Origin of the sequence: Schleiferilactobacillus harbinensis (assembly GCF_008694105.1) — a bacterium.
Taxonomy (GTDB): domain Bacteria; phylum Bacillota; class Bacilli; order Lactobacillales; family Lactobacillaceae; genus Schleiferilactobacillus; species Schleiferilactobacillus harbinensis.
In genome coordinates this window covers 740,363-798,033 of record NZ_CP041364.1, presented here as the reverse complement: position 1 = coordinate 798,033, position 57,671 = coordinate 740,363, and the positions used below count along the sequence as shown (strand labels likewise).

Here is a 57,671-nt window from a genome sequence, read left to right as displayed (position 1 = left end):
TGCCTATGTGCTGGATGTTGATCAGCCGGCAGATACCGTAGACGGCTATGTGGTGGCTATCATTCACCGCAAAGACGACAACGAAGACAAATGGGTCGTCGCGCCGAAATTTCGGCTGGTCACTGCCGCAGAAGTGCGCCAAGCGACCCAATTTCAAGAACAGTACTTCGACGACGATATTTGGCTGCTGCAATCGCATTAATTGCGTAATGTATGGGTGTACCGCAAAATTGATGATCAGGGAGCGATGAGTGGTGCCCATGCACGAATTTTCTGCCAAACCGTTTACCGTCACGCAAAGCGATGATTATCGCCAGTGGGAAGAAACCCGCTGGCGCATCGTGAACACCGAAACCGGTGAAGTCGTGGATGATGCCCAGGGATACGGTTATAAAACCGCACCAAAGGCATATGCGGCTTTTGGCTATAAACAAAAGCCCAAGAAGCACCGTAAAAAACCGTTGAAGTTGGATAAGACGGTTCAGGCTTGGGCGAACAAGCATTCTGATTTCAGCGAAGATTTGAGCGACTTAATTTTTCAGGCCTTAAAAGCTGGCAACTCTGGGCAAACGATCAGCCAACTGATCATGGATGCCTACACGAAATATGTGGCGACGCTGCCAGCAGCGGAGCAGCCAAAATTTTCTGCGGCTGATTTTCGCCGGCATTGGACCGCGTAACATGCTGAACCAGTAAAAACGCGCAACAATACACCAAGATCCGGGCGGGGGAGTACTCACCGGATCTTGATTTTACGGATTAAGTTAACATAATGTATATTATACGAAGCTATCAAAAAGAGCGAATTTGAGCACTATCGGCGCAGATCATTGATTTGCCAGTAATCCAGCAGCTGTCATGCATGTCACACATCAGGCTTACAAGATTAATTAACTGGTGCTGACACAGCGATTCTAGTGCAAGCTGACAACAATCAACGGATAACTGTCAGCTGAATCCGCTCAGCGGCTGATCAATACACAGGCTTCGTTAGCACGGTCCAGTCGGTAAAAGTTTGTTCCGTGGGATCAAATTGACCATGTTGACGAACTGTTTCAGCGGCCTTGACCACCAACGGCGAACATGTCGTCAGACTAATTTCAGCCAACGGCAGCCACACAGCACCTAAAGCATCCTGACCAGTAAATTGAGCTGCCTGATCAGCCAACTGACCGGTCCAGGTATCGATCCAATAAAACACACAGCGATGCTGATTCAGCTGCCAGTGCTCATATTGCCAGGGATACCGGAAACCTGTAATGCCCAATTGATGGGCTTTGGTGACAGTTAAACCGGTCTCTTCCTGGATTTCTCGAACAACGGTATGGGCCATTTCTTCACCGTCTTCAGGTGTCCCACCGGGCAAGTCATAGCGGTTGATGTATGGGCCGCCGGTTTTCTTAATGACCGCCAGTTTTCCATTTTCTGAAAGTATACCGTATACTCCAAAGGCTTGATGAAATTTAGTTGACATAACATATCTGATCCTTTCAACTTTAGCGTAACTTTAATAGCCAAAAACGCCGTTTCGCTGTATTCTAGGTAATGAAAGCATTTTTGTAAATAGACATGAGGTGACACCTTTTTATGGATAAACGCATCCCCCCGATTGTACGACCGGCCGCTATTGTATCGCTGATCTTGCTCGTGGCCGCCACAAACGTGGTGGTTGATACCTATAGTCCGGCCAGCATCCGGATTCGTCAAGAACAAAAACAAAAGAAGAGTTCAAGCAGCAGTTCAGCCAGCACGAGCAGCGCGAGTACCAGCTCCCGCCCTGCCCCAGCCAGTTCCAGTTCTTCGGCGGATGAAAGCAGCAGCGCCAGCGATAACTCGGCAAGTTCCAGCAGTGATACATCGGCCAGCAACAATTCCAGTTCTTCGGCGTCATCGTCCAGTAATGATACTGATACGTCGGATGACACCAGCGGTGATACCACCACTAACAATGGTGCGACCAGTAATAGCGGCAACACTGACACAGACACGAATAACGGCACGACCACCGGCGGCACTAACACCAACAAAGCCAGTTCCAGCAGCAAGACGACAACCGATACACAGAACAATACCGGCGGCACTGACCAGAATAAATAAGGAAGGAGGCATACATCCATGCTTACTCTGCTCGACACAGTTTCCCACATTTTAGGCTACTTCAACATCAACAACAAACCGCTGAACATGGCTTGGACCATTGCCGCCTTTCTTGGCGATGGTTACTTAGCCTATATTACTTTCCTAGCTTTCCGTAACGGGCTGTATGCCCGCGGCGCCATCTATTTGGCGCTGGTCTTGGTGTTCTTGTATTTCATTTACTTGAACTTCATGTACTATTTCACCAAGAAAACGGCAAAATTCGACATCTCGCCCAAGATTGCCAAGCTTTTACCCAGCGAAGAACAAACCGCTGAGCGGCGGCACAACACAGCCGTCCTGGGCAATGGCCTCTTTGATCCCAATGAGACCTTGCCCGCCCACATTTCGGCCACGCCGGATGAACAGGCCTTCTTCCAGCAGCTAATGACCACCCTGGGGCAAGATAATGTCTTGCCGCAGCTGCCCATCAACGCCGCTGGTCATCGGTCACTCCCCTACTTCACCCTGAGCTACACGCCCACCGGGGAGTTGCAGGTCATCGCTGGGACCAATCAGCTGACGGCCCAGCCCATCGGTAAAATCGATCGCGTTGGTTTCGGTAACGTCAATGATCTGGCAGACCAATATGATTTTGCCCTGGCTGAGTTGGCAATTCCCGAAGCTAAGAAAGACCATCCGGATCAGGTAGATTTGCCGGAATTGATTGTGTCCGTCGCTTACCAGCCTAAGCCCAAGACCATGAGCCGGGAAAAACGCAAGCACTAGCCGGCACAAAAAATAAGAGCCTCGGCAGATTTGCTGGGGCTCTTATTTTTGTCACGATTTAATTACTACCGCTCTGCGGGTAAAACGTATACGAGAACTGATCGAGTTTAGAATTCCAATCGAATTGCGTTTGCAGACTGTTTTGCCGCGTTTCTTCATTGCTCAATGGTTCCTTCTCCAACCCCAGCGCCGTCCGGGCCTTGTCGGAGACCCGCTGCAATTCACTGGTCTTGTTGACCACATAGGCCACTTCCTGACCATTATCGTTTACGGTCGTCGCGATACCGCTCAGCTCATCCTGCTTTAGATTCTTCAACGCGCCTTGGTAGTTCTGGTACATCGTGATCAGCTGACTCAGTTTGATATTCGTTTGTACTGACGCACTGACTGCATCCAGGATACTTTGCACGCGGGTCAAACTGTTCAAGGAAATGACGTTGCTGGCAATGGCCGAAATCACCTGCTGCTGCCGCTTCTGCCGGCCAAAGTCACCCTCAACATCTTCCTTCCGCATGCGGGCGTAGGCAAGCGCCATGTCGCCGTTCAAATGCATCTTGCCCTTGGTGAACTTCTGGTTGCCTGTTTCGGTGCTGACAAAGGAAAACGGCACATCCACATCAACGCCGCCCACTGCATCCACCATTTTCTTCAATCCGGCCATATCGATCAAAGCGTAATAATTGATGGGCACATTCAACAGTTTTTCAACCGAGTCCATCGCCATGGTTGCCCCGCCAATATTGAAGGCGGAATTGATCTTCTGGTATGTATACGACTTGGCACCGATGATCTGGGCCGCCGTATCCCGAGGAATTGAAAACATCGTCGTTTGCTTGTGCTGCGGATCAACGGTGACCAGAATCATCGTGTCCGAATTGCCGCGGTAACCGTCGCGGCCCTCCGTACCAGTATCCGCTCCTAAAAGGAGGATTGAAAACGGCTTTTGAGCAGCTAAGTCAACCGTGGGCGTTTTCTTCTTAGTGGGTACATAGGTATTATCCGCGGAGTCTTTCACCTGCGTCGCCACTCGCACCCCATAGGCACCGCCAGCGGTCACAAGCAGTAATAGGATAAGCAAAATAATCTTCCATACTTTGCCCTGCTTACTCGGCCCCTGATGATCACTGCGGCGTGGCGGCAGTTTTTGGTCGTTGTCGTTGTTTTGTTGATCCATTACTCTAATTCACCTTCATTGCGTAGTTTGAAATAACGCTCAGTTAGGGTTATCTTACCATATCTTTGTAAAAATACCGGTGGGTAACAGTGATTGAAACGGAAATGCAAAGATTTTCTTAGAAATCAGCATCAGAACCGGAAAAGAACGCCCAGACCGGTGGCTACCGTCACACAAAGAGATATAATTGCTAAATTCTGGACGGCTAAGTGGAAGCTGGGTTTCTTCTCCGGCAGCGCCGTGAAAGCCCGACAATTTTTGACGACCTTGGGGACACAAATCAGTGCCAGCAATGAAAGCAGCGGCAGCACATGCAGGGCGGCAGAGGCCATCAAGCCGCCGGCCGCCGCCAGGTACAAGAGATACCAGAAAATCAGACCGCCGCGTTGGCCGAGGTACGAGACGATGGTATGCCGATGCAGGGTAAGATCTTCCTGCCAATCGGCAATATTGTTGGCCAGGAGCAGTGCCCCAATGGCAAAGGCCAAGGGACTGCTGGCTAGCAAGACACCGGTCAAGGTCGGCGCAGTCAGCGTCTGGCTGGCGCCGACGCCGACATAGACGGTAATCAGCATGATCATCGTCCCCATGGTGAACCCGGAGAAGAATTCCCCCACCGGCAGACCGGCAATCGGCCAAGGACCAGCCGCATAAAGAATACCGACCAGGAAGCAGAAAATACCCAGCCAAAGCAGCGGCCAGCCGGTCCGCGCCACCAGCCACAGACCGAGCATGGCACCACCGGCCACCAGGGCCACCGTCAGCCAGCCGACTTGGCTCAGGGATAGGTGGCGGGTGCCGATCACGTTAGTTTCCAAGCGGAACTTCTCAGCACCGTTTTTCAATGCGCGCCGGTAATCCTGATAATTATCATTGGCGTCCACCGCCATATTAAACAGGAAGGCCGCGATGATGAAAATCAGCCAGCTGCCCCAATCCTTAGGTGCTGCCGGCAGGTTCCAAAGACAATACAGGATGCCCAATAAGAAAGGAAAAATTGATGCCGTCTTTGCTTTAATTTCAACGAGTTCGAAAAATGCGTCCCAAGTAATCGTGATCAACTCCTATTCAATTTTGGCCAGCCGCTGCCGGATATCTCGACACGCCCTCGATGGTCCGCTATGCTATAGTGAATGTATCTCAATTATTGGAACCGAGGAAATTATTCATGAAGAGCAACCAAACCAAGCAGCCGGTGGACTTCACCGGGATTGCACCGGCCCTGACGACGGTTAAAGCAGCCCTAGCCGCCCAACAATTAGCCGTGCCGCAATACGCCGCTGACTACAACGCCGCCCTGCGGACCACGGGGAAAATGTGGCGGGCGGCGTTGACCATTCTCTTTGCCCAGTTAGCAGCCCCCGAGACGGATACTCTCCCGCCGACAGTCACCACTGGGGCGACGGCGATTGAGATGCTGCATCTGGCCACACTGATGCATGATGACGTGCTGGATGAAGCACCGATCCGCCGCCACCGGCCAACCTTGCAGATGAAGCACGGGAACCATGCGGCCATCTATTTAGGGGATGAATTGCTGGCGCGGTATTTCCGGCTGGTCACCGAGATTGCTCCGGACTTGGCCTTCACCCACTATCATGCCCGGGTGATGCAGCAGATTCTCACTGGCGAGCTGCAGCAGGCTGCTGAGGCCTATGATACCCAGGCCGGCATTGACACGTATGTCGCCACGGTACGAGGCAAAACAGGGGCTCTCTTTGGGCTCGCGGCCAAGACCGGCGTCTGGCTGACCCAAGGTGCCCCCGACACTGCTGATACCAGCACCGCATTTGGCGAGAATCTGGGCATCACCTTTCAAATTCTAGATGACCTGAACGATTTTCGCCTGCAGCAAAACTCCGGCAAACCGAAACTGGGCGATTTAGAATCCGGGATCTATACGCTGCCCCTGCGCCTCGGGATGCGTGACTATCCCCAGCTGCAGGCCCTGCTTGTCGGGCCAGCGCCCGTCAGCGACATCATCGCCTTCCTCCGCCGTCATCCTGATATTATCACCGCCACCGCCCGCCTCGGTCAAGTCTACTTGACTAAGGCCCAGGCAGCGTTAGCCCAGTGGCCGGATACACCGGCCCGGATCCCACTGACCCAAATGACGGCATACTTGGAGCAAGCCTTACAGCTGACCGACGTCTAACGCGTACAGTGCACGGAAGCGTGCATTATCACGATAGAGCGTTGCTGGCCGCCCAGCCATGGAGATGTGGCCGTCGGTCAAAAAGATTGCCTGATTGGCCTGTTCCAGTCCCTGCAGATGGTGGGTCACCCAAATCAGCGTCCGATCGGTACTGGCTTGCATAATCATCGCCATGAGCGCCTGTTCTGTAATTGGATCCAACCCAATCGTGGGTTCATCCAATAAGAGGACAGGCGTTTTTTTGAGCAGAATGCGCGCCAGGGCTAAACGCTGCTGCTGGCCGCCGGAAAAACGCTGGCCGGACTCGGTGACCACGGTGTCTAAGCCAGCCGGCAAGCTCCGTACCACGTCGGCCAACCCCACGGCCTGCAAGGCAGCCCAGATCGCGTCATCAGCCGCATCAGGGGCGCCGAGGCGGATATTGGCCCGAATCGTGGTATTGAATAAAAATGGCGCTTGGTTCAAGTAGCCGAATAATGCCGGCCGAGCCTGCTGCAATTGGGCCACTGGAATCCCGTTGACGGTGATCTGTCCCTTCTGCGGGGTCAGATCCCCTAACAGCAATTGCAGGATCGTTGTCTTGCCCTCACCGCTGGGTCCAAGAATAGCCACTTTCTCCCTCCCGTGAACCGTCAGACTGAAATCATCCAACAGCTTGGGCTGATCCGGCCCATAAGCAAAGGTGACATGGTCAAACTTGATTTCTTGAATCGCCGCTGGCGCGTCAGCCTGGGCCACCGGTGCCGGAGCAGCCGCTGCCACACTGGCACTCAACTCGTTCAAATGGGCTAAGGAATCAGAATACAGCGGGACCTCGGCCATCGCCTGGGCCACCGGCAGAAAGCAATCGATCAGCGGAAAAAGCGATAGGACAACGGCGGCGGAATAATTCGCTAACCGCTGGGAACCGCCTAGCAGCCGCTGCGTTCCCAGAATCAGGCCTAGCGCCAGGAGACCGAAGATCACCTGGATGGCAAAATTGCGCCAGCGCTGGAACCGTTCCTGGGCAGCAACGCTCTGCTGCGTCACGCTGGCATCGTCATTGCCCGCCGCCGTGAAGCGGTCTTGGCGATGAGTAATCACCCAGTCGCCAAGACCTAAGTAGTGTTCGGTGACCGTCGTATACTCATGCGCTTTACGCGCCTTTTGTACCGCGTACCCGCTGGCCGCCTGACGCAGGGACAGCATCGGCACGACAATCAGAACCACCGCTAAGATCAATGCCACTGCAATGGCGCCCAGCCAGGTGAAAATGCCCATGACGATCGTCACCAGCAGCCACACCAAATACGCGACAATTGTTGGAAAAATTGTGCGCAAATAGAAATTTTCCAGATGATCCAAATCATCGGCCAGCAAACCGAAAATCTTGCCGGTTTGCTGATGTTCATGGAGAAAGGCTGCGTCTTTGGCCAGAGTCCGGTACAACTGGACCCGCAGCTTGGACACCACATTCAGCACCCAGTTATGGCTGTTGATCCGTTCCAAATATTTGAATGCCGGCCGGCCGATCCCAAACGCACGGGTCAGGACCACCGGCACATAAACTGCCAGAATATTGAACGGATGGGTAGCCGACTTGCTGATCAGGTAGCCAGACGTAAACATCAGCGCTCCGGCACAGATAAACGTCAGCACTCCGACGAAGAAAATCAACGCCAACCGCAATTTATTTTGTTTCAGGTACGGCCAAAACCAATGGTCGTTATGCCACGCTCGGAGATAATTCCGTAGGCGCGGTTTAGTTTTCTGCGAAGTGTGCATCTTGTTTGCCCCCCATTTCTGCCACTAATCGATCCAGTGCCCCACCGGTCCCCCGTAATTGGGCAAGGGTGCCCTGCTCACTGATCCGGCCGTGTTCCAACACGATGATCTGATCCATGGCCGTGAGCCAGTGCAGCCTGTGGGTGGCGAAAATAACCAAATGATCCTGAAACAGCGGCAGCAAGGTCTGCTTCAATTCATATTCCGTTTCAATGTCCAAATGCGCCGTCGGTTCATCAAACAGCAGGATCCGCCGATGGTGATCCAGCAAGACCCGCGCCACTGCGATCCGTTGGGCCTGACCGCCGCTGATGCCCCGCTGGCCCTCACCAATCATGGTGTCCAAGCCAGCCGGCAAAGCCGCCAGCCAATCAGTCAACCCCGCTTGCCGCGCGGCCTGCTGGACTGCCGCATCACTGGCGTCCGGCACATAGAAACGGATATTGGCCGCGATCGTCGCCGAAAAAATATACGGATCCTGGGGAATATAACTGACACTGTCCTGCCACTGCGGTTGGTTAAAGCTGGTCAGCGGCTGTCCGTCCAGCGTGATCCGAGCACCCTGCTGCGGCTGGTTAAACCCGGCCAATAAATTCATCAGCGTCGATTTGCCGGAACCAGAACGGCCGATAATCGCAATATTGGCCATACCAGCGGCCTGTAAATGAATGTCGTGCAGGGCTAAAGTATCCGCCGCGGCATCCGGATAATGAAAATCAACACTGGTCAGCGTCAGCTGACTGTCAGCGCCCCACCCTGCCCAGTCGATGGCCTGAGCCACCGGGGGTACTGGCGTCGCTAACAGGTCATTGACCTGCTGCAATGCGTTTTTACCATTCAACGTCGCGTGATAATCATCACCAAACTGGCGAATGGGTAAAAAGAACTCCGGCGCCAGGATCAAACTGACCAGAGCCGGATACAAGACGATCGATCCGTCGATCAGCCGGTACCCCAGAAATACCGCAATAATCGCGATTGCCAAGGTGGTAAAAAAATCCAGCGCAAACGTCGACGTCAACGCGACTTTGATCACGCTCATCGTCTTCTGGCGAAACCGCTCGCTCACCGAATAGATCTGATCTTCGTACTGATCGGAAACACCCAGCATTTTCAGCGTCGGCAAGCCTAAAATCGTATCCACAAAGGAATTATTCAGCTGGGTGAAGTCCGCATACTGCTGATTCGACTTGGCTCGAGCAGCGAGGCCTAGAATGGCCATGAAGAAGAAGATCAGCGGCAGCATAATGAACAGCACAATGCCGCTTACCCAGTTTTCGTAAAACACATAAATCAGTGTCAGCAGCGGTACAAAAATCATGTCGGTCACTTTCGGCAAAACCGTTTGAATATAGGTTTTCACTTGGTCCAAGCCGTCGATCACGACGGTCACCGCCGATCCGGTGCCGGTTCGGTGCAGATAGGCCGGGCCAAGCCGAAAATATTGCTGCTGGATCAATGGCCGCAGCCGCGTAATGTTCTCATCCGCATAGTGCGTGGCCGCTTGGTTTTTTGCCACATCCATCAATTGGCGCAGGATGAAAGCACTAAAAAATACCAGCATCGGCATAAGCAATGCTGATATTTTTCGTAATTGCCAAATGGCCACAAGCGCCTGGGATAACCCGATTGCCTGGGCAACGATGGCGGCGGCCTGGATGAATGACAGCAGGCTCAAAACCATCAGTTGCCGGCGAATCCGGGGAAATTGAAATAGGCTCTTGTCGATCACGTTAACAAAACTCCTTCAGTGGCGTTAATAGCCGTTGTCGCCCTGAACGTCGTCGAGACTGATCCGCTTGCGCTGGATGTAATAACTCCAGATAAAGTAGACGAGTACGACAGGCAGCAGGCAAACCAGAACAATGGTCATAATGTTCAACGTCTTGGGCGATGCCGACGCATCCTTGATCAGCAGGCTGAACTTCGGATCCGTAGCGATGAGTACCCGGGGAAAGAGACCATTGAAGATAAACGCAATGACCCCCGCCAGCGTGACACCAGTACCAATGAACGCCAACCCGCCGCGCACATGGGCGGCTGCCCAGTGGCCGCAGATCGTGGCCAGCAGGATAATGACCGTAATGATCCAAGTGGAGATCGGCCGTGCCCGGTAGAAATCGGTTTGGAAAATGGCCAACAGCACGAAGACAATCAAGGCCGGATAGGCGATCCAATAGACTTTGCTGGAGACATGGAGCATCTTACGGGCATCAGCCGCTGGCAGCTTCAGGCTCAAGAAATGCAGCCCGTGCAGGAAGGAGAAGTATACCGTAGCGACCCCGCCAACAATGGACAGCCAGTTGCAGACCTGCCAAAAGCCGGCCCACACATTACCTTGCGCATCCATCGGCACGCCTTGAATCAAACTCGTGAGCATCATGCCCAAGAAGAACGGCGCACACAGGCTGCCGCCAAAGTTGGCCCACTGCCAAACGCTGAGCTCCCGCGGTGTTTCCGCATGAGCAGCAAATTCAAACGAGACACCCCGTAAAATCAACGCGACCAGCGTCAAGAACAGCAAGATGTAGTAGCCGGAAAACAAGCTGGCATACCACAGCGGGAACGAGGCAAACATCGCCCCGCCGGCTGTGATCAGCCAAACTTCATTGCCGTCCCAGTGCGGACCGATTGCCCGCATATACAGTTGCCGCTCAGCCGGTGTTTGGGCCACCAGCCGGGTCGCCATGCCGACACCGAAGTCAAAACCATCCAGGAACAAGAAGATGGCGAACAACAGGGCAATGACGCCATACCATAATAATTGCAAAATTGTCATGCTTGATACGCCTCCCCTGCATGCTGCTGAGCAGATGCTGGTTTTTGCTCAGACGCCGTCGGTTCTTCCGGTCCGTGGTGCAAGGTCCGCCGAGAATAGAAGACCATCACGCCGCCCAGAACACAGAACAGCAGCAAGTACACGATGTTCGTAAACCAAAGCTGACCCGCGGTAACGGTCGGACTAACCGCGTCTGCGATCGTCTGCAAACCGTAAACGACCCACGGATACCGGCCCAGTTCAGTAATCAGCCAGCCGCCGGTGGTCCCAACAAATGGCAGATACGTACAAATGCCTAGAATCCACAGGAACCAGCGCTTGTCGCCCAAGGTATCTTTCTTCACGCGACTCCAAATCAAGGCGCAGAACGCGAGCAGCGCACTCAGCACGCCAGCCAAGGCCATGAACCGGAAACTCCAGAACAAAGTCTTTACTGGCACATAGTAATTCATATCCTTGCCAAACTTCTTGTCATACTTGGCATGGAGTTCCTTGTTGATCGTATTCATGCCCTTCACTGAACCCGTAGTGGAGTGATAGGACAGAATGGACAATAAGTAAGGAATGTCGATACTGGCTTTAGTCTCTTTATTCTTGGTATCAATCAATGCGACAGCCTGCCAAGATGCCGGGCTGCCGGTATCTTTGTAAATGCCTTCCGTCGCGGCAAACTTCATCGGCTGATCGTTGATGATGTACCGCGTCTGCATATCGCCGGCACCGATCGTCAGCAGCGAACCGACTAACGCCAGCCACGCGCCGACTTTTGCCGACTTGGTGAAGAATTCCCGGTGATTCTTGCGCAGCAGGCCAAAGGCACTCATGCCCAGTACGACCATACCGCCGGTCATCACCGCCGCAAAGATGACGTGGGGAAATTCGACCCACAATTGCGGATTGCCGACAACAGCCATGAAGTTCGTCAAGCGCACATGGCCGGTCTGAGTATTGATCTCAAACCCAGTCGGATGCTGCATGAAACTATTGGCTGCCAAGATCCAAATCGCTGACAGCGTAGAACCCAGCCAGGTCAGCCAAATAAAGATGACGTGCACCGCGGGCTTGAACCGATCCCACGTGAACATCCAGACCCCGATAAAGGTCGATTCCATGAAGAATGCCAGCAGGGCTTCAATCGCCAGCGGCGCCCCGAAGATATCGCCCATGAACCGAGAATAGTTGGACCAGTTCATCCCGAATTGGAACTCCTGAATGATCCCGGTGACAACCCCAACAGCAAAACTCAACAGGAAAATCTTACCCCAGAATTTTGCCATCCGCTGATACAGCGGCTTTTTTGTTCGAACATATATGGTCTCCATGATGGCGACGGCCAGGGCTGTCCCAATAGACAGCGGCACGTAAAAGAAGTGGAAGATGGTGGTCATCGCAAATTGAAACCGCGACAAATCCAGCACACTCGCTAAACCGATCATGAATATCCCCCCTTAGTAGATGGGACACAGTGTCCCTCATCAATAATAGCAGCCGCCCGGCCGCTCCCGCGGCAACCGGACAGCGGTGAAGAAAAAATATTAATTGCTTTCCAGCATGGTCCGCACATTAGCCAGTTCTAAGACCGACCGATCATTGACCAGTTTCTTCAGCGGGCCGACGATGACGCCCTTGAACTTCCAGTGGCCCAGCATGTTGATCTCCGCGACCCCGCTGGTCGGACCTAAGGAACAAACCGTCCCCAGACTGTGGAACGTAAACTTGCTGGGTGTCCGGCCGCTGACCTGGGCCCGAATGTTGTGGGCGGCAGTATCCGCCTGGGCGATGGCAATTTGCGCCGTCGTAGGATACAGGCGGCCGCTGGCCGGATCCGGTACCGCAGAGACGTCACCAATAATGTATTCATTGGGATGATCTTTAACGGTCAGGTCATCTTGCACCATGACCCGATTGCGCTTCTGCGCGTAACCGGAATCCGCGATCACGTGACTGCCCTGCACCCCAGTCGTCCAAATGATCGTATGGGCGGTATAACTGGTGTCTTTACTGTGGACCACACCGGGATCAATTTGGGTAATTGGTGTACTGGTGTGGAATGTGACCCCATGACTCTCCAAATAATGCACCGCATAATCGGCTAGATCTTGGGAGAACATGGGCAGTACCTTGGGCATTGCTTCAATACAGTCAATCTTAATTTGATCGGCTGGCAAATGATACTGATCAATGAGTTTCGGCAGCCGGTGTACTAATTCACCCAGGTATTCGATACTGGTAAATCCGGCCCCGCAAACAATGATCCGCAAATCATCGGGATCCTGACTCTGACTAAAATGTGCTAAGGTTTCTTCCAAATGCTTCCGTGCAGCCACCGCGGTATCGATATCGATCAGCGGCAGTGCATTTTCCTCAGCACCCGGAATGCCAAACGTTTCGGATTCAAAGCCCAGACTGTTGATCAAATAATCATAAGGCAGCGGATCATGATGAGCTAATTCAACCCGTTGCTGGTCGCGGTCAATCTTCGTCACGGTATCGACAACCAGATTGACATTGTCCGGCAATGATGCCCGCAGACTAAAGGTAATGTCGGCAGGCTCTTTATTCCCCACCGCCACCTCGTGCAGCTGGGTGGACTCATAATGATACGGATGATCGTTGACGATGGTAATCGTCAGTTGTGATGCATGTTTAGCCAAGAGCTTGGCGGCCCGCAACCCTGCGTAGCCAGCCCCTAAAATTAATACATTGGCCATAAACATAACTCCTTTCAGCAATAACTCAATTACCCTTCTTAATGGTAGCACGCAACTGTATTTTTTGCAGTGAAAGCGGCCGCAAAACTTCATTTTCAGACTTAGTTTTCAAAATAAAAAGGCGCTGGACCGAAATTCGCTCTTCGTACGCCGGGCCAATGCTCCGCAAGCTGCGGCATTGGCCCTAGGTGTGCTAGAACTCGAATCTCGACCCAGGCCTTTAACAAACTAACCGGCTATTTACCGGCAATCTAGTTCGACATAATCCGATTCACCGTGAAGAAAACAACGCCTTTCATTGCTTCTTGTTCTGGCGTATAGATCTTATACATTGCTTGGACCATGTCCGCGACACTAGTTCCCGCGGGGGAACCGACAGCGGTGGGCGGGAAATGGCGCAAGCCTTGTTCGAACGTGTCGAACGTATTGATGTCCGTGACGACAGCGGCCACTTCGTGCTTGCCGTCTTCCGGCGCGGGCACAAAGTGGATGATATCCATCGGCTGGACTTTATCAATATCCGAATTGCGCAGCCGAATCTCCACTGTCTTCGTGCCGGCTTTCAACAGATCGAATTGATCTTGGTACAGGTGCAGCTGCCACTCTTGCATGGTTTACCCTACTTTCCGAAGGCCTCCGTCAACGGCGGCACAACCTGCTTCTTCCGGGAAACGACGCCCGGCAATTGGGCGGTATCATTACTCAGGGTGGTGTTAAAGGCCTTGGCGAAAATTGCTTTGGCGGTGTCTGTCCCCACAACGATACCTTCTGTATTGGAATCCAGAATATTCGTCACCAGCGCAACGAACAAATCGTAGCCCTTGGCCTTGGCTTCTTGGCCCATGGCGTCTTTGAACTCAGCGATCCGATCATGGACATCCGCTAAATCAACCACGTTGACTTGGGCAATGCGAATACTTTGACCATTCATCGTGAAGCTCTTGGCGTCTTCGTCCACCAAATCTGCGGCCGGCTTGTCGGCGATGTTCGTGCCGGCTTTGAGCATAGTCAAACCATACTTATCCGGATCGATCCCCGCTTCTTTAGCCAAAGCAGCCAATGCTTCGCGGTCCTTATCCGTCGTGGTCGGGGACTTCAACAGCAAGGTATCGGAAATAATGGCAGATGCCATCAGCCCTGCAATATCCTTGGGAATAGCCACTTCGGCCATCTGATATTCGCCATAAATGATGGTGCTGACACAGCCCACTGGTTCAGCATGGTAATACAGCGGTTGGGCCGTATTGAAGTCATGAATCCGGTGGTGGTCAATGACGTGCGTCACTGTAACCTTGGCAATATCCGGTGCTGACTGCTGCGGTTCGTTATGGTCCACCAGCATGACTTCACTGACTTCGTTAGCGACCGTTTTGACGACCCGGGGAGCGGCGTGGTGGAAGTAATTCAACGCGTATTGCGTTTCATCGTTTGGTTCGCCCAAGGCGACCGCTTCCGTGTCATACCCTTTTTGCTTTTCCAAATAGGCATACGCAATTGCTGCAGCGATTGCGTCGGTATCTGGATTCTGGTGCCCAAAAACAAGTTGTTTTGCCATGATTCAACCTCCAACATTATCGTACTTACGCCCTTAGTATATCACAGACGGCGCCTACTCCGGGTCGGCGGCAAGCCGGTCCGCGTAGCTTTTCTCAGCCAAAAATTGCTGCCATTCCGCCATGAAGGTATGCACCCGGGGAATAGCAATCTTCTCCTTGCGATAAACAAAAGACAGATCCAAAGAAACTCGTGGAATAAAACTGGCCGCGGCTAAGCGCGAATCGGGATGGGCCGCTAAAAAACTGTTGGGCAGCGCGCTGTATAACCCGATGCGGGCGGCCAGCAGTGCAATCTGTTCCGGGACGACCATGGTCGCCACAACGTCCGGTTCATCCCGGAGTGCATCCCGAAAGACTTCCGCCAAGCGGGCCGCGATATAGAAACCATCAGGGTAGCCGACCCAGCGATTAGCGGGCACGTCTTTGATCGCAATCGTCGCCCCTAAATTCTGGCTGGCGGGATAAATGAAGCGCAGCTCATCTTGAATAATCGATTGGGCCGCATAGAGATGCCAATTGCGAATATTTTCATCGGGCAGATACATGACCGCCAGATCGATCGCATTATTCTCCAGACCTTCCCACAGCTCGCGCCGGTTGAACAGCCGCAACGCCACAGTAACATCGTCGTGGCGGCTCAAATAATGGGCGACAAAACGCTCAAAGACTGCGGTTTCCGCGGAAGACAGCACGCCCAGAGCAATATGCCCGCGCTGGGGCTGACTGAACTGCTGGATCTGATCAGCCGTCGTATTGATAATCGTGTCGATCTGATTTGCAGCTGCCAGCAAGACATTCCCTGCTTCAGACAAGTACAGCTTCTTCCCCACCGAATAAAACAGGGCCGCACCAATCTGCTTTTCCAGTTTCTTGATCTGCTGGGTTAAAGCAGGTTGGGAGATGCCCAGATTCTGAGCAGTTTGGGTGTAATTCAAATTTTGAGCCAGCTGGGTGAAATATTGCAGGGCTTTCGGGGTCAAATGGGATTCGGTAGCCATGGATTCGTTACTCCTTTTCGTAGACGGCGGACAGTAGGGCCCGGCGCAGGATGGGGTCGACAGCATAGAGATACAGACCGTGGCGCCCCCGTTTGCACAGCACATTGATGGCGTTGCGCATGATCTGGGCCTTGGCCGCGGCTAAGTCCGGGAGATCGTCCCGGTTTTTAAACGCCTCCTGATCTTGGTACTGCGCAATATCCATCGTCACCCGGTGCGCCACTGGATCATAACCGACAGAGGGCCCAAGGATAACGCCGGCGTAATTCAAGTCGAAACCCTGAATGGTATAAATCGAGCCGACTTCGTGCAAGGTCTCCGGCCGCTGAGCCCAGGGCGTGGCAGTCATGCTGAATTTATCCCAAGGCAGGCGCAGTGTACCAGCGGTAACGTACCACTGTTCAGGGCCAAAAACAGTAAAGGGAAAGTCTGCCGTTGCCAGTACCCGGGCCAGTCCGGCCTTGGCATCGCGCTGCTCGATCAGCTGGTACAATGGTGTGCCGTCGGCGAAAATGCGCAGATCATAATCACTGGGCGCTGGCAGCGGTTTGATCTGCCCAGCAGTGAAAGCGTTGATCCAATCGTGCACGGCCGCGTCGCCGGCGACCCGAAACTGGGTATCCAAGTCAAAGACAGTATGCGGCCGCTGATCGATCACCTGATGCAGGCGGGGCCAATCCCAATAGCTCTTCAGTTTCAAAACCTGATGGGGATCAAAGACCAGCACCGTCACCCAGCTGCGGCGAATAATTTCGGCCAATTGATTATCCTGATTGAACCGGTTATAGCGGTCCGGCTGGGTCAGCAGCAAGTGGCCCTCATCAACGAAGGTCACATCGTTCATGATTCCAGTGCGCGCGGCGGCATTGATGAACGGTGTCGGTTTTTGAAAATCTTTTTTGTGCAGCACCGTACTGGCCCCAGCGACCTCTTGATAGATCTTCAGCATCTCCTGATGATTGACCAGCAGCGTGTTCCGGGTGCCTGCCAGCAGGCCGTCAGCACGGTTGCGGGCCATCGTTTGGAGATGCGTGAACGCCTGGGCCAGCGCGGCACTCTTCCCAGTCCCGGCGTCCCCGGTAATCACAAACACCGCGTGATCCCGGCGGGGCAAGTGGGTCCGGATGAACGCGAGCAAGGCTTGGGTCAAGTGTTCTTGATCCGGACTGAATTTTTCGGCATCCGTTAGTAAAAACGTGGCGGCCGCTAAGCTTTCCGATGACACGACAACGAGACTCCCTTTCACTCAATCGTTATAGTATCCATTTTACACGAAAAGCCAATGGAATGGATAAGAAAAAGGCTTCCACCGACAATTGGCAGAAGCCTTTTTGATATATATCAACACACACAATGCCTCAGCTTGCGTAGCCCCGGTAACTAGCCGTGTCCAGCAAGTGTTCCGCATTCTTCACCCGTTCAGCAGAGGGCGGCTCAATGCCCTCCAGAGGGTAGTCAATGCCTAATTCCACATACTTCTTGACGCCCATCGTATGGTACGGCAGCACTTCGACTTTATCGATGGCGTTCAGGGTATGGATATATTGTCCCAAATCCCGCAAATAGTCATCGTAGTCGGTCCGCTCCGGGACCAGGACGTGGCGGATCCACATGTGGCAGCCGTGTTCGGACATGTATTGAATCATGGCCAAAACGGTTTCGTTATTGAACCCGGTCAAGCGCTTGTGCTGCGCCGAATCGATGTGCTTGATGTCCACCAAGGACACATCGGTGTACTGCATCAGCTCGGCAAACTTGCTGAAGAACGGGTCCTTATAAGTGAAGGGCTGGCCGCAGGTATCCAAGCACGTGTTGATGCCCATGGTCTTGGCCTTCTTAAACAGGGCCAAGACAAAGTCGATTTGGACCAGAGCTTCACCGCCGGAAACGGTGATACCGCCCTTCTTCCCCCAGAATGCCTTGTAACGGATCGCGTCGTTCAGAATCTCGTCAACGGTCATTTCATCACCGACACCGATATTCCAAGTGTCCGGGTTGTGACAGAATTCGCACCGCATCCGACAGCCTTGGAGGAAGACCACGTACCGGATCCCAGGCCCGTCAACGGACCCAAATGTTTCAATGGAATGCACATACCCCACTAAGGGTTTCTCTGTTGTTGTACGCTGCATGGTGGCAATGCTTTGGGCCATGGTCCCTCACTCCTTTACGTGTACTCGGTAGTCGCGCTCACCGGCAAAAGCCGCGGACAGACCCGCCCGTGCCCTTTGCCGGTGAGGAAGGTTGCCCTTCCCCACCGAAATCCTTAAGTTATCTTGCTTACATTGTTTCGAAGAAGGTCCGGGCAATAACGTCGTCCTGCTGTTCCTTAGTCAGGTCAGCGAAGTAGACGCAGTAGCCGGATACCCGGACAGTTAAGGTCGGGTATTCTTCCGGATGCTTCTGGGCATCGATCAAAGTGGATTTGTTGAATACGTTGATGTTCAAGTGCATCCCGTTATTCTCCATGTACCCGTCGACCATGTTCACCAGAGTATCCTTGCGAGCATCATCGTCGTGGCCCAACGTGTTGGGGGTTACGCCGAAGGTGTTGGAAATGCCGTCCCGAGCGTAGTGATACGGAATCTTGGCAGTGGAAAGCAGGGAAGCCAAAGCCCCGTTGTGTTCTGCACCGTAAGCCGGGTTTGCACCAGGGGAGAACGGTTCGCCAGCCTTCCGGCCGTTCGGAGTCGTCCCGGTGTTCTTACCGTAGACTACGTTAGACGTGATGGTCAGTACAGACGTAGAGAGCTTCGCACCGCGGTACAGATGATGCTTGTTCATCTTAGTGAAGAAAGTCTTTACCAGCCACTTCGCAATGTCATCGGCGCGGTCGTCGTTGTTCCCGTAACGCGGGAAGTCGTCATTGTCCACCGCGTAGTCCACAGCTAAGCCGTCTTCGTTGCGGATCACTTTGACGTGACCGTACTTGATGGCGGAAATGGAGTCTACGGCGTGGGACAAACCAGAGATCCCAGTGGCGAAGGTCCGGTCCAAATGCGTATCCTTCAAAGCCAATTGGGCTGCTTCGTAGTAATACTTATCGTGCATGTAGTGAATGGTGTTCAATGCATTCACATACACGTCAGCCAGCCAGTCCATCATCTTGTCGAACTTCTTCATGAATTCATCGTAGTCGATGTATTCAGAAGTGATTGGTTCGTAATTCGGACCGACTTGGGCGCCAGCCAATTCATCTTTACCACCGTTGATGGCATAGAGAACGGTCTTGGCCAGGTTAGCCCGGGCACCGAAGTATTGCATGCCGTCAGCGATCGGTTGGGCGGACACACAGCAAGCGATGCCGTAGTAATCGGTACCCCATTCGTTGCGCATCAAGGCATCGTTTTCGTACTGAATCGTGGAAGACTTAATGGATACTTCAGTGGCATAACGCTTGAAGCCGTCAGGCAGTTTGTCATCCCAAAGCAAGGTGATGTTCGGTTCCGGAGCAGCGCCCATATTATCCAAAGTCTTCAAGAAACGGAAAGCCGTCTTGGTCACATGGTGGCGGCCGTCAGTACCAACGCCAGCCAGTGATAATGTTGCCCAGATCGGATCGCCGGAGAAGAGGCTGTTGTATTCAGTCGTCCGGATGAAGCGGACCATACGCAGTTTCATTACCAAGTGGTCAATGAATTCTTGAGCTTGTTCTTCAGTGATTAAGCCGCGATCCAAATCCCGTTGGATGTAAGCATCAATCACGGTGTCGATCCGGCCAACGGACATGGCTGCCCCGTTTTGAGTCTTCACAGCAGCCAAGTAGCCAAAGTAGATCCATTGGATAGCTTCTTGAGCATTTTCTGCCGGGCGGCCAATATCATAACCGTAGCTGGCAGCCATCTGCTTCATCTGCTTCAATGCTTTCCATTGATCGTTGACTTCTTCGCGCAGTTGGATGACTTCGTCAGTCATTTCGCCATCGCCAATGTTGTTCCAATCGTTGAGCTTTTCTTGCATCAAGCGGTCGATACCATAGATTGCGATCCGCGGGAAGTCAGAAACCAACCGGCCGCGGCCGTAAGCATCCGGCAAACCAGTGACGATCTTGTAGTGGCGGGCAGCACGCATATCCGGGGTATAGGCATCAAACACACCCTGGTTATGAGTCTTGCGGTAATGCGTGAAGATCTTGTGCATTTCGGGATCTGTTTCAAACCCGTAAGCCTTCAAGGCATCTTCAGCCATCCGAATCCCGCCCTCAGGCATGAAGGCGCGCTTCAACGGCTTGTCAGTTTGCAAACCAACGATGGTTTCCAAATCCTTGTTCAAGTAACCAGGACCGTGGGAGGTAATGGAAGAAACAACATTGTTATCGGCTTCCAAAACCCCGCCGACTTCCCGTTCCTTTTTCTTGAGGGCCAGCAGTTGATCATTCAGCGTCGTGGTGGCTGCAGTGGGACCAGCCAGGAATTCTTCGTCGCCATCATATTGATCCAAGTTTTTGTTGATAAAATCGCGGACATTGATTTCAGACATCCAGTCGCCGGGTTGGAAACCTTCCCAGCAGGTGGGCATTGTTGCTTTTTCCATTTGTTTCATTTCTTGTCTACCTCCATACGGTACATTGGGTTGTGTGTGTTGGACTGCTACAGTTCTTACATATTTAGTATAACACGTCACATTGGGGTTGCAAGCCCTTACCTCCCCGCCAAACGGGCGATCGAGTATGTTTTATAAGGAAAACCGCAATATACCGCGGTTTCTATAAAAAGTCGGTAACATTGGCCTTCAAATAAATTTAATATCTGTATTTATTTGTTGGATTATCTGTACCATAACAGCGTTTTCTAGGCACACTGTACTACTACAGTGTGCCCAATTGCACCGATTCCCGTCTGGTTTTTTCTTAGGCCGGCCCAGCATTATTGTTCACTGGTGAACGGATAATGCCGGTCTTCAGCATAACAAATTGGACGGCTGGTTCGCAACTTCTGACTGATTCTGGGTTAGCGTACCGAGTGCCAATGCGCAGCAAGCGGAGGCTGAGGGGGCTCAGTGGTGCAACCACACGGCGGCTTTGAGACTGCGCAGCAGGTTCAAAGCGCCGTCACCACGTTCCAGCCCCCTCAGCCGGAGCTTGCGAAGCATTGGCACGGCGTGAGCAGCGACAAAAAAATCCCAACACCGCTTCGATGTTGGGACTCGTAACACGCTTCAATTAACCCTGATCTTTGTTGACTGTTTCCTGGGCCACCGGCTGGAACGATACCGGCAAACCGTCGGTGTCCACATCCAGAATGAAGGAACCGTTGGAATACCGGTCTGACAACGGATGATCCATCGGCTTGATATCAATGTGCCGGCCGGCGTCAGTCAGCACATCCCAGTCGGTCTTCGAGGCCACGGGGGCGACGAGTACGATCTGGTGCGGGTTGCTCTTTAGCACCCGCAGGACCAAGACGCCTACGCCGCCGCGGTGAGCATCTGGAATCTGTTCCACCGCCATCCGCTTGAACGCGCCGCGGCTGGTGACGATGCCGACTTGGGGATTGTCCTCTACTCGGATCAGCAGGAAGTTGACCACGGTGTCGTCCCCCTTCAAATTCTGGGAGCGCACGCCCGCAGCCCGACCGCCCATGGCAGAGACTTCATTGAGTGGATAGCGGGTGGCATAGCCGTGCCGGGAGAAGCTGGTGACCAGCCAGTCCTGATCATTGGCGACATAGAAGACATCGGTAACCAAATCACCGTTGCCCTTTAGTTTCATGGCGATTTGCGCCCGCGACTTGTATGTCCGACTGGGCTGGAAGTCAGAGAGCGCCAGCTGCTTGATCTGACCATCAGCAGTGCCGAGCACAAAGCGGCCGGTATCGCTGAGGTCTTTCAGAATTTTGACGTAGATGATCTTTTCATCTGCCGCCAAGCCAGTGGTCTGCGATACGTGTTCACCAGTGTCCTTCCACTTGCCGTCTTGAATTTCGAAGACTTGACGGTAGATCATGTTGCCGGCACTGGTAAACATGTAGACATGGTCCAGGGTATGGACAGTGCCTTGGAAGACGAATTGATCGTTTTCTTTCAGCCCGTTATCCCCATCGTCCGACATGTTGAAGGAGCGAATGCTGGCCCGCTTCAGGTAGCCATCCCGGCTGACACCCATCATCACCTCTTCATCGGATACCAGCACGCTGGTATCGATGTCTAAGCTGGCGACATGCTTCTCAATTTGAGTCAGCCGCGGCGTTGCATACTCCTTTTTCACTGCCAGCAGCTCAGTCTTGATCACCTTCGCCAGTTCCTTAGGATCACCAAGGATCTGCTGATAACGGGCGATTTCTTTACTCAGCTTGGCGTGTTCGGCTTCCAGCTCAGTGACATCGGTATTGGTCAACCGATACAGCTGTAAGGAGACGATGGCTTCGGCTTGGGCCGGCGTGAATCCATAGGTGCTGACCAAGTTTTTCTTAGCGTCGCCTTTATCTTTACTGCCGCGGATGGTCTTGATCACTTTATCCAAAATCGATAAGGCATGGATCAGGCCTTCCACAATGTGTTCCCGGTCCAGTGCCTTTTGCAGCACATACTGCGTCCGTTTAGTGACGACCTCTTTCCGAAAATCCAGATAGGCTGTCAAAATCGGCTGCAAGCCCAGCTGTTCCGGGCGGGCATCGCGAATCGCCACCATGTTGAAGTTATAGCTGATCTGTAAGTCGGTATTTTTGAACAGGTAATTCAAAATGCCCTGCGCATCCGCATTTTTCTTCAATTCGATGACAATGGACAGCCCGAAGCGATCGCTTTCGTCCCGGACTTCGGAGATGCCTTCGACCTTTTTTAAGACCCGCAGCTCGTCGATTCGCTTAACCAGCATCGCCTTGTTGACTTCGTAAGGAATCTCCGTCACCACGATCTGCTGGCGGCCGCCGCGCAGATCGGCAATTGTGGTTTTAGCCCGCACGACGATCCGCCCGCGGCCCTTAGTGTAAGCTTCTTTAATGCCGGACAGACCCTGCACGATTCCTCCGGTGGGGAAATCGGGACCTTTAACAAATTGCATCAGATCGGCCAGATCGGCCTGGGGATGCGCCAGCAAGTAGACGGCGGCGTCGATCACTTCGCCCAGGTTATGGGGCGGAATTTCGGTGGCGTAGCCGGCCGAGATACCAGTTGCACCGTTCACCAGCAGATTCGGGAAGCGGGCCGGCAAGACGGTGGGTTCCTCTTGGGTATCATCGAAATTCAGGACCATCGGCACCGTTTCTTTGTCGATATCCGTCAGCAATTCGCCGGCAGCCTTCGACAGCCGGGCTTCTGTGTACCGCATGGCGGCCGGCGGATCACCGTCCATGGACCCGTTGTTCCCGTGCATCTGGATCAAGGGCAGGCGCAGTTTCCACTCCTGACTCATCCGTACTAGAGCCTCATAAATCGACGAATCGCCGTGGGGGTGGAAATTACCCATGACGTTCCCGACGGATTTGGCTGCTTTCCGATACGCTTTGTCATACGTGTTGTGGTCCTCGTTCATGGCGTAGAGAATGCGCCGCTGAACGGGCTTCAGACCATCCCGAATATCCGGCAGCGCCCGTTCCTGAATGATGTATTTGGAATAACGCCCGAAGCGCTCGCCCATCACATCTTCCAGGGAAAGCTCTTTAATATTTTCTGTCTCAGCCACGTTACTCGTTTCCTTTCCGTGTCAGTATCATTACGCGTGATGCTCCTTGAGCGCGGTTAAAATCTTCTCGTCTTCCTTTTCGTGGGCGACTGCTTCTTCACCGTCCATGACCGTGTTGTCCAGCAGACTGCCTTCGTCGGCCATGTTGAAGCGGACATTGCGTTCGATCCATTGGCGCCGGGGTTCGACCCGATCGCCCATCAGAGTAGTCACCCGCCGTTCGGCCAAGGCTGCGTCGGTGATCTTTACCCGAATCAAGGTGCGGGTCTCGGGATTCATCGTCGTTTCCCATAACTGGTCAGCGTTCATTTCGCCTAATCCTTTGAACCGTTGCAAACTGTAGCCCTTGCCCATCTTTTGGATGTCATCGGTCAATTCATGTTCAGTCCAGGCGTATTCGATCCGTGTCTTGGCGCCGCTGCCCTTTTGCAACTTATACAGGGGCGGCAGCGCAATGTAGATCTTGCCGGCATCGATCAGCGGCCGCATGTAACGATAAAAGAAGGTCAATAGCAGGATCTGAATGTGGGCGCCATCGGTATCCGCATCGGTCATGATAATGATCTTATCGTAGTTGCTGTCCTTAATGTTGAATTCCGGACCCACCCCGGCGCCGATCGTGTAGATCATGGTGTTGATTTCTTCGTTTTTGAAAATATCAGCCAGTTTGGCCTTCTGGGTGTTGAGCACCTTGCCTCGCAAGGGCAAAATTGCCTGGAACCGCCGGTCGCGGCCCTGTTTCGCCGACCCGCCGGCTGAATCCCCCTCGACCAGATACAGTTCGTTTTTCTTGGCGTTCTTCGATTGCGCCGGGGTCAACTTACCGGACAGAATACCCTCGGTCTTTTTGCGCTTCTTACCGTTGCGCATATCGGTCCGGGCTTTGCGGGCTGCTTCCCGGGCATCCCGGGCTTTCAGTGCCTTGCGCACCAGCTCCTGGGCAAATTCGCCGTTTTCCAGCAGATAGAAACTGAGCTGTTCATAGATCACGTTTTCGACCACCGGCCGCGCCTCCGGCGTACCCAGTTTGCCCTTAGTCTGACCCTCGAATTGCAGCAATTCTTCCGGGATACGGACGGACAAAACACCGCTTAGGCCCTCCCGAACGTCGGAGCCTTCCAGATTCTTATCCCGCTCCTTGAGCAGGTTGACCTTATGGGCGTAATCGTTGAAGGCCTTGGTGTAGCCGCCCTTCAACCCGACTTCATGGGAACCGCCGTCGCCAGTGCGGACGTTGTTAACGAAGGAAATGATGTTTTCACTGTAACCGTCGTTGTATTGGCCAGCAAACTCCACTTCGATGCCCTTATCCTTGCCGGTGAAGTCCATGATGTCGCCCATCGTGTCCTTATCTTCGTTTAAGTATTTCACGAAGGACTTGATCCCGTCATCGTACTTGAAGACATCCTGCTGTTCCTGCCCCGGCCGTTCATCGGTTAAGGAAATGCTGATGCCCTTAAGTAGGAAAGCCGACTCACGCAGACGTTCCGCCAGCGTGTCATAGTTGAACTTCGTCGTGGTGAACACTGACTTGTCCGGCCAAAACTGAATCGTAGTACCGTTAGGCTCCTTGACCCGGCCGACCATCTTCAGCGTACCGACAGGATGGCCGCCATCCTTGAATTCTTCATAATAGGCCTTGCCGTCCCGGACCACTCGCACGGTCAGTTTAGTGCTCAGGGCATTGACGACAGAGGCGCCGACGCCGTGCAGACCACCGGAGGTTTTATACGTATTCTGGGTGAACTTGCCGCCGGCGTGGAGGACGGTCAGGATCACTTCGATCGTTGGTTTGCCGGACGGATGCATCCCCGTGGGCATGCCCCGGCCATGATCCTGAACAGAGATCCCGCCGTCCGGCAGGATCTGAACGTTGATATCTTTACCGAAACCAGCCAATGCTTCATCCACCGCGTTGTCGACGATTTCGTAAACAAGGTGGTGCAAGCCGTGGCTGTCGGTGGACCCAATATACATCCCGGGACGCTTGCGGACGGCTTCAAGACCGTGCAGCACCTGAATGGATGAATCATTGTAATCTGACGCTGATTGCGGCATATTGACGAACTCCTTTACTCATTGTGGCCGCCGAAGCGGCACGAATGTATGTTCCGAATTAACTCACATTTTCCATATTAAGCTACTAACCACCGTTCTGGCAAGTCTGAGCCGCAAACGAGGATTGGGTCAGATGTGGTAAAATACCGGTATTAGTCATTAACGGAGGGTCCAAAACTCGTGGATTACAAATTGATTATTCTGTTTCTTGCAGCGTATCTGATCGGTTCCATCCCCACGGCATTGATCATTGGTCAATCTTTCTACCATAAAGATGTCCGCCAATACGGCAGCGGCAACATCGGCACCACTAACGCTTATCGGGTCCTGGGCCCGCGAGCCGGTACCGTCGTCTTAGTCTTGGACGTGCTCAAAGGGGCGCTGGCCGCGTCGCTGCCCCTCTGGTGCGGATACAGCGACCGCCACTTGATCTTGCTGATCGGGCTGGGGGCCGTGCTGGGCCATTCCTTCTCCATTTATATTCGCTTCCACGGCGGTAAGTCCGTCGCCACCAGCGCCGGCATCCTGCTGGCTTACAATCCAGAATTCTTCCTCATTGCCGCAGCGATCTTTCTGCTCATTGTCACTGTCTCCAGCATGGTCAGCGTGGCCAGCACGCTGGGCTGCATCCTGGTCCTGCTCCTGTCTTACTTTTACCACGATTGGGTCCTCAGCTTGATCATCGCCGCAGTCACCGTGTTCGTGCTGATCCGGCACCGCAGTAATTTCAGGCGCATCTTTAACGGTACCGAGAACCTTGTACCTTTCGGTCTGGTTTACCGCCTGCGGCAGAAAAAACAAAAGTGAACGAAACAGCGTCCATGACTCCGCGGAGAAATGGACGCTGCTTTTTGATTTAAGAAAAAATCAGAAAATCCCGATGCGATACTTCGCCGTGAACTGTTCACCCGGGGCCAATTGATGCATACCCACCTTATGGGTCAGCTCGCCATCGGTTCCGACAGAATCAGCAATCCCCCACCAAGGCTCCAGGGCCACAAACGGACCGGTCTTGGGATATTGGGACCAGACGCCGATGTACGGCGCGTCCTTGACGGTCAGTTCCACTCGGTGATCAGAGTCTTCCTGACGCAGGCTGAGGGTATTCTCGCCGGCTAGTTCGTAGATCAGGGCATCCTTGGCGAACAGCTCGGGAGTGATGGCCAGATCCACATCCGTCGGCGCCAGGGTGCGGTGCTCGAAGTCCGATTCCCCGTTGGCGCCCAGCGGGATCGTGATTCGACTCTTCTTGGGAGCAAAGCGCAGATAGTTTTGCCCCCCGGCTGGGTCGGCGCCAGTATTGAACGCCGGGTGTCCGCCTACGGAGAACCATAACGGCTTATCCGCGCTGGGATTAGTCACGTAGTAGCGGACCTTTAACAAATTGCCCAAGAGCGCATAACGAATACGTAATTGAAACGCGAAGGGATAGACCTTGTGCGATTCAGCATCATCGGTCAATTCAAAAACGATCTCGTCATCCGTTTTCCGGATCACCGTGAAGTCCCGGTCCCGGGCAAAACCGTGGCGGCCCAGGTGATAGCTCTTTCCTTGATACGTATACGTATCATTGTGGAGCATCCCCACGATGGGGAACAGGACTGGCGCCCGCCGGCCCCAAACCGCCGGATCTCCTTGCCAGAGACGCTCCGTATTGGTGTTGATGTCGTGGATCGATTGGAGCTCGGCCCCGTGTTCACTGATTTGCACGGTTAAAAAGTCGTTTTGAATTTGTTGCATACCGAATCGTTCCCTTCCTGCTTTTTTAATTATTGGCCGCGCCCGTTACAGAATGAACTGGGTCAGGTCTTTATCCGCCGTGATTTTGCCGATCCGATCATTGACGTATTGTTCTGTAATGGTGATATCCCCCATAGCCATGTCCGGCGCGGAGAAAGAGACTTCCTCCAGCAGCTTCTCCAGAATCGTGGCCAAGCGCCGGGCGCCGATATTTTCTACCGTATGATTCACATTATAAGCAATCTGGGCGATGCGGTCGATAGCTTCTTTGGTGAAGGTCAGGTGGACGTCATCCACGCCGATCAGGGCAATATACTGCTTGATCAGTGAATTGTTAGGTTCGGTCAGGATCCGGACAAAGTCTTCCTTGGACAAATCATCCAGTTCCACCCGAATCGGAAAACGGCCCTGCAATTCAGCGATCAGGTCGCTGGGCTTGGTGTCCGCAAAAGCGCCAGAGGCAATGAACAGAATATGGTCGGTGCTGATCATCCCATACTTGGTGTTCACCTGCGAGCCTTCAACGATGGGCAGGATATCCCGCTGGACACCTTCCCGGGATACTTCCCCAGAGGTGCGCTTGTTGCCGGCAGCAATTTTATCAAACTCATCGATGAAAATAATCCCAGTATTTTCTGCCCGCTTGATGGCATCGGAATAAATATCGTCGTGGTTGACAAGTTTGCTGGATTCCTGACGAATCAAGACTTCCCGGGCCTCTTTGACCGACATGGTCCGGCTGACCTGCTTCTTAGGCAAGAGATTGCCCAGCATGTCGCCCATGTCGATACCCATTTGGCCCATCATGTCGCCGCCACCGCCCATGGGTTTTTGTTCATCCATTTGGATGGTGACTTCCCGGTCTTCCAACAGGCCCTTGCTCAATTGCTCCTTGACGCTCAGGCGCTGGTCCCGGACCGCATCGGTGACTTCTTCACTGTCCTCGTCATTATTCTGGTTTTGATTGCCGTTGCCGGTGAGCGCGGCCATCATGTCCTGCATGTTCATTTGCCGTTTTTCGTGCTTGATCCCCGGCACCAGCAGCCGCACCAGTTTCTTGTCGGCCTCCTGGGACGCTCGGCCCCGCACCCGGCTGTAATATTCTTCTTCCACCATGTGCACGCTGACGTCTACCAGATCGCGGACCATTTGTTCCACATCCCGGCCGACATAGCCGACTTCGGTGAACTTCGTTGCCTCCACCTTCACGAACGGAGCAGAAACGATTTTCGCCAGCCGCCGGGCAATTTCAGTTTTCCCGACCCCAGTGGGCCCGATCATCATCAGATTTTTCGGGGTGATGTCGGCCTGCATTTTTTCAGGCAGGCGCAAGCGGCGGTAACGGTTGTACAAAGCCACGGCGACGGCCCGTTTGGCCTCGTCTTGGCCGATAACGTATTCGTCCAGATCTTTAACAATTTGTTGCGGGGTTTTGGTCATTTCTAACATATCGTATCCGCCTCATTCCTAAAACGACTTAGCAATCACGTTATGGTTCGTATACACATCAATGTTGGCCGCGATATTCACCGCCGCCTTGGCGATGTCTTCCGCGGTCATGGCGGCCGCGTGCTCGTTCATGGCGATGGCGGCCGCTTGGGCAAAGTTGCCGCCGCTGCCGATGGCCACCACGTCGTCATCGGGGTCGATCACTTCCCCGCTGCCGCTGATCACCAGTAAATTATCCTTATCCATGGCGATCAGCATTGCTTCCAGCTTTTGCAGGGTGGGATCCTTGCGCCAATCCTGAGCCAATTCCACGGCGGCTCGGCGCAGATCGCCAGAGTAACTTTCCAGCTTCTTTTCTAACCAGTCCTGCAGCGTGAAGGCATCCGCGACCCCGCCGGCAAAGCCGATCACCACGGAATCATGGTAAATTGAGCGGACCTTCTGGGCAGTGCCCTTCATAATGTATTTTTCGCCTAACGTGACTTGGCCGTCACCGGCAATGGCGGTGTGGCCGGCATGTTTCACTGCAACAATTGTTGTCATAATCGATTAAACTCCTTTATCATGCGGACCCGGCTGGTCAGTGCCAGTCGCCCGCGGGAAAAATTTACGGTATTGATCCTGGAGATGGGCCATGGTGACGTGGGTATAGATCTGCGTCGTCGATAATGACGCATGGCCCAACAACTCTTGGACGCTGCGCAGGTCAGCCCCGTTGTTCAGCATCTCGGTGGCAAACGTGTGCCGCAGCATATGGGGATGGATCTTGGCGGTGAGGCTGGTCTTTTGGATCACTTGATCCAAAATATACTCGACCCCGCGGCTGGTCACTGGCGCGCCCCGGTCGTTCAAGAAGACCTTGTCCGTCGTGGCCGCTGCCTTGCGCTTCGCCAGTAATTCCGGTCGGGCTTTGGTCAGGTACGTCTGCAAATGCTGCTTCGTCTCCTGATCAAAGGGCACATAACGGTCCTTTTGGCCTTTCCCGTGGATCAAGACCACGCCCAGCGAGAAGTCCAACTGGCCCAGCGTCAGATCAGTCAACTCGCTGACCCGCATCCCTGTGGCATATAATACCGCAAGCAGCGCGACATTACGTTGGTCTAAAGGCGTATTTCCGGCTGCGCCTTGGAACAGAGCAGCCACTTCTTTGGGGTAGAAGAATTTCGGCAATTGATGGTGCCGATTCGTCAGCCGAACATCGGCGAAGGGATTATCCGCCACGTAGTGTTCCCGAATCAGGAAGCGGTAGAAACTGCGCAGGGAAGAAATCCGCCGTTCGATCGTCCGGGGCCGATAATGGTCCCCGAGGTGGCTTAAATACACGTCCACGTCGATCTGAGCGATCTGGTCAAAGCCATTGAACCCGCCATTGTCGGTCAAATATTGGACAAACGTATGCAAGTCCCGGTCGTAGGCGGCCACGGTGTGTTCTGAATACCGGCGGACGCCGCGTAAATAGTCTAAATATTGGGTGACCCAATCCTGGGTTTGACTCATCTGCTGCCGCCTCTTTCGTGAAAAACATTCTCCTCTATCGTAACAAAAACGCTGTCATTGTGCGAACCCTGGGGTCAAAAAAACCGCCCAAAGGCGGTATTTTTGGTTAAGCCGGTTGTTCCGTCGTGACGTGTTGGAAATCCGCCAAGGCTGCTAACGCCCGGTCGGCGAGTTCCAGATTACGGGTCTTTTTATCCCGTACCTTATGATCCAGCTTCGGCATGATACCGTAGTTCGCATTCATCGGTTGGAAATGCTTGGGGTCAGCATGGGTGATGTAGTGGGCCATCGCCCCAACTTCGGTATCCTCCGGGAAGATGACCGGCTCTAAGCCTTGGGCCGTGCGGGCAGCGTTGATCCCGGCGACCATACCGGACGCAGCACTTTCCACATACCCTTCTACACCGGTCATTTGGCCGGCGAATAACAGGTGCGGCTGCTTCAAGGATTCATAGGTTGGTGCCAGCACCAGCGGCGCGTTCATGAACGTGTTGCGGTGCATCACACCGTAGCGGACGATGGCCACGTGCTCTAAGCCGGGGATCATACTGAAGACGCGCTTTTGCTCGCCCCACTTCAGATGGGTTTGGAAGCCAACAATGTTATACAAGCTGCCCACGGCGTTATCCTGGCGCAGCTGCACCACCGCATAGGGCCGCTTACCAGTGCGGGGATCTTCCAGACCGACCGGTTTGAGCGGCCCAAACAGCATGGTCCGCTCGCCGCGCTTGGCCATCACTTCGATGGGCATGCAGCCATCAAAGAACTTTTCTTTCTCAAAGTCATGACTCTCCGCCACCTCGGCGTGGATCAGGGCTTCGTAGAAATCATGAAATTCTTCTTCAGTCATCGGGCAATTCAGATAATCCGCGGTGCCCTTGTCGTAACGGGACTTGCGGTAGACCTTGGTCATATCGATGGAGGCTTCATCCAGGATCGGCGCAGCAGCATCGTAGAAATACAAACCGTCATCGCCGTTCAGGTCCTTGATGGCCTGGGCCAGGCCCGGTGACGTCAGCGGACCGGTGGCCACTACCGTGATGCCCTCTGGAAATGCCGTGAGTTCTTCCCGGTGAATGGTGACGTTGGGCAGGTTGGTCAAGGCATCTGTCACGGCTTGGGAGAACGGGCCGCGATCAACGGCCAGGGCGCCGCCAGCCGGTACGGCATGGGCATCCGCTGCACGCATGATCAGCGAGTCGGTCCGGCGCATTTCTTCCTTCAGCAGCCCCACGGCATTACTTAAACCGTTAGCCCGCAAGGAGTTCGTACACACCAGTTCCGCAAATTGATTCGTATGGTGGGCCGGTGTGTTTTTCACCGGCCGCATTTCGTATAAATTGACAGGAACGCCCCGCTTCGCAATTTGCCAAGCGGCTTCGGAACCGGCCAAACCGGCCCCGATCACATTAACAGACATGGTCATCGCCAACACCTCAATTAGTTAGTTACTTCTGAATCGGTTCATCGTAATCGCCATTCGGGCACTGCACCTGGCGGCCGCCTTTGACTTTCTTATCCACTAAGAAGTGGCCGCAGACTGGGCAGTCCCGGCCGACCGGCTTATCCCAGGAAACAAAGTCGCAATCCGGATAGCGGGAACAGCCGTAAAATAAGCGGTTACGCTTGGACTTGCGTTCCACCACTTGGCCAATGCCGCACTTGGGACAAATGACGCCGATCTCTTTGACGATCGGTTTCGTGTTGCGGCAGTTCGGGAAGCGGCTGCACGCGTAAAATTTGCCATAGCGGCCTAGTTTAATGACCATCGGCGCGCCGCAGATATCGCAGTTGAAGCCGGCGGGTTCATCCTTGATCTGGACCTTTTGAATCTTTTCTTCCGCGGAATCAATTTCCTTGGCAAACGGTTGATAATACTGATCCACCACGTTGACCCAATTCTCTGAGCCGGTTTCAATCTCGTCCAGTTCATCTTCCAGTTTCGCCGTGAAGTCCACGTTGACGATATCCGGGAAGAATTCCACGATCAGCGTATTGACGATCTCGCCCAGCTCAGTGGGCTCAAAGCTCTTCCCATTGAGTTTCACGTAGTACCGCTTCTGGATCGTGTCGATGGTCGGAGAATACGTGGAGGGCCGGCCGACACCGTTTTCTTCCAAGGCTTTGACCAGACTGGCTTCAGTATAGCGGGCCGGCGGCTGGGTAAAGTGCTGAGCCGGGTCAGTCTTCTTCAGCGTCACGCTGTCGCCTTCGTTCAATTCCGGCAGCAGCCTGTCCTTGGTCTCATCACCGCTCTGGGTATAGAGCTTGGTGAACCCGTCAAACTTCGTCCGGGAGCCGGTTGCCCGGAATTGGACGTCGTTTTGGACCATGTCCGCGGTGATGGTGTCGTAAACCGCCGGGGTCATCTCGCTGGCCACGAAACGGGACCAGATCAGACTGTATAACCGCATTTGATCGCGATTCAAAACACTTTCCAGACTCTTCGGTGTCCGCAGCGTACTGGTGGGCCGAATGGCTTCATGGGCATCCTGGGCAAATTCCTGGTTCTTCTTTTGCTGGACCTTCACCGCAGCATACTCGGCGCCATAGGTGTCATGGATGAAACCGGCGGCTTCGTGTTTAGCGATTGAGGCGATTCGGGTGGAGTCAGTCCGCATATACGTGATCAGCCCAGTCGTACCCTCTTTGCCGCCGAGGTTGATGCCTTCGTACAGCTGCTGGGCGATCATCATGGTCTTCCGGGTCTTGTAATTCAAGCGCCGGTTGGCCTCCTGCTGCAAGGAGCTGGTGGTGAACGGCGCGGCGGGGAATCGTTTGCGTTCCCGCTTCACAACTTTTGTGACGGCGAAGGGCTTTTTCTTATCGACCTTGCCTAACACTTTTTGGACATCCGCATTGTTCTTGAGGGCTTTTTTCCGCCCTTTTTCACCATAAAAACTGGCCGCGAACGTTTCCTTGCCCTTGGCCATTTCGGCATCGATCGTCCAATACTCTTCCGGCACAAAGGCCTTGATTGCATTTTCCCGATCGATCACCAGCTTCAGTGCGATGGATTGGACCCGGCCGGCACTGAGACCCTTTTTAACTTTTTTCCAAAGAATCGGTGAAATGGAGTAGCCCACGAGCCGATCCAATACCCGCCGGGCCTGCTGGGCATCAACCAATTTCATGTCAATGCTGCGGGGGTCCTTGAAGGCATTTTTCACGGTATCTTTCGTGATTTCGTTGAATACGACCCGGTTCTTATCCGCCGGGTCGAGATTCAGGATGTGGGAAACATGCCAGGCAATGGCTTCGCCCTCCCGATCCGGGTCGGCCGCGAGGTAGATATGGTCCGCCTTTTTGGCTTCCTTTTTCAGATCTTTAATGACGTCGCCTTTACCGCGAATTGATATATATTTTGGCTGGTAATTGTTTTCAATGTCGACCCCCATTTGACTCCGGGGCAGGTCGCGGATATGGCCTAAGCTGGCCACGACCCGGTAATTACGGCCAAGATACTTTTCAATTGTTTTGGCCTTCGCAGGCGATTCAACGATCACGAGGTTCTTAGCCAATCACAAAACTTCCTTCCATAAATAAAGAATCGAATATGCTTGAACAAGTCGTTACATACTATAGAGGAAGGGTGAGGAGGAAGTCAAATGGAGAGGGCTCAGGCCGGCGGTCAGAAGCGTAGGCGTAAGAGCCAAGGCGCCGAAAACCCGCACTTAGGTTTTTGGCGCCTTGGCTCTTACGCCCTAGCTTCTGCCGGCCTGAGCCCGTTTACGCGGAAAAATTGCTTGGTCTCCTGCACTGCCGTGCCAATGCTCCGCAAGTTGCGGCACTAGACACACTGTAAAAGATAAACGGCCAAACATCCAAGCCCCTTAACAATCTCCTCACTCATTCCCACTTCCACCCAAAACCATAGCACACCCGTCAACCAGTGGCGTCTAAAACGCCTTATCCGGCAGTTCCCGCAATAGATCCGCGGCACTGCGCACAGGGATTGCCCCGTCCGCGATTAAAGCATTACATCCAGCAGAAAGCGGGTCGCAGATGCGGCCGGGGACAGCGGCGACGAGGCGATTGGCATCTTGAGCTAAGGAAGCGGTAATCAGACTGCCGCTGCGTTCACGGGCTTCGATAACCAGTAAGGCGTGGCTCAATCCGGCAATGATCCGGTTCCGTTGGGGAAATTGGTATGGCCGTGGCGGCGTAGTTGGCGGAAATGGGCTGAGCACCAGCTGGTCGTGCATCATCACTTGCTGCAAGGCAGTATGCTCTCGGGGATAAAAATGAGTCAACCCATTGCCGATCACGCCAATGGTGCTGCCGGCGGCACCCATGGCCAAGCGATGGGCCAGACTGTCGATGCCTCGGGCTAAACCGGAAACGATGACCACGTCTGCGGCGCACAGCGGCGGAACCAGGGCGGCCGCAGCCGCCTGACCATAGGCCGAACAGGTCCGGGTACCCACGACCCCCACGGTGCGCTGAGTCAGCAAAGCCAAATGGCCGGCACAATGGAGCACCGCCGGCGGATCGTAAATCTCCAGCAGACGCAAGGGATACGCCGAATCCAGCACCGTCAGCAGTTGGGTCCCGGCGGCGATTGGCGGCGCGACTGGCCGGTCCGCTAAGACAGCGGTCAAGATCGCTGTTTGCTGGGCACACTTAGCGGGCTTTGTTCTCCTCTGCCCCGCCGCCAGCCAAGGCTGCCAGTGGGGAAAATCGGCCGCGTGCCGGGCAAGGAGCAGCAATTGATAATTGGTAAAGGCGCCAGAGAGAAAGAGTTGGCATAAACTGGTGCGGGCATCCATATAAAAAATTCCTCCGTAATATCGAGTAGTTGCTACCCTTACATTACGCAGGAATTGCTTGAAAACTAAAGTTCATGGTGCAATGCCGCTTGGACCGGCGCAAAGGAGCGGCGGTGAATTGGGGTCACGCCTAACTGACGCAGTCCGGCTAAATGTTCCGCCGTCCCGTAGCCGGCATTGTGGGTAAATCCATAGCCCGGATAGACCTGATCATACGTATCCATCAATCGATCCCGGCACACTTTGGCAATAATGCTGGCCGCGCCAATACTCACGGAGCGGGCATCCCCTTTGATCAGCTTGCGCTGGGGGATCGTCACCGGCACGTGCATGGCATCCACCAACAGATAATCCGGTTGCTGCCAAAGAGCCTGAACCGCCCGGGCCATGGCGATTTCCGTGGCGTGATAAATATTATAGCGATCGATCTCCGCCGGTGTGGCAATGCCCAGGGCCACATCCACCGCTTCAGCCATAATTTTACTGAACAGGGCCAGCCGCCGTTCCGGCGTGAGCTGTTTTGAGTCGTTGACCAGCAGTAAATCGACACTGGGCGGTAAAACGGCGGCACAGGTCACCACCGGTCCGGCTAATGGGCCGCGCCCCACCTCATCGATGCCGGCAATGGTCGGATAGGTTGGCCACAATTCATGTTCAAAATGCAGCCGGTGGGTAAATGACGCCCGCTCTGCGGCCAATTTGGCCTGCTGCCGCTGGTATTGGGCATAGAGCTGACGCGCACCGGCCCGATCATCACTGGCCAGCGCAGCAATCGCCGCCGCATCCAAAGCCCCGGTTTGCAAAGCCTTTCTTAACGCGGCCACTGACATCGGCTTAGGCATGCTGCGGCACCGCATCCCAAGTGAACCGGCCGAGTTTACCCTTGCGCACATCGTTGATGATGACCCAGCTGGTCCGGTCATAATCGTCTTTGAATCCCAGCCGCGCCGTCATTGTCATCAACAAGTCAGGCAGGTCCTGCTGCAAGTCGGCGTCTGTCACCCGATAAAGGTGCTTTACTTCATCAGGCACTTGGGCGACTAGCGTTTCAAGCGCAAATAATGCGACGTCATCCGCATGGAATAACGTATCCTTGATGCCCCCAGTCAACGCCAGCTTCTTGCCCACCAGGGGGTCCTCAAACTTGGGCCAAAGAATCCCCGGGGTATCCAACAAACTAATGTCTTCACCGGTCTTGATCCATTGCTGGGCCCGGGTCACCCCCGGTGTATTGCCAGTTTGGGCAATATTCCGGCCAGCTAAGCGATTGAGGATCGTCGATTTGCCCACGTTGGGCACCCCGACACACATCGCCCGCAGCAAGACGTTGCGCACGCCTTTGGTCTTCTGGCGATCAATATAGTCGGCTAAAACCGTATGGGTCTCGGCGATGATCCGCTGAATCCCCTTCGTGTGCTGGGCATCAATAGCCACCGCCGGCAGCCCCTTGGCTTGATAGTATTCGATAAAGCCCTGGGTCGCCGCCGGATTGGCCAAATCTGCTTTGTTCAAAACCAATAATCGTTTTTTGCCTTGACCAATTTCATCCAGCAACGGGTTGCGGGATGACTCCGGCACGCGGGCATCGACGATTTCGTAGATAATATCTACCTTGGTCAATGCTTCCGTCACCTGCCGGCGGGCTTTCGCCATATGGCCAGGATACCACTGAATAGTCGCCATGGCGGGCATCATTCCTTTCTGTCTTGTTCTACTGAATTATTTTTCTGCCGCGACGGTCGCCACCGCCTTTGTCAGCATCGGATCGCTCTTCGTTGCCTGGGCATACACGTAGTTGTTCAAGGCCGTCTTCGTCGCGCTATCCAACTCACCGCTGACGGTGATCTTTTGCTGCGTCTGGAAGGCCTTCAGCGCTGTTTCCGTCGCACTGTCAAAGTAGCCGGCAGTCTGTGTCAGCTTAGCCCCGCTCAGATTCAGAATCTTCTGGGCCGTGGCAATATCTGTCGCCACTGTCCCCGGCTTGTTGACCTTTTTCGTATTCAGCAGCGGCCAAGAGGCATACGCCGGATAGCTGACCTTAATATCCGGAGTCAGACCCTTCTTTTGAATCCAGCCGCCGGACGGCGTCAACCATTTGGCCGTGGTGATCTTCACTTCGCTATCGCCAGAAAGTTGCGACACAGTCTGCACGACGCCCTTACCGAAGGACTTCTCCCCGATCAGTTTGGTCCGGCGGGATTCCTGCAACGCGCCGGAGAAAATTTCCGAAGCAGAGGCACTGCCCGAATCAATCAGCACGGTGACGGGTTCGGTCACTTTGAAGCCGTCATCGTATTCCTTGCCAGCGGTAAAAATCTCCGGTTTGCTGTCGCGCTGCTGAACCTGCATGATCCGCTGCCCGTCCTTCAAAAACATACTGGCCGTTTCCAAAGCCTGGGGCAGCAACCCGCCAGGATTTTGCCGCAGATCAATGACAAAGGACTTGGCCCCTTGTTTGCGCAGACTAGTGATCGACTTCTTGAGTTCTTTATTGGTATTGTCCGCAAATTGGGTGATGCTGATCACGCCAACCTTTTTATTCTGGTCAGACAGTTCGCCAGTCACGGTGGTCAGCGGCACGACGCCGCGTTTGATGGTGATATTAAAGGTATCACTGCCCCGTTTAATGGCCAGCGTAACGCTGGTCCCTTTCTTGCCTCGAATCGTGCTGGAAGCCTTAGTCGTGGACCAGCCCTGGGTGCTCTTGCCGTCAATCGCGGTAATGATGTCCTTGGCCTTCAACCCGGCTTTGTCCGCTGGACTGCCCTTGATTGGGGAGACAATTTGAATGTGGCCGTCGGCTTGGCTGATTTCAGCACCGATACCTTCAAAGGACCCGGAAATCGTCGTGTTCAGCTCTTTAGCGTCACTGCCTTGCAGGTATTGGGAAAATGGATCGTTCAGGGTCTTGAGCATCCCGTTGATGGCCCCAGTGACCAGCTTAGTGTCGCTGGTCTTGATGTAATAATTGTTTTTGACATCACTGTAGACCTTCAACAGATCTTTGAAGGAATTGGGTACGTAGGTCACATCCGCATCAGCCTGGGCGTTTTGCTGATGCAAATACAAGGCGCCCGCCCCCACGGTCCCACCAGCGCCAATGATCAGCGCGGCGGCCCCGGTGATGATCACCGTACGCAGCCGATACCGTTTGACCGGCTTTTCTTCAGGCGTGGGCGGTACCTGCGCCGGATTTTCTGGATGCTCATTATCCTTAGCCATTCATCGTTTCCTGCTCTCTATGTCTAAATACTATCCTGATCCAGATAGGCGCGATAGGCGTCGTCAAAAATCGTCATACTGGGCAAATACCCGGCGTTCAATTCCAGATAATTGCTGAGTTCGTCGTAGTCATGGCTCTGCTTCGGAAAAGCCTGATCAAAGAAGGCGTTATTAGCAAACTGCGCGACTTCGTCAACACTTTCCGAATTGCGCTGGGTCATCAACCAAAAATAAAAACTGCGCTTTTGGTGCGCCATAGCGGCCTCCTTTAATCGGGTAAATACACGTTAAACACAAATTGATCAGCCGCAAAATCCAAGCGTTTGGCTGTGATCTGGAACCCGCCGGCGGTCTTGAACCGCGTGAGGTGCAGCATGATAGTCTCGTGCTTTTGATCCACTGAGACCCATTTGGGCAGCTTATAACTGGATTGGACAAAACTCAAGACAAAGTTGACCGGCACGTTTAAACTGCCGATAGCCAGCTGCTTCGCCCGCAGCTGCACATCGCCATTATCCTGAACATAGGGGGTCAGTACCAAATTGAATTGAATCGAACTGCCCAAAAATTTCACCGTACCGATCAACAAGACACTCGTCTCTTCGACCCGCAGCTGGTACTTGATCTTGCTGTCCTTTAAATAATCATCCAGGTAGTGCTGGGTCAGCTGGTTGATCTGCTTGCGGTTCAAGGCCACCGTCAGCGAAGGCGCCCCGGCGACTTGAGTCACCTTGGGGGTATTCGCGGCCGGAGTGAAAGTCCGGACACCAAGAAAAATACCGCATCCCAAAACGATCCCGGCCAGGATCAAGAATGCCCAGCGCCAAGGATTGTGCGGCTTTTTCGGCCCTTTAGCCGCCGGTATTGCCGGTTTCTTCTTCGCTTTTTCAGCCGTCCGGGTGTTGCTTTGCTGCACTATTGCCACTGTCCCTTCGTTTTCTTTAATACCTTCAATAATTGATCCGTCATCCGGCCATAGCCGATATGATTCGGATGGAAGTGATCGCTGGTCGACAAATACGGATTGGTGGAATCGTTGTCGGCGATCTGCTCCTGGAGCGACTTGGCACTGGTCACCTTGCCGCTCTTGGCCACCGTCCCGTCACCCTTGGTCAGCACGCTGTCCACATCCACGTAATATACATTGGCCATGCGCTTGACCATTGTCTTGGTACGTTGATTGAAACCATGCATGATCGTCTGCAGTTGCGTCACTTGGGAAAAATACACATAGAACGGGTTGTACACGCCCAAGATGTAAATTGGTGCATGCGCGTTCTGACTGCGCAAAGTCGTGACCATTTTTTCCATATTCTTGCCAAACGCTGCCTCGGCTTTGGTTACATCCCGACTGTTCAGGTCCGCGCCATTTTTCATCAATGTTTGCATCAAATCATTGCCGCCAGCAGTGATCGTGATCAGATCAGCCTGCTTCACGTTTTTCGCAATCGCCGGCTGTTTCTCCACCCGGGTCAGAATCTGCTGCGCAGTATCGCCGAGATGGCCAAAGTTCACGCTATTGACCCGCAGATCATCATCGCTTTGGAGGCGTTGAACGGTCTGGCCGACGAAGCCGCCTTGATTGGCCTCATCGCCGGTCCCGTAAGTTAGGGAATCACCGATGGCCACTAAGTTATAGGTCTTCCCGGCCGGCGCGGTTTGGCCCTTGGGGGTGACGTTGGCCAGGTCAGCGGCAGGGACAACGGCGAGCAGCAGCGTACTCACTACTGCCGTGACAGCGGCCAAGAGGGCAATATTCACCAGCCAGCGGCCTAACTTCTTCATCGTTACTCGTTCCTTTCGTTAATTGAAAAAGAGGGACTGAGGCAAAATTCGAGTCTGGCGTGTCCAGTGCCAAAGCGACTTTTGTCCCTGTCCCCTGTATCACTCGTTATTCCGGATCCGTGTAGTAGATAATCGCAAACGCGCCCGGCCCGGTGTGGGTCGCTACAATTGGGCTGGTGGGCGATACCAGGATCGGCGTGTCTGGCAAAACGGCCTGGATATCCCGGCCGATCTGCTCCGCAAAGGCCTTGTCCCCGGCATAGGGAATGCCGACCCCGGCCACGTCGCTCATCTGACTGAGGGCCGTGACTTGGCTGTCCACGAACTTCGTCAGCGTCTTTTGCCCGCGGCCTTTGACCACGACGTCCAAGCCGCTGCTGGTCAACTCCAAGACCACTTTGATATTCAGCAGCGAGGACACCAGCCCCACGGTCCGGCTGACTCGGCCGCCTTTGACCAGATTAGCCAGCGTGGACACCGCGACATACACCTTAGTGTGCGCTTTGATCGCCGCCAGCCGTTTGAGAATTGCCGGCATCTCGGCCCCTTCAGCGATCATCTTGCCGGCTGTGAGCACTTGAAAGGCCAGCCCGCGGTCAATCGACCCGCTATCGACCACCGTCACGTTGCTGGTGGAGATCACGCCGGCCTGGCGAGCGGCATTCACTGTCCCGGACAAAGCCTCGGTCATGTGGATGGCCAGGATCTCGTCACCAGTCTGGCCCAGCTTATCGTAAACCGTCAAGAAATCTCCGATGGCCGGCTGGGAAGTGGTGGGCAGTGCCTTGGCCGCCGCCATTTTGGGCATAAAGGCGGCCTTCGTAATATCACGCCCATCCACGTAATTCTGCCCATCGATTGTTATATTCAATGGCACAATGTGGATATCATACTGTTTAATTTCTGCCGGTGTCAGCTCCACTGAGGAGTCCGTCACGATCTTGATCGTCATCGTTCATCCTGCCCTTCGCAATTGACATTCGAGGTCCATTATACCAAAGGGACCCTCCGGCACCAAATCAGTGCCGGGCATAGACCACAAAGGCGTGGGGCCACGGTGCTTTTTCGCTGACCTGCCCAGGTGTCCGCTTAATCTCTTGAAAGTCGTTTTGATCCCACGGCACCATGTATGTGTCGCCAGCGGGAAACTCATGATCAATGCGGGTCACGTATAAGCGATCCACTTGATTCATGAAGGCGGCAAACAAGGAGCGCCCGCCAATGATGAAGATCGTCTCGGCGGCATGGTCTTGAATATACGCCTGGACCGCCGCGACATCCCCCAGAGTAGTCACGCCGGGCGTGGTGATCGGCCGGTGAGTCAGAACAATACTAGTCCGGTTCGGCAGCGGTTTGGTGGGTAAAGAATCCCAGGTCCGCCGGCCCATGAGGATGGTGTGGCCTTCAGTGATTTTCTTAAAATAGTGTAAATCATCCGGCAAGTGCCACGGCAAGTGGTCATCGGTACCAATCAAATGGTTGCGGTCTTCCGCCCAAATAAAAGCTAACATCAATCTCTACCCCTTTCTGAAAAAGCAGGATCTTAAACCGCCACCGGCGCTTTGATCGCCGGAGCCGGTGTGTAATTTTCCACGTGAATATCGGCCATGGTGTAGGAGAAAATGTCTGCGACATCCGGCTTGATCGTCAGCGTCGGCGCTGCTTGCGGCGTCCGCGTCAGCAGTTCCTGGACCGCCGCCACGTGATTGGCATAAATGTGCGCATCCCCCAGCGTATGGACGAACTCGCCCACTTGCAGACCGGTCTGAGCCGCCACTAAATGGGTCAGCAGCGCATAGCTGGCAATATTGAACGGGATGCCTAGGAACATGTCGGCGCTGCGCTGATAGAGCTGACAGGACAGCTTGCCGTCGGCCACGTAGAACTGGAACATCGTGTGGCAGGGCGGCAGGGCCATCGTCGGCACATCCTCGGGATTCCAGGCGGTTACGATCAACCGCCGGGAATCGGGATGGGTCTTGATTTGCTCAATCACGTCAGCCAATTGATCTATGGTCTCCCCCTGACTGGTCCGCCAGTGGCGCCACTGGTACCCGTAGATGTGGCCCAGATCGCCGAACCGGGCAGCGAAGGTATCATCGGTCAAAATTTGCTCGCAAAAGTCGTGATGCACCGCCGCATAGCGTTCAGCAAAGGCCGGATCGTTCAGCCGGCGATGGCCAAAATCCGTCATGTCCGGACCAGTATAGGCATCACTGGCGACGTAGCGGGCAAAGGCCCATTCGTCCCAGATATGATTCTTATGCTGGAGAAGAAAGCGAATATTGGTGTCCCCGTGCAGAAACCAGAGCAATTCGCTCTTGATCAAGCCGAACGGCACCCGCTTCGTCGTCAGCAGTGGAAACCCCTGACTTAAATCAAAGCGCATCTGCGGTCCAAAGAGACTCATCGTCCCAGTCTGAGTCCGGTCTGTCTTGTGGTGCCCCGTTGCCAAAATTTGCGTCAGCAAGTCTAAATACGGTTGTTCTACGATGGTCGTCATGGCCGGCATCCGCTCCCTCTTTTACTAATCCTCTGCAAAATCAGCCAGGTATTCCCAGCGCTTCATGGCTGGTTGCAGCTTGGCCTGCAAATCCGTGTACTGCTGCTGCAGCTGCGCGACTTTGTTGTAGTCCGCGGCCTCAGCCACCATGGCTTTCTCCAAGCGGCCCTGGGTTTGTTCCCACTGATCGATCTGATCAGTGAGTTTATCATACTCGATTTGCTCGGCGTATGTCAGCTTTTTCTTCTCAGCCGCTGCCGGGGCTGGCGCCGGCTTGGTTGGCGCAGCCGTATTGGCTGGGGCTGGCTGCGCCGCAGCGGCTAAATGACTCAAGAAAGTCCCCACATCGCTGGTAAACGGAGTGATCTGGCCCTGCCCGGCGAACCAGAGCATGCTGTCGCATACCTTATCCAGGAAATACCGATCATGGGAGACGGTGATCACGGCGCCCGGAAATGTATCTAAATAGTCTTCCAAAATCGTTAAGGTCTCAATATCCAAGTCATTGGTCGGTTCATCCAGCAGCAGGACGTTGGGTCCGCCCATCAGCAGCTTAAGCAGATACAAGCGGCGCTTCTCCCCGCCAGATAGACGGGAGATACGCAGCCCATGCATCCGCGGCGGAAACAGGAAGCGTTCCAGTAATTGACTAGCTGATACTGTCTCACCGTTGATCGTTTGACTGCTGGCCGTATCCGTAATGTAGGCAATGACCCGCTTATCCTCGGGGATCGCCGGCATTTGCTGGGTATAGTAGGCCAAGCGTACCGTTTCGCCGACATTCAGCGTCCCGGCGTCCAGCTTTTGTTTGCCCGCCAGAATGTTCAGAAAGGTGGTCTTCCCCGCTCCGTTGATCCCGGTAATACCGATTCGGCCGGTGGATCCGATGCGCCACGAAAAATCGTGAATGATCGGATGGCCGCCAATGGTCAAGGACGCCTGATCCAGATGAAAGACCTCCTTGCCCAAGCGGTGAGTATTGGCAGCAATGCTCACCTGACCGGTGGCCGCCGGCGTCGCGTCGATCGTATTGGACAACGAATTGAACCGCTCGATTCGCGCTTTTTGCTTGGTGGTCCGGGCCTGGGCCCCGGCCTGCATCCACAGCAGCTCCTGTTTGTAGAGCTGGTGCTGTTTGTGCGTCTGCGCTGCCTCCCGCTCTTCCTGGGCGGCTCGCTGGGCGACATAATCCTGATAGTTTCCCTTATACATCTGTAATTGACCGTTGCGCAGGGCAGCAATGTCCGTGGCGACATGATCTAGAAAATAGCGATCATGGGTCACAAAGACGATCCCGCCAGGATAGGCCAACAACCGCTTTTCAAGCCAATCCACTGTTTGATAATCCAAATGGTTGGTCGGTTCATCCAGCAGCAGCAAGTCGGCCGGTGAGATCAAGGCTTGCGCCAAGGCCACCCGCTTCTGCTGACCGCCGGATAAGGTTGCCACGGGAACCGTCATGTCCGGAATGGCTAATTGGGTCAAAATACTCTTCACATCGGCTTCGATGGTCCAAAGATTGTGCCGGTCCATCATATCGTTGGCCGCGTAATACGCCTTGGCGGCCTCCTGATCAGCGGGATCCTTTTCGTAATGGCGCAAAGCCTTTTCGTAATCCCGAACCATTTGAAAATCATCCGCGGCACCGGCAAAGGCCGCCGTCAAAACATCAGCACCGGCCGGAAAAGTAGGTGTCTGGGGCAGATAATTGATTCGGTAACCCTTGGCGGTAGTGATCGTTCCGGCCTCCGGCGCCAGCCGGCCGGCAATGATCTTGAGCAAGGTCGACTTGCCCACCCCGTTCAAGCCGATCAGTCCGATGCGCTGATTCGGGGTCACGGTCAGTGCGAGATCCGTAAAGAGTGTTTTATCGCCGTATGCATACTGTAATCCTGTGGCTTGTAATGCCTTCACAATGATTGACCATCCTTTGTCTGTTGCGTTTTCTGAATATAGGCCAGTAACGCCGCCGGCGTATTGGCCGCTTGCCCGGCCACGACCGCTTGGGTCATGGCTGTCATCGCCTGACCCAAGGCAGGCCCGCGCAGAGCGGGGGCGGCCTGCATCACTGTGCGGCCGTCTACCGCCAGGTCGTGGGCTTGATGAATCGGCAGCGCCGCATAGCGTTCTTGCCACTGATCAACAGCGATCCCCAATTGCGCGGCAACGGGTAATAATACTGAGTCAAATTCCGGCCCGGCCTGATACAGATCCCACGCCCCAGCGGTCCCCGCCTGAATTTTGGCTAAAACCGGCAATAACCGGGCTGCTTGGCGCCGCTCGGTATTTGTGGTCTTCCAGGCCCGCAGAAACGGTCCTACGGCGTTTTCAGCCAGGCCCAGGGCAAATACCAGGCGCAGCCATACACTGCCGCTCTCGGCCAACCTGTGGGGCACGTCAGCCAGCATGCTGGTCAACGCCGTCTGCTGGCCGGCCAAGCCGGGACAGGCAGCATAAAGCTGGGTATCAATAAATGTCTTCAATCCGCTGGCCCGATCCTGAGCCGCCATCATTTTGACAAATTCCATATTGATCCGCTCCACCGCAATTTTTTCTAATAACTGGTGGTGGTGGCGAATTGCGGCTTCCGCGGCCGGTTCAATCGTGAACGATAACTGGCTCTGGAACCGCACCGCCCGCATCATGCGCAGGGCATCTTCATGGAACCGTTCCTCGGGTTTGCCCACCGCCCGCAATAAATGGCGCTGCAAGTCGCCCAAACCATCGAACAAGTCTGTGATCTGACCGGTATGATCCATGGCCAGCGCATTGACGGTGAAGTCCCGGCGCTGCAGATCTTCCCGCAGCGAGCGGACAAAAGTGACATGGTCCGGCCGGCGATAATCTTGATAAGTCGATTCCGTACGGAACGTGGTCACTTCATACTGCCCCTGGGGCTGCAAAACCGTCACCGTTCCGTGCTGAATACCGGTATCCACCGTCCGTTTGAATAGCGCCTTCACTTCGGCCGGATAGGCACTGGTGGCGATGTCCACGTCATGAATCCGATCATGGAGCAAGGCATCGCGCACTGCGCCCCCAACAAAATAGGCTTCATAGCCAGCATCGTTCAATCGGCGCAAAACGGGCGCTGCTGCTTCAAACTCTGCTGGTAACGGCGACAACCGCATGTAACCACCCTGCTTTCTCAATATTCGTTTACGGCCTTTTCATGGTACCATATCAGGCAGAGGACGACAGCGCCGAACGGGCCAAGCGTCACTCAGATTGTTGTAAGGAGAGGATAAAATCATGTGGCGCAAACAATTGACCAGAACTCTGCGGGATCTATTGGCGATCGGTTTTGGCTGCTTTTTCTATGCCTTCGGGCTGGTCGCCGTCAACATCAAGAATCATTTGGCGGAGGGCGGCATCACCGGGATCACCTTGATCCTGCGGTACTGGTTCCATATTGACCCGGCTTATTCCACGATCTTTTTGAACATTCCTTTAATTATTCTCGGCTATAAATTCCTGGGCAAACGGGCCTTAGCCTACACTATCTACGGTACCGGCATGCTGTCGGCCGGCCTGTGGGTCTGGCAGCGGCTGGCCTTTGTCCAAAATTTGAATCTGCATAATGACCTCTTCATTGCCGGTATTTTAGCCGGGCTATTCGGCGGTATCGGTTCTGGGATCATTTACCGTTTCGGCGGCACCACCGGCGGCAGCGACGTCCTGGCTCGGATCTTCGAACAGGAACGGGGCATCCCCATGGGCCGGACCCTGCTGGTCTTCGACATCCTCGTGCTGGTCAGCTCCCTCTCCTACCTGGATATTGAGCACATGATGTACACCCTGCTGGCTTCGTTTGTCTTTTCCCGCATCGTGGATCAGACCATGGAAGGCGCCTATTCCGCCCGGGGGGTCTTCATCATTTCCAAGAAACACCAAGAAATTGGCCAGCGGATCATGGATGAAATGGAACGGGGCATCACCTACTTAGACTCGGAGGGCGGGTACCACCAAACTCCGCAAAAGATGCTGTATTGCGTCGTCTCGCCCAGTGAAATCGCCGATCTGCGCCGGCTGATCCAAGATGAAGACCCGCGGGCCTTCGTCACCATCGTAGATGTGCACGAAGCGCTGGGTGAAGGCTTCACGTATCAGCGGCCGCGGCGCAGTCTGTTCAGTCGGCGGTAACCATTAAGGTTCATCCAGTAAATCATCATACAGGTCCTGCATATCCAGATCAGTCGGGACCAGCTTCAAGTACTGTTTCAAGGCCGCCAGCAATTCTGGACGCGCCGCCATGCTTTGGAAGAACCGGATCAAGTCCAGGAGAAAGTCGGTGTTTTCCCGAAAACTGGGATACGCCAACAGATAATTCTCCTTGGCTTGGTCCATTTTTTCTTGCCGTTCGTAGGATTTGGCGATGTTCCAATACATTTGCGGATCCAGCTCGTGGTTGGCCGCTGCCGCCGTTAACAGGTCCACATTGGCCTGATCATCCCCATCTTTAACATACAGATTACTCAACGACAGGATCATATCCTGATCATCGGGATCCTGGGCCAATTCCTGTTTGGCAAACGTGACGGCTTGATCCTCGTCAGCCAGCCGGGTGGCATAATTGAACCCCAGTTTAAATAGATCGCTGTTGAATTCATCAAAACCTAAGCCGATCCGCACGGTGGCCAAGGCGTCCGGCAGCTGATTCAGCGCCGCTTGAGCCCTGGCCAGCGCCGGATAGAGCGGCGCATAATCCGGGTCGCTTTGCTGCAGCGCCGTCAGCGTGGTGATCGCTTGCTGGTACTGCTTGGTCTCCCCGTAGAGCACCCCCAGCTGATAAGTGGTGTCGGCGTCCAGCGCTTCCCGGGGCAATTTCTGATATTCAGCGATTGCTTCTTCATAGTCGCCCATGCCGGCCAAAGTTGCCGCGAGACGCTGGCCGATAAGTACCTCCGCCATGGTCTCGATGCCTTGATCCAGCAAAGCCTGATACTCCGGCAATGCCTCTTCATACCGCCCCAAGGTGAAGTACAGCTCGCCCAGAGCAAAATCGATCACCGGTTCATCCGGAGCCAAGCGTTTGGCTTCCTTCAGCTTCTGTTCGCTCACTTCTGGAATCCCCATGGTCTGATACACATCGGCGCTGGCCAGCAAGCCCTGAACGTAAGCCGGCGAGTCCTTCGGAATGGCGGCCAGAAGGGCGAGTGCTTGATCCGTATCGCCGGCACTGACCGCGATATCCGCGAGATACGTGCGCAATTCGTCTTCATCGGGATGATCGCGCAGAAGTTTTTCGAAGATGCGCTTAGCCTGCGGGGTAAAACCCAAACCATAGAGCTGTTCGCCCAAATTAAAGAGGGTATCATCATCGTCATGCCGCAATGCTAAGGCAAACAGTTTCTTGGCGTTGGTCCAATCGTGATCTTCCTGCAGTTTCGTCAGCATTTGTTCTGAATATGACATAGGCCGCCTCGATTTTCTTTCTTTTTTTATAATGATGTGATATTTGTTCATAGCCAACCATGATAGAATCACGTCAATCCCTGTTCTGTCAAGCAATTGACTCAATATAAGAAAATTCTTGACGATACGCAAATCGCCAATGCTCTACTTGCGTAGGTCATTGGCGATTCGGTGGAACATTCCGTAGACCGAGTCTACTTGACGGAATCCTTGAGTGCCTTGCCGGGCTTGAAAGCCGGTACCTTGCTGGCTGGAATGCTGATTTCAGCACCAGTCTGGGGATTGCGGCCCTTCCGAGCGGCGCGTTCGCGGACCTCGAAGTTACCAAAGCCGATCAGTTGAACCTTGTCACCTTTTGCTAAAGATGCTTGGATCGTGCTGAATACGGCGTCAACAGCAGCAGTTGCGTCCTTCTTGGTCAAGCCAGTCTTGGCTGCAACGTTGTCGATCAATTCTGCTTTATTTGCCATGTTTGGGATTCACCTCCTACGCGTTGACGATCCCTCGTCAGAACGTATCACTTTTGTAAAACAAAAGTGTGAAATAATGTTGCGCGGCAATCATTACTTCATTTCTAAAAATAGCATACCGAAGCCGCAGTAGCAAGGATTTTCGCCGAAAAAAAGCACGAAATCAGCATTTCATTTATTTTCATGAAAATATACACCGGTCATTTTTCGGTATACCACAACTTTATTTTCGCTGTCGGGGAACAATAACAATAGGTGTCCCCGAAAAGTCAAAGGCTGCCCGCAACTGGTTGACCAGGAAACGCTGGTACGAAAAGTGCATCAGATCAACGTTATTGACGAACGCGACAAAAGTCGGCGGGCCGCTCTTGACCTGGGTCATGTAGTACACCCGCAGCCGCTTGCCATTACTGGTGGGTGTCGGTGTGGTCGCCACGGCCTTCAGCAGCACGTCATTGAGGGTGCTGGAGGTGATTCGGCGCTCATGATTTTCAGCAACTTTCTTGATCAAGGCCGGCAGCGTACTCACCCGCTGATGGGTCTTGGCCGATAGGAAGACGATCGGGGCATAGTCCAAGTATTGGAACTGACCACGGATCTCGTCAGTGAATTTCTTCATGGAGTGGGTATCCTTATGCACTGCATCCCACTTATTGACGACAATGATCACGCCGCGGCCGGCCTCATGGGCCAAACCGGCAACGTGCTTGTCCTGTTCCCGGATGCCCGCTTCGGCATCGATCAGGACCAGCACGACGGCACTGCGTTCAATCGCACTTTGGGCCCGCAGGACCGAATACTTCTCCGTATTTTCCCAGATCTTGCCCCGCTTGCGGATCCCGGCGGTGTCAATGATCGTGAACGCTTGGCCATCGTCCGTAAAGCGGGTATCGATAGCGTCCCGGGTCGTCCCTTCAATATTGGACACAATGACCCGCTCTTCGCCGAGGATGGCATTGACCAGGGACGATTTGCCCACATTGGGCCGGCCGATGACACTGAACTCGATGCTGTCATCATTGGCATCCGCCTGCTTGGCCGGAAACTTAGCGACGACGGCATCCAGCAGATCGCCCAGACCGGTCCCCTGCACCCCGGACACGGGATACGGGTCACCCAACCCGAGAGAATAAAAGTCATAGATCTCTTGGCGCTGTTCGGGGTTATCCGCCTTATTCACCGCGAGAATTACCGGTTTATCCGCCTTGTACAACATTCGGGCCACGTGTTCGTCGGCCTCAGTGACCCCCTCCTGGTTCGATACCAGGAAGACGATCACGTCCGCCTCTTCCATGGCAATCTGGGCCTGGGCGACGATCTGGGTCATCAAGGGAGCATCATCAATGTCGATCCCCCCGGTATCGATCAGCGAAAATTCCTGACCCAGCCACTCCGCCGGAGCGTATAAGCGGTCCCGGGTCACCCCCGGCTGGTCTTCAACGATCGCGATCCGCTTCTTTGCGATCCGATTGAATATCGTCGACTTGCCGACATTCGGCCGACCGACGATCGCCACGACAGGTTTAGCCATGCAAAAACATCCTTTCTTAAAAACAGAAGTAACGGCTACATCCTGTAGGGACATAGCCGTTACCTCGACGCTATCTCAAATTCAGTGGCCTAGACGATTACTTATCGTCCTTTTGGTCGTCCTGCTTGTCAGACTTGAATTGGTCCAACGCGCCGCCGATCAAATCGCCCAAGCTGAAGCCAGTATCCTCTTCCTCTTCGCCAGGGGCAGAGACCTTGGTATTGCTGCGGCTTGCTGCCGGACGCGCCTGCGGAGCATTACCGCCGCGGTTGCTGCGGTCATTGCGCCGCGGTGCACGTTCAGAACGGCTGCTGCGGTCACTCCGGCGATAATTGCTGCTGTCGCCTTCGCGTTCCTCTTCTTCTTCACCAGCATGCGGATTCTCAGTCAGCGCCTTGATCGACAAAGCCAACCGGTGCTGTTGCGGGTCGACACTCAAGACTTTAACCTTGATGTCTTGGCCTTCCTTCAGCACTTCACCCGGTGTGGCAATGTGTTCGTGGCTGATTTGGGAAATGTGCACCAGACCTTCAACGCCCGGGAACACTTCAACAAATGCACCAAAAGTCACTAACCGCTTGACTTGGCCTTCAAGGACAGAGCCGACCGGAGCCTTCTCTTCAATATCATCCCACGGTTGGGGTAATAATGCCTTGATGGACAAGGAAATCCGATCCCGTTCCGGATCAACGTTCAATACCTTGACCTTCACGTCTTGGCCAGTCTTCAAAACATCGGAAGGCTTGTCAACGTGGTCATAGGAAATCTCAGAAACGTGCACCAAACCGTCGGTACCGCCCAAATCAACAAAGGCACCAAAGTTTGTCAGCCGAGCAACCTTGCCTTCAACGACGTCGCCAGGTTGCAGCTTCTCGTAGAGGGCCTTCTTTTCGGCTTCCTTTTGCTTCGCAACGACTGCCCGGTGAGAAAGGATCAACCGATTCTCGCTGGGTTCGATTTCAACAACAGCCATTTCCAATTCTTGGCCCTTGTACGTCGACAAATCTTCAACGAACCGATCTTCAACCATAGAAGCCGGGATAAAGCCGCGCACGCCATCAACGTCAACGACTAAGCCGCCCTTAACATTATTGGTGACCTTGCCTTTAACTGTGTGGCCCGCCTTGTATTCCTCTTCGATTTGGTCCCAGATCTTCCGTGCTTCTAAGCGACGCAAGGACAATAAATAACTACCGTTCTCTTTGTCTTTGCCAATCGTTGAGAGGACGACGAGTTGCAACTTGTCACCCACCTTAGCCAAGTCGTGGATGTCTGCATTGCGGTCGGCAGTCAGCTCCTTGAATGGTACAACACCCTCGACACCGGTGTTTTCAATACCCACAACGAGTTGGTTCTCATCGTCAATGGCTAATACCTCGCCGGTCACGACATCGCCGACTTTTACCTCGTGAACGCTCTTCAAGGCATTCTCCATTAACTTTCTGCCTTCAGCTTCGTTGTTCTTTTTTTCTTCGTCCATGAAAAAATCCTCCTTAACGACTTACAATCAAAGTCTATTTTACTTGAAAACGCGAGTAAATGCTACACCCCCGCTTTTATTTCGCCATGTGCTGTTTTTTTTCGTTGATGACGGCCACAATGGCATCCACCACTTGGGGGATCGTCAGGTGCGTGGTATCGATCTCCACGGCATCGGCGGCCTTTTTCAACGGGGACTGGGCCCGATGGGAATCTTTATAGTCCCGTTCAGCAATTTCTTGGGCCAGCGTAGCCAGCGGAACGGTGATCCCTTTTTCCGCATTATCTTTGAACCGGCGTTTTGCCCGTTCAGCGACACTGGCGACCATGAAGATCTTCACCGCCGCCTGGGGCAGCACTGTCGTCCCAATATCTCGGCCATCCATAACGATATTTTGGCCCGCCGCAATTTGCCGCTGGCGTTTCGTCATTTCCGCCCGCACACCGGGCAGCGCGGATACCTGGGAGACATTATTCGTCACTTCTTCGCTGCGAATGGCCGTGGTAATATCAGTACCAAACATGCGTACATGCTGGCCATCCGCTGCCGGAACGAACTCAATCGGCTCAGTACCTAGACTTTGCAAAATCTGTTGTTCGTCGTTTAACGGGAGGTGCTGCTTGAGCGCCCACCAGGTCACAGCCCGGTACATGGCGCCCGTATCCAAGTAGATGTAGTGCATCTGCTTAGCTAATAATTTAGCAATCGTACTCTTCCCTGCCGAAGCAGGGCCATCAATCGCAATTTGCACGAACTTTTTTGCTCCAATCTGCAGTGATCAACAATAGAAAACGTCCCCCTCGTCCAGATTAGGGGACGTTTTTGGTGCCGGGTTATTTCACCTTTAAAACTTGCCCCGGAATAATACCGCCGCTTTGGACCGACGGGTTCAACGCATACAGTTCTGACAAACTCATGCCGTGATTCAGCGCGATCCGATACGGATTCTCGCCGGCTTTCACGGTGTATGTGCCGCCCGCGGCCACCGCCGGGGTACTGCTGCTGGCCTGAGCCGGCGCGCTGCTGCTTTGGGCCGCCGGCTGCTGGGTCTGCGCGGCTGAACTGCTGGCCGCGGCTTGCTGGTTTGAATTATCCTGTGTCTGGGTCGATGCCGCCTGCTGCTCCGTTGAGCTGCTGCTGGCCGCAACCGAAGATGACGAAACAGCAGTGGTATTATTTTCTGCTGCTTCAGAAGCCTTCCTTGATGCGGCCGCTTCTTTCTTGGCCCGCGCCCGGGACGAGGCCGCCGCCCGAGAAGATGCTGCTGCTGAGGTGCTGTCCTTCTCGCTTTGGGTGACCGTGATCTTATTGGCGCTGCTGCTACCGTTCCCGCTGCGCATATTAAATGCCCAATAGCCCATTGGGATGATCATCAGCAAAGCCAGAATAATTGCCAGGACAACCGCAAAACTGGTCATATTCTTATCCCGATGGCGGGTCGCCACCCGGGACAAATTGCCAGTATCGTCGCGATCGTCCATGAATTTCTTTTGCCACGGGTGTTCAGCATCATTTGCTGCTTTCTTGTCTCCCGTGGGCGCCGATGTCTTATTCAACTTGTCATCGTGATCCTGTTTCATGGATCGAACCCCCTGTGCCAGTCTTTTATTTTATCATACCATAGCGGTCCAACAAAATGCGCCAACTGCGGAACCACTTTAGCACATTTCTAAAACAATTGGGCCAGACGTGCGGCGACTGATTGCACCGGTTCTGGCCGATGTACACGCAACGCGGCATCGGCCGGCCAGGCCAAAGCGGTCAAGTGCTGCAGCAGCGCCGTGGGCGTCGTGACGGCACAACAGTCTGCCGTATGATGCACCTGCCGCGGCTCGGGATCAAAGGCGTTCAGCACCAGTTGGCGCCGGCAGATTGTGTCCGGCGCAGTATAAAAATGCACCATCTGCGCGGCTGAAGTCTGCCGCGTCTGCTGGGTTGCGGCCAGCAATTGCGTCACCGCAGAAGCGTCCGCAAATGCCCGATACCGTTTAAGCAGGGCAATTTCCGGCGTCTCATCCTTAGCGAACTGGGCTGGCCGGTGAAAGTAGGCCTGGATCAGACTGGCGGGCGGGAACCCGCGGACCGCATCCTGCTGCAGCTGGGGAATATCCCCCGGCGCCAATAATGTGATCGCCGCCGCTGGCGCACCGTCCCGGCCCGCCCGGCCAATGGCTTGCAAGTAATCTTCCAGACTCGTGGGCGGCGCCATATGAATAACGGCCCGCACGTTGGGCTGGTCAATGCCCATCCCGAAGGCATTGGTCGCACACACCACCCGGATATAGCCCTCGCGGAACTGATGCTGCAGACTGCGCCGCTCATCCCGCTCTAAACCGCTGTGATAACGGCCCACCGCGATGCCTTGGGCGGTCAAAGCGATCGCCACTTCGTTGGCCCGCTGCTTCCGGTTGAAGTAAATGATCACTCGCCCGGGAATGGCGGCCAGCAGCTTGGGCAGCAGGGTATCTTTCTCTTTTTCACTGGTCACGGGACACGTATCCAGCCAAATATTCGGCCGATCCACTGAACGGCTGACCACTGTCGTGTTGGCCGCGGTCAGTCCCAACCGGCGGCAAATATCCCGGCGTACTCGGGGCGAAGCCGTAGCGGTTAAAGCCAACACCCGTTGCGGCTGGAGCAATTGGAGCACGTGGCCGAGCTGCAGGAACGCCGGGCGAAAATCCGGGCCCCACTCTGAGATGCAATGGGCCTCATCCACCACCAGCAAGCCGACTCCGTGGTGCTGCAAAGCCGCAACCACATCTGGCCGGGTCAGCGTTTCGGGCGCAGCAAAGAGATATCGCCATTTGTCTAACCGGTTCAGTACACTTTGCTGCTCATCCCAGGTCAGCTCACTGTTTAACGCGACGGCGGCACCGAGGTTGGCTTCCTGCAGATGCTTCACCTGATCGATCATCAAGGCAATCAGCGGCGAGACCACCACGGTCAGCTGCTTGGTCAGCAGTGTCGGCAGCTGGTAGGTCAGCGATTTGCCCTGCCCCGTGGGCAGCACAGCTAAACAGTTGCGCCCCTGCAGCAGCGCCCGAATCACGTCTTCTTGACCGGGCCGGAATTCACTGAAACCGAAATGCTGCTGCAAAGCAGCATGCAAATCATCACTCAAGGCGCACCCCTCCTGACTGCCGCTGACGCGCAATAGCCGCCAACCGGCCGCGGAAGAAATCGACCACCGGATCAGCCTTCGCTGGCGGTAATCGCCAGCCTGGCTGCTCGTGAATCACAGCCGGCCCCAACATGGCAGCCTCTAATATGTGTTCACGAATCGTACTGGCCGCCAACTGGCGCTGCTGGGCAGTTTGATCCACGGACTGATCAGCCAGCAGCTGCATGGTCGCCTGAGCACTGCGGGTCACCGCTGGGGTTGGCAGCGGCAGCAAGCCCTGCCAGCGGGCCGCCTGACCGCCGGCGATGGCCTGATAAAGCTGAGCCAGCGCATCGATCCAGACCAGCTGGACTTGAAATGGCTCAAACCCCAAATGTGCCGCCAAGTCTTGCCAGCTGGCCACATCGGTCTCTGCCCCCACCAGCCGGTTGACCAAGACGGTACCAGCCAGCTCAGGCATGGCTGTCACTAAACTCTTGAATTCGGCAATCGTCCCGGGCAAATCGGTTTTAGCCGCCTGCTCGTACCACCCCTTCACCCGCTGCTGAATCAGCAGATGCGGCGTGATGGGGGCAAAATGCCGCTCCTGGTGCTGGACTTGGCTGATCAATTGAACGGCTAACGTCAGAATATCGCCGATCTCCCGATACGCCGGCATAGTCAGCCCGGCCACGTGGGTCGGCCACCATGCCGGTAATGCGGCCGGGGGCGCCGTCAGCGTCTCGTCCGGCGCTTCGGTCAATAGTTTCTGGTGCACCAGGTAATCGATCATTTTTTCATACCGCGGGCGGGACAGGTGCGGCAGTAATCCCCAAAATGGCAGTAAATCGTTGATAAACGCCGCATACAAATTGGAAAAGGTCCGTTTCCCGTGTAAAATATGATACATCGTCACCGGGCGCACGTGCCGCCCGGCAAACAAATAGTGTAAGAAAGTCGGCACGTGATCGCCCCCTGACTGATCGATGAATTGAAAGAAGCTGCCCTAAATGACTGATTCGAAAAACGATGTGCGCCAATCATCTGACTGGTTCACCAAAATTGACCAAGAACGCTGTATTGCCTGCGGTCTTTGTGCCCTGCACGCCCCTGCCGTTTTTGATTATGACGACAACGGTGTCGCCTTTGGCAAACGGGACGCCAACCATGGGACAGTACCCATCCCGCCGGAACAACTAGCCGCCTTCAAAACGGCCTACCGCGACTGTCCCGTCCAGGCTATCTTGCGCAGCCGCGGGCCGTTCCCGCCGGAAAAGCCGGCGAAGCCTCGTCCTGACCATTATACGGAGTCGTGATCATCAATGTAAAATCCGCCCCGCCAGTCTGCCAAACAGACCAGCGGAGCGGATTTTTTTCACACCGAATTAGTGTTTAACGGCCAAGACTCGATGGCGCACGATCCAGGGCACCATCTTGAAGTACAGCGGCAAAAACACTGCCGCCAAGACGACGCCCTTTAATAGATTAAAGGGCACGATCATCGCAAAAATATAAGTCGTCATCGCCATGCCCAGCTTGAAATTCATCACGCTGGCATACAACGGCGTCAATACCAGCCAGTTGAGCACCGCCATGATCACCGTCAGCGACACAGTGGCCAAAACGATGGCAATGATCCGCTGCGGCCACTTATCCGCCAGCTTCGTTAACAATAAGTAAAGCGGCACGGCAAAGGCGATAGCCGCGATAAACGCAGCACTGTCGCCGATCAAGGCGCCAAGACTCGCCCCCGACAGCATAAAGTGGACGATCACTTTGATTGCGGCCACCCCAATCCCAGCGCCTAACCCATAAAGGCTCATGGCTAACAACACTACGACGTCGCTCACGTCTAATTTAAGAAATCCCATCACAGGAATTTCAATGTACATGACCAGCGCGGCCAAGGCACCAAAGATGGCGACCCCGATCCACTTTTCCAATCCACGGTTTGCTTGCATACTGAAATGACCTCCATCAGAGGCTGCTCCAGGAAAAAAGCGGAGACAAACAGAATATGTTTGTCTCCGCTTACGCTATCTTCTTCCATCTAGACTATACTATCGGTCCCGGAGTTGCACCGGGTCCACCGCACAATGCGGGTCGCGGACTTTACCGCCGGTCGGGAATTACACCCTGCCCTGAAGACAAACCACTATTTAATTTTGATACCGTCATAGTAAACGAAATACCGCACGGCGTCAACTTATTTGCTGCGGGTTTCGACCAAATCGTACAATTCCCGTACTTCATGGGTACGCAGAGACCGGTATTCGCCAGCATTCAACCCATCTAGGGTAAGAAAAGCGAACCGTTCCCGGGACAGCTTGTCCACGGGGAGCCCGACCTTTTCCATCATTCGCTTGACCTGATGGTGCCAGCCTTCGTGGATCGTAATCTGGATAATGCTGTAATTCTTGATCTTTTCAGTGCGAATCACTTTTACCTTGGCCGGCCGGGTCTTGCGGCCGTCTAAAACGACGCCCTTTTCCAACTGCTTCAGCTGCTCGCCCACAGGAATACCCTTGACCCGCGCGACGTAAGTTTTATCCACTTGAAACGACGGGTGCATCAAGCCATTCGCCAATTCCCCATCATTCGTCAGCAGGAGCAGGCCGCTAGTATCATAATCCAGTCGACCCACAGGATAAACCCGTTCCTGGACGCCGTTAAGCAGATCCACCACGGTTTTGCGGCCCTTTTCATCGTGGGCTGACGTGATCACACCGCGGGGTTTATACAATAAGAAATAAACCTTGCGCTCCTGGGTCAAAGGGACCCCATCCACCTCTACAGCGTCTTGGGGGGTGACTTTGATCCCCATGGCCGTGACGGTATCCCCGTTCACAGTCACGTGACCGGTGGCAATCAGTTTCTCTGCTTTGCGGCGGGAAGCGACCCCGGCATCCGCAATTACTTTTTGTAAACGTTCACTCATTGTTTTTCTCCTCTTCTTCTGCGTCAGTCGTGTCCTCTTCGCTCCCCAACTGGGCATTAAAGGAGGCAAACAGATCGGCCGCCGGAGC

Annotated in this window: 53 protein-coding genes and 1 riboswitch (2 of these 54 running past the window's edge); of the genes, 8 read left to right on the top strand and 45 right to left on the bottom strand. The window is 54.3% G+C overall.

Going from position 1 to position 57,671, the window contains the following annotated elements; all coding sequences use genetic code 11:
• Positions 1–202 carry the 3' portion of an inorganic diphosphatase gene (locus FMM01_RS04255; RefSeq protein WP_035439609.1) on the top strand. 137 nt of this gene lie to the left of the window's left edge, so 202 of the gene's 339 nt are visible here — the last part of the coding sequence; the start codon falls outside the window, past its left edge; its stop codon occupies positions 200–202.
• 58 nt (positions 203–260) lie between these two features.
• A complete protein-coding gene (locus FMM01_RS04250; RefSeq protein ID WP_150391742.1) occupies positions 261–680 on the top strand; it encodes a hypothetical protein in 420 nt (139 codons plus the stop codon).
• A gap of 293 nt (positions 681–973) precedes the next feature.
• On the opposite strand, the gene FMM01_RS04245 is transcribed toward FMM01_RS04250, so the two are convergent.
• On the bottom strand, positions 974–1,474 hold the full coding sequence (locus FMM01_RS04245; RefSeq protein WP_027827427.1) for an NUDIX hydrolase: 501 nt from the start codon (positions 1,472–1,474) through the stop codon (positions 974–976).
• 113 nt (positions 1,475–1,587) lie between these two features.
• Between FMM01_RS04245 and FMM01_RS04240 the strand changes: the two genes are divergently transcribed.
• Positions 1,588–2,097 carry a cell surface protein gene (locus tag FMM01_RS04240; protein ID WP_146993738.1) on the top strand — a complete coding sequence of 170 codons (510 nt, stop codon included), beginning with the start codon at positions 1,588–1,590 and terminating at the stop codon, positions 2,095–2,097.
• Between the two features lie 18 nt (positions 2,098–2,115).
• Entirely contained in the window at positions 2,116–2,865 is a 750-nt protein-coding gene (locus FMM01_RS04235; RefSeq protein WP_027827426.1) for a DUF6681 family protein, read from the top strand.
• A gap of 58 nt (positions 2,866–2,923) precedes the next feature.
• On the opposite strand, the gene FMM01_RS04230 is transcribed toward FMM01_RS04235, so the two are convergent.
• Positions 2,924–4,039: an LCP family protein gene (locus FMM01_RS04230; protein ID WP_150391741.1), complete on the bottom strand. Its 1,116-nt coding sequence runs from the start codon at positions 4,037–4,039 to the stop codon at positions 2,924–2,926.
• Positions 4,040–4,170: 131 nt separating this feature from the next.
• Complete coding sequence (locus FMM01_RS04225; protein WP_063515230.1) at positions 4,171–5,091, bottom strand: 1,4-dihydroxy-2-naphthoate polyprenyltransferase; 921 nt, start codon at positions 5,089–5,091, stop codon at positions 4,171–4,173.
• A gap of 116 nt (positions 5,092–5,207) precedes the next feature.
• Here FMM01_RS04225 and FMM01_RS04220 point away from each other — a divergent pair, with 116 nt between their 5' ends.
• Positions 5,208–6,194 carry a polyprenyl synthetase family protein gene (locus FMM01_RS04220; RefSeq protein WP_190973452.1) on the top strand — a complete coding sequence of 329 codons (987 nt, stop codon included), beginning with the start codon at positions 5,208–5,210 and terminating at the stop codon, positions 6,192–6,194.
• Here the strand turns inward: FMM01_RS04220 and cydC are convergent.
• From cydC to parE, 13 genes are all read right to left on the bottom strand, one after another.
• Positions 6,174–7,958: a thiol reductant ABC exporter subunit CydC gene (gene cydC, locus FMM01_RS04215; protein WP_150391739.1), complete on the bottom strand. Its 1,785-nt coding sequence runs from the start codon at positions 7,956–7,958 to the stop codon at positions 6,174–6,176. The two genes, FMM01_RS04220 and cydC, sit on opposite strands and share 21 nt — an antisense overlap.
• A complete protein-coding gene (gene cydD / locus FMM01_RS04210; RefSeq protein WP_150391738.1) occupies positions 7,936–9,690 on the bottom strand; it encodes a thiol reductant ABC exporter subunit CydD in 1,755 nt (584 codons plus the stop codon). Before cydD ends, cydC begins: the two co-directional genes overlap by 23 nt.
• 24 nt (positions 9,691–9,714) lie before the next feature.
• Entirely contained in the window at positions 9,715–10,737 is a 1,023-nt protein-coding gene (cydB, locus tag FMM01_RS04205; protein ID WP_027827421.1) for a cytochrome d ubiquinol oxidase subunit II, read from the bottom strand.
• Complete coding sequence (locus FMM01_RS04200) at positions 10,734–12,173, bottom strand: cytochrome ubiquinol oxidase subunit I (protein WP_150391737.1); 1,440 nt, start codon at positions 12,171–12,173, stop codon at positions 10,734–10,736. The genes cydB and FMM01_RS04200 overlap by 4 nt, the downstream gene beginning before the upstream one ends.
• A 99-nt stretch (positions 12,174–12,272) precedes the next feature.
• Complete coding sequence (locus tag FMM01_RS04195) at positions 12,273–13,448, bottom strand: NAD(P)/FAD-dependent oxidoreductase (protein ID WP_027827420.1); 1,176 nt, start codon at positions 13,446–13,448, stop codon at positions 12,273–12,275.
• A gap of 251 nt (positions 13,449–13,699) precedes the next feature.
• On the bottom strand, positions 13,700–14,059 hold the full coding sequence (locus FMM01_RS04190) for an ASCH domain-containing protein (protein WP_027827419.1): 360 nt from the start codon (positions 14,057–14,059) through the stop codon (positions 13,700–13,702).
• Between the two features lie 8 nt (positions 14,060–14,067).
• Positions 14,068–15,003 (bottom strand): manganese-dependent inorganic pyrophosphatase, encoded by a 936-nt coding sequence (locus tag FMM01_RS04185; RefSeq protein ID WP_063515222.1) that lies wholly within the window; start codon positions 15,001–15,003, stop codon positions 14,068–14,070.
• 54 nt (positions 15,004–15,057) lie between these two features.
• Positions 15,058–16,002, bottom strand: a complete 945-nt coding sequence (locus tag FMM01_RS04180) for a LysR family transcriptional regulator (protein WP_027827417.1) — start codon at positions 16,000–16,002, stop codon at positions 15,058–15,060.
• A 7-nt stretch (positions 16,003–16,009) separates the two neighbouring features.
• Positions 16,010–17,227, bottom strand: a complete 1,218-nt coding sequence (locus tag FMM01_RS04175) for a DUF2075 domain-containing protein (protein WP_150391736.1) — start codon at positions 17,225–17,227, stop codon at positions 16,010–16,012.
• Between the two features lie 133 nt (positions 17,228–17,360).
• Positions 17,361–18,155: a pyruvate formate-lyase-activating protein gene (pflA, locus tag FMM01_RS04170; protein WP_150391735.1), complete on the bottom strand. Its 795-nt coding sequence runs from the start codon at positions 18,153–18,155 to the stop codon at positions 17,361–17,363.
• Between the two features lie 127 nt (positions 18,156–18,282).
• Positions 18,283–20,544 carry a formate C-acetyltransferase gene (gene pflB, locus FMM01_RS04165; RefSeq protein WP_027827414.1) on the bottom strand — a complete coding sequence of 754 codons (2,262 nt, stop codon included), beginning with the start codon at positions 20,542–20,544 and terminating at the stop codon, positions 18,283–18,285.
• 619 nt (positions 20,545–21,163) lie between these two features.
• Positions 21,164–23,623, bottom strand: coding sequence for a DNA topoisomerase IV subunit A (gene parC / locus FMM01_RS04160; protein WP_150391734.1), 2,460 nt, complete (start codon positions 23,621–23,623; stop codon positions 21,164–21,166).
• A gap of 30 nt (positions 23,624–23,653) precedes the next feature.
• The gene (parE, locus tag FMM01_RS04155; protein WP_027827412.1) at positions 23,654–25,681 is read right to left on the bottom strand and encodes a DNA topoisomerase IV subunit B; all 2,028 of its coding nucleotides are present in this window, start codon (positions 25,679–25,681) and stop codon (positions 23,654–23,656) included.
• 180 nt (positions 25,682–25,861) lie between these two features.
• On the opposite strand from parE, the gene plsY reads away from it, so the two are divergent.
• Positions 25,862–26,488: a glycerol-3-phosphate 1-O-acyltransferase PlsY gene (plsY, locus tag FMM01_RS04150; protein WP_027827411.1), complete on the top strand. Its 627-nt coding sequence runs from the start codon at positions 25,862–25,864 to the stop codon at positions 26,486–26,488.
• A 60-nt stretch (positions 26,489–26,548) separates the two neighbouring features.
• Here the strand turns inward: plsY and FMM01_RS04145 are convergent, their stop codons facing one another.
• From FMM01_RS04145 to FMM01_RS04060, 18 genes are all read right to left on the bottom strand, one after another.
• Positions 26,549–27,421 carry an aldose 1-epimerase family protein gene (locus FMM01_RS04145; protein ID WP_027827410.1) on the bottom strand — a complete coding sequence of 291 codons (873 nt, stop codon included), beginning with the start codon at positions 27,419–27,421 and terminating at the stop codon, positions 26,549–26,551.
• Between the two features lie 45 nt (positions 27,422–27,466).
• The gene (gene hslU, locus FMM01_RS04140) at positions 27,467–28,870 is read right to left on the bottom strand and encodes an ATP-dependent protease ATPase subunit HslU (RefSeq protein ID WP_063515214.1); all 1,404 of its coding nucleotides are present in this window, start codon (positions 28,868–28,870) and stop codon (positions 27,467–27,469) included.
• A gap of 18 nt (positions 28,871–28,888) precedes the next feature.
• On the bottom strand, positions 28,889–29,413 hold the full coding sequence (gene hslV, locus FMM01_RS04135; RefSeq protein ID WP_150391733.1) for an ATP-dependent protease subunit HslV: 525 nt from the start codon (positions 29,411–29,413) through the stop codon (positions 28,889–28,891).
• A 6-nt stretch (positions 29,414–29,419) separates the two neighbouring features.
• Positions 29,420–30,367: a tyrosine recombinase XerC gene (xerC, locus tag FMM01_RS04130; RefSeq protein WP_035439605.1), complete on the bottom strand. Its 948-nt coding sequence runs from the start codon at positions 30,365–30,367 to the stop codon at positions 29,420–29,422.
• Between the two features lie 106 nt (positions 30,368–30,473).
• Complete coding sequence (gene trmFO / locus FMM01_RS04125) at positions 30,474–31,793, bottom strand: methylenetetrahydrofolate--tRNA-(uracil(54)-C(5))-methyltransferase (FADH(2)-oxidizing) TrmFO (protein ID WP_150391732.1); 1,320 nt, start codon at positions 31,791–31,793, stop codon at positions 30,474–30,476.
• A 22-nt stretch (positions 31,794–31,815) separates the two neighbouring features.
• Positions 31,816–33,888 carry a type I DNA topoisomerase gene (gene topA / locus FMM01_RS04120; protein WP_027827406.1) on the bottom strand — a complete coding sequence of 691 codons (2,073 nt, stop codon included), beginning with the start codon at positions 33,886–33,888 and terminating at the stop codon, positions 31,816–31,818.
• Between the two features lie 378 nt (positions 33,889–34,266).
• Positions 34,267–35,136, bottom strand: coding sequence for a DNA-processing protein DprA (gene dprA, locus FMM01_RS04115; RefSeq protein ID WP_150391731.1), 870 nt, complete (start codon positions 35,134–35,136; stop codon positions 34,267–34,269).
• Between the two features lie 65 nt (positions 35,137–35,201).
• Positions 35,202–35,978 carry a ribonuclease HII gene (locus FMM01_RS04110; RefSeq protein ID WP_063515206.1) on the bottom strand — a complete coding sequence of 259 codons (777 nt, stop codon included), beginning with the start codon at positions 35,976–35,978 and terminating at the stop codon, positions 35,202–35,204.
• A complete protein-coding gene (ylqF, locus tag FMM01_RS04105; protein ID WP_150391730.1) occupies positions 35,971–36,819 on the bottom strand; it encodes a ribosome biogenesis GTPase YlqF in 849 nt (282 codons plus the stop codon). The genes FMM01_RS04110 and ylqF overlap by 8 nt, the downstream gene beginning before the upstream one ends.
• Before the next feature lie 36 nt (positions 36,820–36,855).
• The gene (locus FMM01_RS04100; RefSeq protein ID WP_150391729.1) at positions 36,856–38,358 is read right to left on the bottom strand and encodes a S41 family peptidase; all 1,503 of its coding nucleotides are present in this window, start codon (positions 38,356–38,358) and stop codon (positions 36,856–36,858) included.
• Positions 38,359–38,381: 23 nt separating this feature from the next.
• A complete protein-coding gene (locus tag FMM01_RS04095) occupies positions 38,382–38,615 on the bottom strand; it encodes a YozE family protein (RefSeq protein ID WP_027827401.1) in 234 nt (77 codons plus the stop codon).
• Positions 38,616–38,626: 11 nt separating this feature from the next.
• Complete coding sequence (locus FMM01_RS04090; RefSeq protein ID WP_190973451.1) at positions 38,627–39,283, bottom strand: YpmS family protein; 657 nt, start codon at positions 39,281–39,283, stop codon at positions 38,627–38,629.
• On the bottom strand, positions 39,274–40,143 hold the full coding sequence (locus tag FMM01_RS04085) for an SGNH/GDSL hydrolase family protein (protein ID WP_150391727.1): 870 nt from the start codon (positions 40,141–40,143) through the stop codon (positions 39,274–39,276). Before FMM01_RS04085 ends, FMM01_RS04090 begins: the two co-directional genes overlap by 10 nt.
• A 106-nt stretch (positions 40,144–40,249) precedes the next feature.
• Positions 40,250–41,095, bottom strand: coding sequence for a DegV family protein (locus tag FMM01_RS04080; RefSeq protein ID WP_146993746.1), 846 nt, complete (start codon positions 41,093–41,095; stop codon positions 40,250–40,252).
• 67 nt (positions 41,096–41,162) lie between these two features.
• Positions 41,163–41,654 carry a dihydrofolate reductase gene (locus FMM01_RS04075; protein WP_027827397.1) on the bottom strand — a complete coding sequence of 164 codons (492 nt, stop codon included), beginning with the start codon at positions 41,652–41,654 and terminating at the stop codon, positions 41,163–41,165.
• Between the two features lie 32 nt (positions 41,655–41,686).
• Complete coding sequence (locus FMM01_RS04070) at positions 41,687–42,637, bottom strand: thymidylate synthase (RefSeq protein WP_223850040.1); 951 nt, start codon at positions 42,635–42,637, stop codon at positions 41,687–41,689.
• A gap of 33 nt (positions 42,638–42,670) precedes the next feature.
• The gene (locus FMM01_RS04065; protein ID WP_150391725.1) at positions 42,671–44,560 is read right to left on the bottom strand and encodes an ABC-F family ATP-binding cassette domain-containing protein; all 1,890 of its coding nucleotides are present in this window, start codon (positions 44,558–44,560) and stop codon (positions 42,671–42,673) included.
• Entirely contained in the window at positions 44,557–45,777 is a 1,221-nt protein-coding gene (locus tag FMM01_RS04060; RefSeq protein WP_150391724.1) for a CCA tRNA nucleotidyltransferase, read from the bottom strand. The genes FMM01_RS04065 and FMM01_RS04060 overlap by 4 nt, the downstream gene beginning before the upstream one ends.
• A 121-nt stretch (positions 45,778–45,898) precedes the next feature.
• Here FMM01_RS04060 and FMM01_RS04055 point away from each other — a divergent pair, with 121 nt between their 5' ends.
• Complete coding sequence (locus tag FMM01_RS04055) at positions 45,899–46,789, top strand: YitT family protein (protein WP_035439602.1); 891 nt, start codon at positions 45,899–45,901, stop codon at positions 46,787–46,789.
• 3 nt (positions 46,790–46,792) lie between these two features.
• On the opposite strand, the gene FMM01_RS04050 is transcribed toward FMM01_RS04055, so the two are convergent.
• From FMM01_RS04050 to FMM01_RS04015, 8 genes are all read right to left on the bottom strand, one after another.
• A complete protein-coding gene (locus tag FMM01_RS04050; protein ID WP_063515200.1) occupies positions 46,793–48,061 on the bottom strand; it encodes a tetratricopeptide repeat protein in 1,269 nt (422 codons plus the stop codon).
• Positions 48,062–48,255: 194 nt separating this feature from the next.
• Entirely contained in the window at positions 48,256–48,531 is a 276-nt protein-coding gene (locus FMM01_RS04045; RefSeq protein ID WP_027827391.1) for an HU family DNA-binding protein, read from the bottom strand.
• A gap of 223 nt (positions 48,532–48,754) precedes the next feature.
• A complete protein-coding gene (der, locus tag FMM01_RS04040) occupies positions 48,755–50,062 on the bottom strand; it encodes a ribosome biogenesis GTPase Der (RefSeq protein WP_027827390.1) in 1,308 nt (435 codons plus the stop codon).
• Between the two features lie 97 nt (positions 50,063–50,159).
• Entirely contained in the window at positions 50,160–51,542 is a 1,383-nt protein-coding gene (gene rpsA / locus FMM01_RS04035) for a 30S ribosomal protein S1 (protein ID WP_150391723.1), read from the bottom strand.
• Positions 51,543–51,618: 76 nt separating this feature from the next.
• On the bottom strand, positions 51,619–52,293 hold the full coding sequence (gene cmk / locus FMM01_RS04030; RefSeq protein WP_027827388.1) for a (d)CMP kinase: 675 nt from the start codon (positions 52,291–52,293) through the stop codon (positions 51,619–51,621).
• A gap of 82 nt (positions 52,294–52,375) precedes the next feature.
• Complete coding sequence (locus FMM01_RS04025) at positions 52,376–53,122, bottom strand: LysM peptidoglycan-binding domain-containing protein (RefSeq protein ID WP_150391722.1); 747 nt, start codon at positions 53,120–53,122, stop codon at positions 52,376–52,378.
• An 89-nt stretch (positions 53,123–53,211) separates the two neighbouring features.
• Positions 53,212–54,666, bottom strand: a complete 1,455-nt coding sequence (locus tag FMM01_RS04020) for a RecQ family ATP-dependent DNA helicase (protein ID WP_190973450.1) — start codon at positions 54,664–54,666, stop codon at positions 53,212–53,214.
• Complete coding sequence (locus FMM01_RS04015) at positions 54,659–55,609, bottom strand: YpbB family protein (protein ID WP_150391720.1); 951 nt, start codon at positions 55,607–55,609, stop codon at positions 54,659–54,661. The genes FMM01_RS04020 and FMM01_RS04015 overlap by 8 nt, the downstream gene beginning before the upstream one ends.
• A 46-nt stretch (positions 55,610–55,655) precedes the next feature.
• Here FMM01_RS04015 and FMM01_RS04010 point away from each other — a divergent pair, with 46 nt between their 5' ends.
• Positions 55,656–55,961, top strand: coding sequence for a ferredoxin (locus FMM01_RS04010; RefSeq protein WP_150391719.1), 306 nt, complete (start codon positions 55,656–55,658; stop codon positions 55,959–55,961).
• Between the two features lie 69 nt (positions 55,962–56,030).
• Here FMM01_RS04010 and FMM01_RS04005 read toward each other — a convergent pair whose 3' ends face one another.
• From FMM01_RS04005 to scpB, 3 genes are all read right to left on the bottom strand, one after another.
• Positions 56,031–56,606, bottom strand: a complete 576-nt coding sequence (locus FMM01_RS04005) for an ECF transporter S component (protein WP_150391718.1) — start codon at positions 56,604–56,606, stop codon at positions 56,031–56,033.
• A 73-nt stretch (positions 56,607–56,679) separates the two neighbouring features.
• Positions 56,680–56,798: riboswitch (FMN riboswitch) on the bottom strand.
• A gap of 53 nt (positions 56,799–56,851) precedes the next feature.
• Positions 56,852–57,583, bottom strand: coding sequence for a pseudouridine synthase (locus FMM01_RS04000; protein ID WP_027827384.1), 732 nt, complete (start codon positions 57,581–57,583; stop codon positions 56,852–56,854).
• Positions 57,576–57,671, bottom strand: partial view of an SMC-Scp complex subunit ScpB gene (scpB, locus tag FMM01_RS03995; RefSeq protein ID WP_150391717.1) — the 3' portion only. Its footprint extends 528 nt past the window's final position; 96 of the gene's 624 nt are visible here — the last part of the coding sequence; the start codon falls outside the window, past its right edge — the gene reads right to left on this strand; the stop codon is at positions 57,576–57,578. Before scpB ends, FMM01_RS04000 begins: the two co-directional genes overlap by 8 nt.

Bases quoted from the DNA above. Each gene is read 5' to 3' on its own strand.
- FMM01_RS04250 (WP_150391742.1), top strand. From the start codon at position 261: ATGCACGAATTTTCTGCCAAACCGTTTACCGTCACGCAAAGCGATGAT.
- FMM01_RS04245 (WP_027827427.1), bottom strand. From the start codon at position 1,474: ATGTCAACTAAATTTCATCAAGCCTTTGGAGTATACGGTATACTTTCA.
- FMM01_RS04240 (WP_146993738.1), top strand. From the start codon at position 1,588: ATGGATAAACGCATCCCCCCGATTGTACGACCGGCCGCTATTGTATCG.
- FMM01_RS04235 (WP_027827426.1), top strand. From the start codon at position 2,116: ATGCTTACTCTGCTCGACACAGTTTCCCACATTTTAGGCTACTTCAAC.
- FMM01_RS04230 (WP_150391741.1), bottom strand. From the start codon at position 4,039: ATGGATCAACAAAACAACGACAACGACCAAAAACTGCCGCCACGCCGC.
- FMM01_RS04220 (WP_190973452.1), top strand. From the start codon at position 5,208: ATGAAGAGCAACCAAACCAAGCAGCCGGTGGACTTCACCGGGATTGCA.
- cydC (WP_150391739.1), bottom strand. From the start codon at position 7,958: ATGCACACTTCGCAGAAAACTAAACCGCGCCTACGGAATTATCTCCGA.
- cydB (WP_027827421.1), bottom strand. From the start codon at position 10,737: ATGACAATTTTGCAATTATTATGGTATGGCGTCATTGCCCTGTTGTTC.
- FMM01_RS04200 (WP_150391737.1), bottom strand. From the start codon at position 12,173: ATGATCGGTTTAGCGAGTGTGCTGGATTTGTCGCGGTTTCAATTTGCG.
- FMM01_RS04195 (WP_027827420.1), bottom strand. From the start codon at position 13,448: ATGGCCAATGTATTAATTTTAGGGGCTGGCTACGCAGGGTTGCGGGCC.
- FMM01_RS04190 (WP_027827419.1), bottom strand. From the start codon at position 14,059: ATGCAAGAGTGGCAGCTGCACCTGTACCAAGATCAATTCGATCTGTTG.
- FMM01_RS04185 (WP_063515222.1), bottom strand. From the start codon at position 15,003: ATGGCAAAACAACTTGTTTTTGGGCACCAGAATCCAGATACCGACGCA.
- FMM01_RS04180 (WP_027827417.1), bottom strand. From the start codon at position 16,002: ATGGCTACCGAATCCCATTTGACCCCGAAAGCCCTGCAATATTTCACC.
- pflA (WP_150391735.1), bottom strand. From the start codon at position 18,155: ATGGCCCAAAGCATTGCCACCATGCAGCGTACAACAACAGAGAAACCC.
- pflB (WP_027827414.1), bottom strand. From the start codon at position 20,544: ATGAAACAAATGGAAAAAGCAACAATGCCCACCTGCTGGGAAGGTTTC.
- parE (WP_027827412.1), bottom strand. From the start codon at position 25,681: ATGCCGCAATCAGCGTCAGATTACAATGATTCATCCATTCAGGTGCTG.
- FMM01_RS04145 (WP_027827410.1), bottom strand. From the start codon at position 27,421: ATGCAACAAATTCAAAACGACTTTTTAACCGTGCAAATCAGTGAACAC.
- hslU (WP_063515214.1), bottom strand. From the start codon at position 28,870: ATGTTAGAAATGACCAAAACCCCGCAACAAATTGTTAAAGATCTGGAC.
- hslV (WP_150391733.1), bottom strand. From the start codon at position 29,413: ATGACAACAATTGTTGCAGTGAAACATGCCGGCCACACCGCCATTGCC.
- xerC (WP_035439605.1), bottom strand. From the start codon at position 30,367: ATGAGTCAAACCCAGGATTGGGTCACCCAATATTTAGACTATTTACGC.
- trmFO (WP_150391732.1), bottom strand. From the start codon at position 31,793: ATGACCATGTCTGTTAATGTGATCGGGGCCGGTTTGGCCGGTTCCGAA.
- dprA (WP_150391731.1), bottom strand. From the start codon at position 35,136: ATGGATGCCCGCACCAGTTTATGCCAACTCTTTCTCTCTGGCGCCTTT.
- FMM01_RS04110 (WP_063515206.1), bottom strand. From the start codon at position 35,978: ATGCCTAAGCCGATGTCAGTGGCCGCGTTAAGAAAGGCTTTGCAAACC.
- ylqF (WP_150391730.1), bottom strand. From the start codon at position 36,819: ATGGCGACTATTCAGTGGTATCCTGGCCATATGGCGAAAGCCCGCCGG.
- FMM01_RS04100 (WP_150391729.1), bottom strand. From the start codon at position 38,358: ATGGCTAAGGATAATGAGCATCCAGAAAATCCGGCGCAGGTACCGCCC.
- FMM01_RS04095 (WP_027827401.1), bottom strand. From the start codon at position 38,615: ATGGCGCACCAAAAGCGCAGTTTTTATTTTTGGTTGATGACCCAGCGC.
- FMM01_RS04085 (WP_150391727.1), bottom strand. From the start codon at position 40,143: ATGAAGAAGTTAGGCCGCTGGCTGGTGAATATTGCCCTCTTGGCCGCT.
- FMM01_RS04080 (WP_146993746.1), bottom strand. From the start codon at position 41,095: ATGACGATCAAGATCGTGACGGACTCCTCAGTGGAGCTGACACCGGCA.
- FMM01_RS04075 (WP_027827397.1), bottom strand. From the start codon at position 41,654: ATGTTAGCTTTTATTTGGGCGGAAGACCGCAACCATTTGATTGGTACC.
- FMM01_RS04060 (WP_150391724.1), bottom strand. From the start codon at position 45,777: ATGCGGTTGTCGCCGTTACCAGCAGAGTTTGAAGCAGCAGCGCCCGTT.
- FMM01_RS04055 (WP_035439602.1), top strand. From the start codon at position 45,899: ATGTGGCGCAAACAATTGACCAGAACTCTGCGGGATCTATTGGCGATC.
- FMM01_RS04050 (WP_063515200.1), bottom strand. From the start codon at position 48,061: ATGTCATATTCAGAACAAATGCTGACGAAACTGCAGGAAGATCACGAT.
- FMM01_RS04045 (WP_027827391.1), bottom strand. From the start codon at position 48,531: ATGGCAAATAAAGCAGAATTGATCGACAACGTTGCAGCCAAGACTGGC.
- der (WP_027827390.1), bottom strand. From the start codon at position 50,062: ATGGCTAAACCTGTCGTGGCGATCGTCGGTCGGCCGAATGTCGGCAAG.
- rpsA (WP_150391723.1), bottom strand. From the start codon at position 51,542: ATGGACGAAGAAAAAAAGAACAACGAAGCTGAAGGCAGAAAGTTAATG.
- FMM01_RS04025 (WP_150391722.1), bottom strand. From the start codon at position 53,122: ATGAAACAGGATCACGATGACAAGTTGAATAAGACATCGGCGCCCACG.
- FMM01_RS04010 (WP_150391719.1), top strand. From the start codon at position 55,656: ATGACTGATTCGAAAAACGATGTGCGCCAATCATCTGACTGGTTCACC.
- FMM01_RS04005 (WP_150391718.1), bottom strand. From the start codon at position 56,606: ATGCAAGCAAACCGTGGATTGGAAAAGTGGATCGGGGTCGCCATCTTT.
- FMM01_RS04000 (WP_027827384.1), bottom strand. From the start codon at position 57,583: ATGAGTGAACGTTTACAAAAAGTAATTGCGGATGCCGGGGTCGCTTCC.